This window comes from Nonomuraea harbinensis, from assembly GCF_019396385.1.
In the GTDB taxonomy this organism is placed as follows: Bacteria; Actinomycetota; Actinomycetes; order Streptosporangiales; family Streptosporangiaceae; genus Nonomuraea; species Nonomuraea ferruginea.
Genome location: NZ_JAHKRN010000022.1, coordinates 57174 through 114630, shown reverse-complemented (window position 1 = coordinate 114630; position 57457 = coordinate 57174). Strand labels below are relative to the sequence as shown.

Sequence of the window (57457 nt, the reverse complement as noted above, 5' to 3'; positions counted from 1 at the left end):
GAACTGCTCATCACGACCATCACCCACGACCACGAAGACCGCGCGCGCTCGTACGAGCTGCTCGCCGAAGCCTGGAACCGCCCGTGAAGCGCATCCTCCCCGCCCTGCTGCTGACCCTCGCCGCGTGCGGCGCGCAACCCGTCCAGACCGCGCGGACCACCTCGCTGACCTGGGCCGTCGAGACGCAGCCGATCACCCTGAACCCGCAGCTGTGGGCCCAGAACAAGGCCAGGCTGCTGGTGTTCAACCAGTTCGACGCGCTGCTGTCGAAGGCCGCCGACGGCTCCTTCGGGCCCTGGCTCGCCACGGCGTGGACGGTGTCGGACGACGGGCTGACCTACACCCTCGACCTGCGCGACGACGTCACCTTCCACGACGGCACGGCGTTCGACGCTGCCGCCGTCAAGGCCAACCTCGACCAGTTCCTCGTGCCCGGCTACAACCCGTCGGTGGCCGCGATCCAGCTCAGGTCCTTCGACGAGGCCGAGGTCGTGTCGCCGCACCGGCTCAGGATCACCCTCAAGGAGCCGGACGCGCTCTTCCTCGACTTCCTCGCCTCGCCCCTGGCCGGGCAGGTCTCGCCGAAGTCGCTGAAGGGCGCCGAGGACCTCAAGTTCGGCGGGCCGGACCTGGTCGGCACCGGGCCGTTCATCCTCGAACGGTACGTCCAGGGCCAGGAGATCCACTACCGGCGCAACCCCGCCTACGCCTGGCCCCCCGCCGGAGCGGCCCACCAGGGTCCCGCCCACCTTTCGGAGATCACCTACCGGTTCCTGCCCGAGGCCGCTGTCCGCGTCGGCGCGCTCACCTCGGGCCAGGTGCAGGTCATCGAGGGCGTCCCCGCGACCGAGGTCGCCCTCATCGAGAAGGACCCGGAGCTGACCCTGCGGACGGCGCTCAACTCCGGCACCGCCTACTCCTACTACTTCAACACCTCCCACGCCCCCTTCGACGACCGGCGCGTACGGGAGGCGTTCCGCGAGGCCGTGGACCTGGACGCGGTGCTGAGATCCGTCTACCAGGGCACCGCCACCAGGGCGTGGAGCATCGTCGGCAGCGAGAGCCCTTTCTACGACCCGTCCCTGGAGAACACCTACGGCGGCGACGTGGCCGGGGCCAACGCCCTGCTCGACGCCGCCGGGTGGAAGGAGCGCGACGCCGAGGGGTTCCGGGTCAAGGACGGCGAGCGGCTCACCGTGCGCGAGGTCGCCTCGGCGCCGTTCGTCCGGGACCGCCGCGACATCCTCGCCCAGGCCATCCAGGCCCAGGTCAAGCAGAACGCCGGCATCGACTTCCAGGTCAAGATCCTCGACCAGGGCAGCGCGCAGCAGGCCGTGGACGACGACGCCTACGAGGTGTTCGGCAACTCCCGCGGCGACTCCGACGCGGGCGCCGCGCTCAACCTCATCCTGCCGGAAGGTGCCGCCATCAACCGCACCCGCTTCGCCGACCCCGACCTGGACAAGTGGCTCGCCGCCGCCTCCGCGAGCTCCGGCCAGGCCGAACGCAAGGAGCTCTACGCCAGGGCGCAGCGGGCGGCCGTGACGGACCACGCCGTCGTGTTCCCGCTCTACGTGCCCGCCGACCAGATCGCCGCGAGCAAGAACGTCCAGGGGCTCGGCTTCGATCCCGCCTCCGGCACCCCGGCGAGCGCGTACGACGTGCGGATCGGCACATGATCAGACGGCTGGGCGCCGGGCTGGCGGTGCTCTGGGCCGCCGCCACCGCCTCGTACGCCGCGCTGCTGCTCGCCCCGGGAGACACCGTCGACATCCTGGTCGGCGACGGCCCCGACACCCCGGAGATCCGGGCCGGGATCGTCGCGGAATGGGGGCTCGACCGGCCCGAGATCGTGCAGTACCTGTCCTACCTGTGGCGCCTGCTGCACGGCGACCTCGGCCGCTCGTACCAGCAGCAGCGCGGCGTCGGCGAGATCCTGGCCGGCCAGATCGGGCCGACCGCGCAGCTCACGCTCGCCGCGGCGGCCACCGGCGTGGTGCTGGCCGGCCTCATCGCGATCGGCACGGCGGGCAGGGGGCGGTGGCCGCGGGCCGTCGCCTCGGCCGCCGAGCTGGTGTCGGTGTCCGTGCCGCCGTTCCTCATCGGGATCGTGCTGCTGTCGGTCTTCTCGTTCTCCCTCGGCTGGTTCCCCGTGTCCGGGGCGGACGGGCCGGCGGCGCTGGTGCTGCCCGCCCTGGCGCTCGGCCTGCCCGTCGCGGGCGTGCTCGGCCAGGTGCTCCGGGGCGGGCTGGAGCGGGCGCTGGAGCAGCCGTTCGCGGTGACGGCCAGGGCGCGCGGGCTCACCGAACGCGCCCTGGTCGCCCGGCACGCCCTGCGGCACGCGCTCATTCCGGCCGTGACGCTGGCCGGCTGGTTCACCGGCGCGCTGCTGGGCGGCGCGGTGATCACCGAGGTGCTGTTCGGCCGGCCCGGGCTCGGCCAGGTCGCCATGCAGGCCGTGACCGGTCAGGACATGCCCGTCGTGATGGCCGTCGTGCTGCTGTCGGCCGTCGTGTACGTCACGGTCAGCACGCTGCTCGACCTGGCCTACCGCGTCATCGACCCGCGGATCAGGGGCTGACCGCCGATGTCCCCGACCTCCCGCGGCACCGCCCGCCCCGCCGACTCCCTCCCTCCCGACGACCCGCGCCGCGCCGTCGAGTCCTCCCATCGGCCCGCTTCCGAAGTTCCGGGCGGCGCTGTCGGCTCCTCCCATCAGCCCGCTCCCGAGGACCTGCGCGGCGCTGTCGAGCCCTCCCATCGGCCCGCTTCCGAAGATTCGCGCCGCGCCGTCGAACCCGCTCCCGAGGATCCGCGCCGCGTCGGCCGGTCCTCGCGTGAGGGCCGGGGGCGTGGTGGGCGGTTCGGGTCTGTGGGGCTGCGCCGTCTCTTCCGTCCTGCTGTGCGCGGGAACGTCCTGGGGTGGCTCGTACCGGGTGCTCTGCTCGCGCTGCTGGCCCTCGCTGTAGCCGCGCCCGGTCTGCTGACGGCCGCCGACCCCCTGGCCGCCGACCCGATGGACGCGCTCGCCCCGCCCGGCGGCGCCCACTGGTTCGGCAGCGACCACCTCGGCCGCGACGTGCTGGCCAGGGTCGTGTACGGGGCCCGCCACTCCATCAGCATCGGCGTGGCCGCCACCGTCCTGGCGGTCACCTCCGGCGTGCTGCTCGGCCTGGCCGCCGGGCTGTCGCCGAAGTGGCTGGACGAGGCGCTGGCCCGCTCGTTCGACGTGCTGTCCACCCTGCCCGAACTGCTGCTCGCCCTGCTCATCGTGGCGATCACCGGTCCGGGGACGATGAACGTGATCTTCGCGATCGCCGTCGCCCAGATCCCCAACTACGCCCGCGTGGTCCGCGCCCAGACCTTCGTCGTCCGCCGCTCCGGCTACGTCGAGCAGGCCGTCACCTTCGGCCGCTCCCGCCTGGCGATCACCGCGGGGCACGTGCTGCCGAACGTGCTCGGCCCGATCCCTGTCCTGGCCACCATCGGACTCGGACAGGCCGTGATCGCCGGTTCCGGGCTCAGCTTCCTCGGCATGGGACCGCAGCCGCCCGCCGCCGAGTGGGGCGCGATGCTCTCCGAGGCCCGCAACTACCTGCGGGTCGCCTGGTGGGAGGCGTTCTTCCCGGGCCTCGCGATCACGCTCACCGTCGTCTGCCTGACCGTCGTCGGACGCCGCCTGCAACGCCGTTTCGAGGGGAGGACGCCATGACCTCGCTGGTGACCGTGGAGGACCTGCGGGTGAGCTTCGGCGGCGCCGAGGTCGTGGGCGGCATCTCGCTGTCGGTGGCGCCCGGCGAGTGCGTGGCGATCGTCGGCGAGTCCGGCTCCGGCAAGAGCGTCACCGCCCGCACCCTGCTCGGCCTCGCCGGCCCCGGCTCGGAGGTCCGGGCCGGGGCGTTCCGCGTGTCCGGCGGGGACGCCCTCGCCTTCACCCCGGCCGACTGGCGGCGGCTGCGCGGCGGGTTCGCCGGACTCGTCCTGCAGGACGCGCTGGTCTCGCTGGACCCGCTGCGCACGGTGGGCGCCGAGATCGCCGAGGTGCTCGCCGTCCACGACGTCGTGCCCCGGGCCCGCCGCGCGGACCGGGTGCTGGAACTGCTGGACGCGGTGGGCGTGCCCGAGCCCGCGACCCGCGCCGGCCAGTATCCCCACCAGCTCTCCGGCGGGCTGCGGCAGCGGGCCCTGATCGCCTCCGCCATCGCCGCCGACCCGCCGCTGATCATCGCCGACGAGCCGACCACGGCGCTCGACGTCACCGTCCAGGCCCAGATCCTGCGGCTGCTCGCCGAGCGCCGGGCCGCCGGGACCGCGCTGCTGCTGATCAGCCACGATCTGGCCGTGGTCGCCTCGATCGCCGACCGCATCCTGGTCATGAAGGACGGCCGGATCGTGGAGGAAGGCCCCGCCAGCGACGTGCTGTCCGCGCCCGCCCACGACTACACCCGGGCGCTGCTGGCCGCCGTCCCGTCCGCGGCCTCCCGCGGCACCCGCCTCACCACCGGCGCCCCGCGCGCCCGCGCCACTCCTGACCTGTCCGCCCGGGTCCTCGCCGGGACCGGGCTCGCCCGCTCGTACGGCTCCCGCCGCGTCGTCCACGACGTCTTCTTCACCCTGCACGCCGGAGAGACGCTCGGCGTCGTGGGGGAGTCCGGGTCGGGCAAGACCACGCTCGCCCGGCTCGTACTCGGCCTGCTCGAACCCGGCGCCGGCCAGGTCACCCTGCACGGGCAGCCGTGGAGCCGCCGGCCCGAACGCGCCCGCCGCCCGCTGCGCCCCCGCATCCAGCTCGTCTCCCAGAACCCGCTCGACTCCTTCGACCCGCGCCACACCGTCGGCCGCCTGATCGCCGAGCCGCTCCGCCTGCCCCGGGCCGGACGCCGCGAGCGCGTCCTCGACCTGCTGGCCCGCGTCGGCCTGCCGCCCGGGACGGCCGCCCGCCACCCCAGGGAGCTGTCCGGCGGCCAGCGCCAGCGCGTCGCCATCGCCCGCGCCCTCGGCCCCCGCCCCGACGTGCTGGTCTGCGACGAGCCGGTCTCCGCGCTCGACGTCTCGATCCAGGCGCAGGTGCTCGACCTGCTCGCCGACATCCAGGACGAGTACGGCACCGCGATGGTGTTCATCTCCCACGACCTGGGTGTGGTCCATCACGTGGCCGATCGCGTGCTGGTCATGAAGGACGGCCGGGTCGTGGAGGAGGGCGACGTCACGGAGGTGTTCGCCCGGCCGCGCGACCCCTACACGCGCGCCCTGGTGGCCTCCGTGCCCCGGCCGGCGCGGGCCGACGCCGCGTGGATCAAGCCTGGAGCCGGGCGGTGATGGACGGGCCGGAGGCGGCCACGAACAGGTCGACGTCGCGCATGGCCTCGCTGAACACCGGCGCGGGCACGTCCGTCAACGGCGCGGCGCGCCACCCGCCCTCCACGAGACGGTCGAAGCCGACCTCTCCCGTGATCGCGTGGTCCTCGTCGTACAGGTGGTGGCTCAGCCTCGCCCGCCACCGTCCGCCCGCCATCACACGCCGGGCGTCGCCGTCGAGCTCGGCGCCGTCCCACGCCCCCAGGAAGGCGGACGTCCAGCCCCGCTCCTTGAACAGCGCGCGGAGCCTGCGGTAACGCACCACCTGCTCGGCGAACCGGTGGGAGGAGACGCCGCTCGCCTCCTCGGCCGAGGTGATCAGGTAGACCTCGCGGAAGGCCTGCTTGAACGGCTGGCGCAGCTCCTCGCCCCGCACCACCTCCCGCCAGGCGCGCACCTCCTCGGCCCGCGCGCGGGCCGGATGCCACAGCCGCACCGGCACGTCCGGCACGGTCAGCCCCAGCTCGGCGCGCCACACGCCGGGCGAGACCTCGAACTCCCAGATGAGCCGGTCCGTGATCGGATGCCCCTCCAGCAGCCGGTACGGCGGAGCCGACGTGCCGGCGCACCCGGCTTCCAGCGCCCTGACCAGGGTGGCCCGCTGCTGCCGGGTCCGCTTGACCAGCTCGCGCAGCCGCCCGACCTCCTCGGGGTGCTCCCGCGTGACCGCCACGGGAACCGTCTTCAGCTTCCGGTCGCCGTGCCACCACGACAGCTCGACCTCGTCGTCGGCCGAGATCACCGCCGTGTGCTCGCCGACGGCCTGCAGCACCGGCCCGTCGGGCAGCCGGAACGCCACCTCCAGCCGGTCGGCCAGGGCGGGCTCGACGCGCTTGAGCATGCGGGCGAGCTGCCTGGGCACCCCGGCGTGCCGGGTGGCCCGGCCCGCGGCGCGGAGCGCCGAGACCACCTCGGGGGTCGGGTGCTCCTCGGCCGCGCGGGCGATCTCGAAGAGCACCGCCTGGGAAGGCAGCGTCCCGGCCCCGGTGGGCGCCACCGCGACCCCGCGGACCAGCGTGTCGAGCAACCCGGGCAGCCAGGGCTCGTCCCGCATGAGGGCCAGCCGCACGGCCCGGCCGATGGCCGCCTTCTCCCCGCTGCCGAACGCCTTCTCCGCCTCGTACGGGATCTCGCCGGCCTGGATCGCCGCGACGCGGGCCGCGGCCGTCTCCAGAGCCGTCCGGGCGAACTCCGGGTAGCCGGGCAGGCCGCCGAGCCAGTCGGCCAGGCCGGGCGGCGGCGGCCCGTCCGGCCGCACCGCCTCCCAGAACAGCGACCGCCGCTCCACGTCCCAGCCGAGCAGCACGTCCAGCTCGGCGACCGCGATCGGCCCGCGCTCCCCGGCGAACCGGGCGCGCACCTCGGCGTCCATGCCGGCCAGCCCCGCCGCCACCACGACCATGACGGGGTCGTCCGACCGCCGCCCGTCCTCCAGGAGGCGCCCGACCAGCTCGCGGGCCGGCGCGACCAGCACCTGCCGGGCAGGCTCGCCGAGCGCGTACCGGACCGACACCGGGATGCCGTCGCCGTCCGGGATCGGCGAGCCGCCCAGCCCGACGAACCCGACGCTCAGCCGGGAGGCGTCCGGCCAGTAGGTGGGGTCGTTCGCGGTGCCGGTGAGCAGGTTGAGAAGACGCTGCGCGAGGGGGGAGAGGTGCATGCGGATCGTCCCTGTCGGAGGCGGGTTCGGCGGTGCAAGATCTAGCAGCAGCGGGCGACAGAATGAGACCGCCGCGGGCGGGCGGCTGCGCGCGGGCTTGTGACGGCTCCCGCCGTTGATCGAAGATGGCCACGGTGAGGCACGCGGCGTCTCGGCGCGGCCGGAGAGGACTGGCGATGGACACGACGTTCTGGGACGAGGCGGACCGCCTCCTGGTCCGCTACGGAGGCACTTTCACCCCGCGGGTCATCGAACGGGCCTCCGGCGCGCATGTCTTCGACCGCCAGGGCAGGCCGATCCTCGACTTCACCTCGGGGCAGATGAGCGCCATCCTCGGCCACGCGCACCCCGACATCGTGGCCATCGTCTCGTCCGCGGTCGCGTCGCTCGGCCACCTCTACAGCGGCATGCTCAGCGCCCCGGTCGTGGACCTCGCCGCCAGGCTCACCGCGACCCTGCCTCCGGCGCTGGGCAAGATGCTGCTGCTCACCACGGGGGCGGAGGCGAACGAGGCCGCGATCAAGATGGCCAAGCTCGCCACCGGCCGCTACGAGATCGTCTCCTTCGACCGCTCGTGGCACGGCATGACCCAGGGCGCGGCCTCGGCGACCTTCTCGGCCGGGCGGCGCGGCTACGGCCCGCCGACGCCGGGCAACCTCGCGCTGCCCGCGCCGAACGCCTACCGGTCGCCGTTCCGGTCCTCCGACGGGTCGCACGACTGGGAGGCGGAGCTCGCCTACGGCTTCGCCCTGGTCGACCAGCAGTCCGCGGGGAGCCTCGCCGCCTGTCTCGTCGAGCCCATCCTGTCGTCGGGCGGGATCATCGACCTGCCGCCCGGCTACCTGCGCCGCCTCAGGGAGCTGTGCGACGAGCGCGGCATGCTGCTGATCCTCGACGAGGCGCAGACCGGCCTCGGCCGCACCGGCGCCATGTACGCGTTCGAGCGCGACGGGATCGCCCCCGACATCCTGACGCTGTCGAAGACCCTCGGAGCCGGGCTGCCCGTGGCGGCCGTCGTCACCACCGCCGAGATCGAGCAGGTCTGCCACGACCGGGGCTTCCTCTTCTACACCACGCACGTCTCCGACCCGCTGGCCGCCTCCGTCGCGCTGACGGTGCTGGACGTCATCGAGCGTGACGCCCTCGTCGAGCGCGCCGCCCGGCTCGGCGACCGGCTCGCCGACCGGCTGCTCGATCTCCGCGACAGGTACGAGGTCGTCGGCGACGTCCGCGGCCGTGGCCTGCTCCAGGGCATCGAGCTGGTGGAGGACAAGCGGAGCAAGGCGCCCGCCGACGCGCTGGGCGACGCCGTCACCTCGGCCTGCCTCGAACGGGGCCTGCACATGAACATCGTCCAGTTGCCCGGCATGGGAGGCATCTTCCGCATCGCCCCGCCGCTCACGATCACCGACGACGAGCTGCACACCGGCGTCGACATCCTCGAAGCGTCGCTCAAGGCCGTGGCCGGGTGAGATGACCCCGGATATGGTGCTGCGGTGATCCGGGACGCTTCGGCCGCTTCCGCGCCGCGCCGCGCCGGCATGCGGCAGGTCGCGAAAGAGGCGGGCGTCTCCCCGACGACCGTGAGCAACGTGCTGAACAACCCCGAGCTCGTGGCCGAGGAGACGCGCCGGCGCGTGCACGCGGCCATGGAGCGCGTCGGCTACCTGCCGAACGACGCCGCCAGGCGGTTACGGGGCGCGCCCAGCCCGCTGGTCGGCGCGGTGACCCTCGACATCGCCGGGCCGTTCTTCACCGAGGTGTGCCGCGGCGTCGAGGACAGGCTGCTCCAGGACGGCTGCATGCTCATGACCTGCAGCACCGACCTGCAGCCCGGGCGGGAGCAGCACTACCTCCAGGAGCTGGAGAAGCAGGGCGTGCGCGGGGTGCTCATCACCCCGGTCGAGACCGACCTGGACCCGCTGGTCACCCTGGCCGGGCGCGGCGTCCCGGTGGTGCTGCTGGATCACAGGTCCGACGGCCGGCTGTGCTCGGTGTCGATCGACAACCAGTGGGGCGGCGAGCAGGTCGCCACCCACCTGATCGAGCTGGGGCACCGGCGGATCGCCCTGCTGGGCGCGTCGATCGAGGTGCAGCAGACCGCCGAGCGCCACGCCGGGGTGCGCAGGGCGTTCGAGCGGGCCGGCCTGGACCCCGGCAGGGGCGTGCTGGACGTCCGGGTGCCGTCGCCCGACATCACGGTGACCGCCGCGGCGGCGCTGGAGGACGTGCTGAGCGCCGCCGACCCGCCCACCGCGATCCTCTGCCTCAACGACGCGGCGGCCCTCGGGGTGATCGGCGGCCTGCGCGAACGGGGGATCGCGGTGCCGCAGGAGATGTCCGTGGTCGGGTACGACGACGTGGCGTTCGCCGCGCAGCTCGCCCCGCCGCTGACCACGGTGTGGCAGCCGAAGCGCGAGCTGGGCCGGGTCGCGGCGGAGCTGCTCCTGGACGAGGCCCGGCCGGGTCACCGGCATCAGAAGCTCGTCTACCGGCCGCGGCTGGTCGTCCGCGAGTCGACGGCGGCGCCCCGCCGCTGAGCGCGCCGATCCCGAAAGTTTCACGCTTCCGCGCCCGGCCCGCCGCTCTGACCTGAAAGGTAACAACCCGGCCCGTCAGGAGAGCCCGGCCACGATTGAACTCTGAGCAGGGGATTTCTACGGTGTAGGCGCTCAGCGGTCCATCGAAACCTCCCTTCTGATTGGACGCTCAATGAAACGTTTATCCCGTCCAACGCGCCTCGTCGCGGCGCTCGGCAGCACGGTCTGCCTGGTGGTCGCGGGCGCCGTCGCCCTCCCCTCGCACGCCGCGGCGGTGGCGTGCGAAGTCGACTACGCCGTGGCCGCCCAGTGGCCCGGCGGGTTCACCGCCAACGTGACCATCCGGAACGTGGGCGAGGCGGTCAACGGCTGGCGCCTCGACTGGTCGTTCACCGCCGGGCAGCAGGTCAGCCAGGCGTGGAACGCCACCGCCACGCAGAACGGCTCCGCCGTCAGGGCCGTGGACGCCGGCCACAACGCCGCGATCCCGCAGGGCGGCAGCGCGACGTTCGGCTTCAACGCCTCCTGGAACGGCTCCAGCAACCCCGCTCCTGCCTCGTTCGCGCTCAACGGCGTCACCTGCACCGGCGACCCCGGCGAGCCGACCCCCACCGTGACCCCGACAGTGACCCCGACCGTCACGCAGACGCCCGTGCCCGAAGGGAACAAGCAGGCCGAGGACCTCGACCGCGGTCTGATCAGCGTCCGCTCCGGCAGCGGCAACCTGGTCTCCTGGCGGCTGCTGGGCAACGAGGCGCGCGCGACGTCCTTCAACGTCTACCGGGGCGGCACGCGCGTCGCGACCGTCACGAACTCCACCAACTACCTGGACTCCGGCGCGGCGAGCGACGCCTCCTACACGGTGCGCCCGGTCACCGGCGGGACCGAGGGTCCGGCCTCGGAGCCCGCGCTCCGGTTCGCGAGCGGCTATCTCGACGTGCCCATCTCGCCGCCCAGCGGCGGCCACCACGCCAACGACGCCAGCGTGGGCGACCTGGACGGCGACGGCCGCCTGGACCTGGTGCTGAAGTGGGAGGCGAACAACTCCAAGGACAACTCCCAGTCCGGCGTGACCGACCCCGTCTACATCGACGGCATCAAGCTGGACGGCACCCGCCTGTGGCGGATCAACCTGGGCCGCAACATCCGCGCCGGCGCGCACTACACGCAGTTCCAGGTCTACGACTACGACGGCGACGGCAGGGCCGAGGTCGCGATGAAGACCGCCGACGGCACCGTGGACGGCCGCGGCACCGTCATCGGCGTCGCGAGCGCCGACCACCGCAACTCCAGCGGCTACGTCCTGTCCGGCCCCGAGTATCTGACCATGTTCAACGGCCAGACCGGCGCCGCCATGTCCACGGTGAACTACGACCCGCCCCGCGGCACCGTCTCCTCCTGGGGCGACAACTACGGCAACCGGGTGGACCGGTTCCTGGCCGGCACCGCCTACCTGGACGGCCGGCGGCCCAGCCTGATCATGGCCCGCGGCTACTACACCCGCAGCGTGATCGCCGCCTGGGACTTCCGCGCCGGCGCGCTCGTCAAGCGCTGGACGTTCGACTCCAACGCCTCCGGCAACGGCTCGTACGCCGGCCAGGGCAACCACGCGCTCACCATCGGCGACGTGGACGGCGACGGACGCGACGAGATCGTGTACGGTGCGGCCGCCATCGACGACAACGGCCGCGGCCTCTGGAACGTCGGATGGGGCCACGGCGACGCCGCCCACCTGGGCGACCTCAACCCCGCCAGGGCGGGCCAGGAGTACGTGAAGATCTCCGAGTCGGCGAGCCGGCCGGGGCTGTACATGGTCGACGCCCGTAACGGCCAGGTGCTGTGGCAGACCGGCACCGGCTCCGGGTCCGACGGGGAGGGGCCGGGCCGCGGCGTGGCCGGAGACGTCTACGCCGGCAGCCCAGGCGCCGAGTCCTGGGCCGCGGGCGCGGGACAGAACGGGCTGCGCAACACCTCCGGCACGGTGGTCGGCCGCCAGCCGTCCTCGGCCAACTTCCTGTCCTGGTGGGACGGCGACCCGGTGCGCGAGCTGCTGGACCAGACCCGGATCGACAAGTACGGCACCGGCGGCGAGACCCGCCTGCTGACCGCCTCCGGGGTGCACAGCAACAACGGCACCAAGGCGACCCCGTCACTGTCGGGCGACATCCTGGGCGACTGGCGTGAAGAGGTCATCTGGCCCACCACCGACGACCGCGCCCTGCGGATCTACTCCACGCCCCACGCGACCACCACCAAGATCCACACCCTGCTGCACGACCCGCAGTACCGGGTGGCCCTGGCCTGGCAGAACACCGCCTACAACCAGCCGCCGCACCCGAGCTTCTTCATAGGCGACGGCATGGGCACCCCACCCCAGCCCGACGTCTACCTGCGCTGATCGCCGGCGGAGGTCGCGGGAGAGCGGGCGCCGACGGCGGGCGCCAGGAAGACGGCGGAGACGACGAAGGCGAGCACCACCAGCATGGCCGCGCGCAGACCCCAGTGGTCGCCGAGGAAGCCGAGCGCGGGCGGGCCCACGAGGAAGGCGATGTAGCCGATCGTGGCCACCAGGCTGACGCGCGCGGTCTCGTCCGGCCCCGACTCTCCCGCGGCCGACAGCGCGACGGGGAAGCCCAGCGACGCGCCGAGACCCCAGAGCAGCACCGCCGTCCCCGCCAGGACGGCGTGGTCCGAGAAGATCACCACGAGGAGGCCCAGCGCTCCGAAGACGGCGCTGGCGCGCATGACGGCGGCGCGCCCGTAGCGGTCCAGGAAGAAGGCGCCGCAGAAGCGGCCGACGGTCATGGCGGCGGCGAACCCGGTGTAGACCAGGGAGCCGGACGCGGCGCTGAAGCCGTGCCCGTCCACCATGAGCAGCGGCAGCCAGTCGTTGGCGGCACCCTCGGCCAGGGCCATCGCCAGCACGATCGCGCCGATCAGGAGGAGCCTGCCGTCCTTCCAGACCTGCGGCTTCGACCGGCCGGTGCGGGTCTCGTCCGGCAGGCTCCTCCCGGTGCCCGCGGGAATGGCGCGGATGGCGTACCAGAAGATCGCGGCGGTGATCACGGTGACCGCGGCCAGATGCCAGTGGACCGGGAGGCGGGCGGCCGTGGCCGCGATGCCCGCGCAGGCGCCGATGACGGTGCCCAGGCTGAAGCAGCCGTGCATGGTGGGCATCGTCGTCGTGCCGCTGATGCGTTCGACGTCGGCGCCGTCGACGTTGATGGCGACCTCGCCCGCTCCCATGCCCGCGCCGAACGCGAACAGGCCCGCCGTGACGAGGAGCGCGGACGACGTCAGGGCGCCCGCCGCGATGACCGCCGTGCTCGCGACGATCAGCCCGGTGCCCGCGCCGATGACCGGCCGGGTCCCGTAACGGGAGACGAAGCGGCCGGAGCACAGGATCCCGATCATCGAGCCGAGCGACAGGCCGAACAGCACCAGGCCCATCTGGGCGGTGGACGCCTCCAGCCGGTCGCGGAGGTCGGGGGTGCGGGTCACCCATGACGACAGCGCGATCCCGGGGAGGAAGAAGAACAGGAACAGGGCGTGCCGGCGCCGGCGCGTGGCGAAGTCCATGCGGGGAGATCTCCGTGGGGGTGCGGACAGTCCGGCAGGTCTGGGGCTTCCGCGCCCACCGAGCGTACAGAAGCATGTTAATGGGGACGTTGATGCACATTCTGCCCCGATCCGATCTTGTCGTGCCGGGCCGGATGTGCGCGACAAGATCCCAGCTATTGACGCCGTACGGCACTTGTCTGCATCTTCTTATGCGAGTTGTCGAACACGTGTGAGCAGCCATCGAGCGTTGCATCCGGTGGGGCGTCGCACCAGCAGGGAAGGTGATCGCTTGTCCCGGCCCGGTACGGCCCCCGCTCCGGCGCGGACACCCGCGTGGCGCTACGCCATCGGGATGTTCGGCACATCGATCCCGATCAACATGATCAAGGGATCGATGATCCTCTTCTACGTCGACATCCTCGGGCTCGACGTGCGCGCCTACGGCGTGGTCATGGTGATCTACGCGATCATCGACGCGATCGACAACCCCGTGCTCGGCCACCTCTCCGACCGCACCCGGAGCAGGTTCGGCCGGCGCCGGCCGTGGCTGCTCGTCGGCGCGCCGATGCTCGCGGCCTGCATGATCGGCTTCTTCTCCGCGCCGGCTTCGCTGGACGGCATCGGCCTCCTGCTCTGGTTCGCGGTGTTCGCGATCCTCTGCGAGGCCTTCGACTCGATGCTCAACGCCAACTACGGAGCGCTGCTCCCCGAGCTCTACCCGCGCGAGCGTGACCGCGCCGTCGCCAACGGGCTGCGCCAGGGCTTCCAGCTCGTGGCGCTGGTCATCTCGCTCGCGGTCACCCCGCTGCTCACCACGCAGGTGTTCGGCACCGAGGAGACCACCCAGGGCTTCCAGACCACCGCGATCATCTACGGCGCGATCGCGCTGGTCGTGATCGTGTTCATGGCGCTCGGCGCCCGCGAGAACCCCCGCTACTCCACCCGCGAACGGCCGCCGTTGCTGGGCAGCGTGTGGTCGATCGTGCGCAACCGGATGTTCTGGACGGTCGGGCTCACCGGCGCCTGCTACGGGATCGCCATGGCGCTCGTGCTCTCGGGCATCCAGCTGTACGTCCGCTACTCGCTGGGGCTCCCGGTCGGCAACGCGCTCTACCTGCAGGGCATCGTCATCCTCGTCTCGGCCGGCGGCCTCGTGGTGTGGACGCGCGTCGTCGCGCGCCGCGGCGCCCTGTGGGCCTGGCGGGTCGCCTTCGCGGTCCTCGCGGCCAGCTTCGCCGCCCTGTTCCTCGCCACCGACCTGGTCACCGCGATCGCCGCCGGGGTGCTGGTCGGGGCCGGCTGGTCGGGGATGCTCGCGACGAACGACCTCATCGTGGCGCGGGTGCTGGACGCCGACGCGGCGCGCAACGGGGAACACCGCGAAGGGCTCTTCCTGTCGGCGTTCGGCTTCTTCGGCCGGCTCAACGGGATCGTGACCGGGCTCTCGCTCACCTCGCTCGGCGTCTTCTTCGGCTACAACTCCGGCGACGACCCCGGCGCCGACCCCGGCCTCGCGTTCCGCGTGTACCTGTGCGTCTACCCGTTCATCCTGACGACGATCGGCGCGGTCGCGGCCCGCTTCGTCTCGGTCCCCCTCGAAACACCCCCCGAAGCCTCCGAACCACCCCCTGGCCCCGCATCCCCCACCCCAACGGCGGACCCACCCCACGGTTCGGCGGCGGAGCCGTCCCCCGGGTCGGTGGCCGAGCCGTCCCCCGGGGTTGGGGACGAGGCTGTGGAGGGGCCGCGGTGAGGCGCCGGGTCGTGATCACGGCTGATGACCTCGGGCGGGAGAGCGGGACGACCGAGGTGATCGTGTCGCTGCTCGCCGAGGGGCATGTCAGCGCGACGACGCTCATCTGCGTCTCGCCGGTCGCGGAGGAGGCGGCCGGACAGGTGCGCGAGCTCGGCGTACTGCCTCGGGTGCACGTCACGCTCACGAGCGAGCGCGGCGTCCCCCGGTGGCGGCCGCTCGACGGCGCGGCCAGCCTGGTCGAGCCGGACGGGACGCTCAGCGTGGATCCGATGGCTCTGGGCGCTCGCGGGGAGGCCGGGGACGTCATCGGGGAGGCGGACGCGCAGCTGCGGTGGATGCGGGAGCGGGGTTTCACCCCCGTGGCCGCCGACTCCCACGCCGGCACCCTCTACGGCCTGCACGGCAGGTCGTGGCTCGCCGAGGCGCTGGAGTGGTGCGCGCGCCACGGCCTCGCCTTCAGGCTGCCCCGCGACCCGGCGCCGTACTTCGGCGGACCGCTCCCGCCGCCGCTCGCGGCCCTCCACGAGCGCGCCGTCGCGCACGCCGACGCGCTCGGCGTGGCCATCCCCGAGACGATCGCGACCAACCGGAGCACCGCGTCCGAACTCGGCGCGTACGAGCGACTCCGGGACGACTACCTCCGCCGGCTCGCCGCCCTCCCCGAGGGCACGAGCGAGTTGTTCCTGCACCCGTCACGCGAGGACGCGGTCGAGGGACCGGACGGCGTCGTGCGGTCCTGGGAGGCCCGGCTGCTGCGCGACCCGGTCTGGCACGACGCCCTCCGGCGCGAGGACGTCGAGGTGGTCGCGGGCTGGTGGCCCTGACGCGGGCTTCCCCGTACGGATGATCGAGCCCTACGCGGCGTCCACCTCGCCGGAGGAGGCGGCGCGGGCCGGGAGGAGCAGGGCGGTGACGACCACGACCACGGACAGCGCCGCGCCGATCACGAAGGCCAGCCGCATGCCGCCGAGGTCGGCGAGCACCTCGGTGACCCCCGCCGCCGCCAGCGCTTCGGAGCGCGTGCTCATCACGGTGATCACGAGCGCGGTGCCGAAGGCCGCGGCGACCTGCTGCAGCGTGCTCAGGATCGAGCTGCCGTGGGAGTAGAGCCGCGGCGGGACCGCGCCGAGCCCGAGGGTGAACACCGGGGTGAACGTCGCGGCCAGGCAGACCGACAGCAGCGTGTGCAGGCCGAGGATCTGCCAGTAGGGCATGGTCATCGAGACCTGGGTGAAGCCGGTGAGCGTGAGCATGATGCCGATCGCGCCGGGGATGACCAGCACCCGGCCGCCGTACTTGTCGAACAGGCGGCCGACGGCCGGGCCGAGCAGGCCCATGGCGAGGCCGCCCGGCATCACCAGCAGCCCGGTCTCCAGGGCGCTGAGCCCGCGGACGCTCTGCAGGTAGAGCGGCAGCAGGATCATCGAGCCGAGCATGGCCATGAAGGACACCGCCATCATGATCAGCGCGATCGTGTAGGTGCGGTGGCGCAGGGTGCGCAGGTCGAGCAGCGGCACGCCGCGCTTCTGCAATGACAGCTGGCGGAAGACGAAGACGGCGATGGTCGCCAGCCCGGCCGCCACGATGGCGGCGGCCACCCGGACGTCACCGCCCTCGAACCGGCTGAGCCCGTAGACCAGGCCGCCGAAGCCGGTGGCGGCGGCTGCCACGCTGAACCAGTCGACGCTGCCGAGCTGGGGAGTGCCGACGTTCTCCAGCCGCTTCAGGCCGCCCCACGCGATCAGGGCGGCGATGGGCAGCACCACGGCGAACAGCAGACGCCAGGACCCGAACTGGAGGATCACCCCCGAGACCGTCGGGCCCATCGCGGGCGCGACCGACATGGCCAGGGTGACGTTGCCCATCACCCGGCCCCGGTCCTCCTGGGGCACCACCCGCATCAGCGTGGTCATCAGCAGGGGCATCATCACGGCCGTGCCGGACGCCTGGACGATGCGGGCGGCCAGCAGCACCTCGAACGACGGCGCGACGACGGCCAGCGCCGTGCCGGCCAGGAACAGGCCCATCGCGGTCGAATAGGCGGCGCGGGTGGTGACGCGCTGCAGGAACCAGCCGGTGATCGGGATCACCGCCGCCATGGTCAGCATGAAGGCGGTCGAGAGCCACTGCGCGGTCTGCTCGGTGATGTGCAGCGCGGCCATCAGCTGGGGGATCGCGTTGATCATGATCGTCTCGTTGAGGATGACCACGAACGTGGCGAGCACCAGCAACCGGATCACGGCCGGTGTGCGGCCCGGGGTGGTGGCCACGGGCTTGGCAGGTGGGTCGAGCAGTCGGCTGGACACGGTACCTCGATCGGGATCGTGGGGCGAGACATGGTCATGGCCGGCATCCCGGCACTGTGACTCACTGGAAGTCGTGGTCATGTACAGACTGACGGACGCCACTGACAAAACTCATCGACGACGCCCAGCCTTCCGCCACCCGCCAGGAATTGTCACCCGGTTTTCCGCCGAGAAAACTATGCACTCCAGATAGGGAAGAGGCTTCGTCAAGGAGTCGCCGTAGGGGTCAGGGGGCGAGGAGGGCCGCCGCGAGCACGGTGGCGAGCCAGTCCTCGTACTCGGCCTCGCTCCACCCGCACACCTCGGTCAGCTTCTCGAAGTTCTCCGTCGAGGTGAGCACGTAGATCTGCGCGGCGGCCCTGCCGGGGTCGAGGTCCGGGCGCAGCGCGCCGAGAGCGTGCAGATGCTCGGCCGGTCCGCGGCTTCCGGTCAGCCTTTCCCGCTCGATCCCCGCCAGCACGTCGCGCAGCCCGGTGTCGGACGGGGCCGCGGCGGCCGCCGCGCGCAGCACGCGGTGCACGGGGGTGACGCGCCGGAGGATCGAGGTGGCCATCGCGGCGTACCGGGCCAGCTTGCGTGCCGGGTCGGGCTCCTCGATGATCGCCCGGACCCCGGGCCGGTCGCTCTGCGGCACGGCCAGGGCGTCCCCGGCCAGCGTGATGTCGTAGACCAGCTTCGCCAGCGCGGGCTTGCCGCCGGGGCAGGACGTGTAGAGCGTCTGGACGGCCACGCCGGCGTCGCGCGCGACCTGCGCCATCGTGGTGTCGGCGTACCCCTTGCCGACCATCAGCTCCCGCGCCGCCGTCGCGATCCGCAGCCGGGTCGCCTGCGCGTGTTCGCGGCGCAGGCTGCTGGAGTACGAGCGGCGCTTCCTCGGCTCAGTCATCGCCACCATGCTTCCAGATTTATTGACTGGACTCATCTCTAATGAAAAAGTGCTGATCCAGCCAAAAGGAAGGCATGCTGATGTCCCTGGCCCTCAGCGCGTCCAGGATTCAGCGTCGCGGCCCTGCTCGTCGTCGCGGTCCTGTCATGGCAGCGCGGATGGCCCGTCTTCGGCCTGAGCGCGGCCGCCCTGATCCTGGTCGTCCTCACGGTCGCCGTCAGCGGTGGCTCAACCTGCACCTCGTACGGACCGGGCTCGCACTCGCGGCGTTCGCGTGCCTGATCGTCGCCCGGACCGCCGCCTGAAAGGTGCTATTCGAACAGGTCCGCGGGCCCCGTGCCGTGACGGAGGATCTCGGGCTCGCCCTGCGAGAAGTCGACGACGGTCGTCGGGGTGGCGCCGCACTCGCCGGAGTCGATCACGGCGTCGACCGCGTGGTCGAGCCGCTCCTTGATCTCCCAGCCCTGCGTCAGGGGCTCGGTCTCGTCGGGCAGCAGCAGCGTGCTCGACAGCAGCGGCTCGCCCAGCTCGGCCAGCAGGGCCTGGGTGACGACATGGTCGGGGATCCGCACGCCGACCGTCTTCTTCCTGGGGTGCAGCAGTCGCCGCGGCACCTCCTTGGTGGCGGGCAGGATGAACGTGTAACCGCCGGGAGTCGCCGCCTTGACCAGGCGGAACACGGCCTTGTTCACATGCACGAACTGACCGAACTGGGCGAAGTCCCGGCACACCAGCGTGAAGTGGTGCTCGTCGCCGAGGCCGCGGATCTCCCTGATCCGGTCGATGCCGTCCTTGTTGCCGATCCGGCAGCCCAGGGCGTAGCACGAGTCGGTCGGGTACGCGATCAGCCCGTCCGCGTGCAGCAGATCCACCACCTGGTTGATCAGTCGGGGCTGGGGGTTGTCCGGGTGTACGTCCAGGTACTTCGCCACCCTTGGATCTTAGGAGCGGTCACGGGGTGACACGACACGCGGCCCCGTACGGGGTCACACGCCGCCGGGCTCGGCCGTCCGCTCCCACATCGACCGCATCTCGGCGAACCCCTGCTCCATGATGTCGACCATGGCCTGCCTGGCCCGCTCGCCGTCGCGCCGCTGGAGCGCCTGGGCCACGTCGATGTGGAGCTGAAGCGCCTGCTCGTGGGGGTAGTGGGGCATCAGGTGGTAGTGGTGACGTCCGGCCAGCACCTCGGCGACGATCAGTTGCAATTTGGCGAACATCTCGTTGCCCGAGGCTGCCAGCACCCGGCGGTGGAAGTCGATGTCCAGGCTGAGGAAGCGTGACTCGTCGCCGGCCTTCCCCGCGGCCCACATCTTGGCCGCGAGCCCGACCAGCTCGCTCGCCTCGTCGTCGCCGATCCGCTCGGCGGCCAGCCAGGCGGCGTGCGGCTCGATCGCGGTCCGCAGCTCGGTGATCGAGCGCATCTGCGCCATCCGCCCGCCGGAGGCGAGCCGCCAGCGGATCACCTGCGGGTCGAAGACGCTCCACGCGCCGGCGGCCTGGATCATGATGCCGACCCGGCGCCGGGTCTCGATGAGCCCCATGGAGGCGAGCACCCGCAGCACCTCGCGGATGACCGAGCGGGAGACCTGGTAGCGGTCGACCAGGTCTTCGATGCTCAGGACGGAACCGGCGGCCACGTCGCCGTTGCAGATGGCGGTGCCGAGATGGTCGAGGACTCGTGCGTGCAGCCCAGTCTCGGCAAGGGATCGCTGAGTGGGTGCGCCCCCTGGGGAGGACTGGTTCACGGCTGAAAGCATATCAGTTGACGCCAAGCCTTGAATAAATCAGCTTTTTTGCCCTAACATCCCGGCATTAGTCAGATGTTAGACGAGTGTGGCGCCCTTCAGGGGGGCGGCGGCCATGCCAGAAAGGCGAGATGACGTGCGACGTCGATCGATAACCGGTACTTCTCTGGCCGTGGTTGTCGCCATGAGCCTGACCGCCTGCGGCGGAGGCGACGGCGGCGGCGCGTCCGACACGGTCCGGGTCACCCTGGCCAACCACGTGTGGACGGAGAACGTCAAGCAGGCACTGCCCGAGTTCGAGAAGCAGACCGGGCTCAAGGTGGAGATCACCCAGCTCGGCGAGGACCAGCTCTCCGACCAGTACAACGTCAAGCTCAACGCCGGCTCGGCCGACATCGACGTGATGATGTACCGGCCCCTGCAGGAGGGCAAGCTCTTCGCCAGGAACAAGTACCTGGCCGACCTCACGGAGCAGGTGAAGTCCGAGAGCTGGGACTTCAGCGACTTCCAGCCCGGCCCGGTGCAGTCCACCACGTACGAGAGCAAGCCGGTCGGCATCCCGATCATCACCGAGCAGGAGGTCCTCTACTACCGCAAGGACCTGCTGGAGAAGGCCGGCCTGAGCGCCCCGCCCAAGACCCTGGACGAGCTGAAGGCCGCCGCCGCCAAGATCAAGGAGTCGGAGCCTGACGTCGCCGGCTTCGTCGCCCGTACGGGCAAGTCCGCGGCGGTCACCCAGTTCTCCAGCTTCCTCTACAGCTTCGGCGGCGACTTCGTCGACCAGAGCGGCAAGTCGGCGGTCGGCACCGACGCGGCCAAGCAGGCGTACGCCTACTACGGCGAGCTGATCAAGGACTACGGCCCCGCGAACGTCAGCACCGACATGGGCTGGCCCGAGGCGATGGCGATCTTCACCCAGGGCAAGGCCGCCTTCTACACCGAGGCGAACTCGCTCTACAAGAACGCCACCGACGCGGACAAGTCCAAGGTGTCGGACCAGGTGGGCTTCGCGCCGTTCCCGGCCGGCCCGGCGGGCTCGAAGCCGTACAACATCCCGTCGTGGGCGCTGGGCATCAACGACGCCTCCGAGAACACCGAGAACGCCTGGAAGTTCATCGAGTGGGCCACGGGCAAGGAGCAGACGCTCGCCCAGCAGAAGTCCGGTGTGCCGGGCGCCCGGACCTCGGTCTGGGCCGACCCCGAGGGCGTCTCGACCTTCCCCGAGGACCTGGCCGAGGCCATCGCGGCCAGCACCGAGAACGGCGTCGGCCATGACCGGCCGCTGGTGGTGAAGGTCGCCGAGGCCCGCGAGATCGTCGGCCAGCCGATCGTCGACGCGATCACCGGCAAGGACGCCGCGGCTTCGGCCGACACGGCCCACACCGCCTTCCAGCAGTTCCTGGACGACGAGGCCGAGTAAGCGGCACGCGCGGGCGGCGGGCCGAGCGCCCGCCGCCCGCCCACCCCTGGAGACCTCATGGCAACGATCACCAGCAAGGCGCCGAGCGGCGCCACCGGCACGCCCGGCTGGGTGCGCTGGGTCAACGACCACCGCAAGTGGCTGTTCGCCGCGCCCGCGATGACCTTCGTCGCCGCGCTGCTCGTGTTCCCCCTGGCCTGGACCGGGTACCTCAGCCTCACCGACGCCGAGGGATCGGTCCGCGCCGAGAGCGAGTTCGTCGGCTTCCAGAACTACCTCGACGTGCTCTCCGACACCACCAGGTTCTGGCCCGCCGTCGGCCGGACCGCCACGTTCACCGGCGTCGCGCTGCTGTTCGAGATGGTCCTCGGGATGGCGATCGCGCTGCTGCTCTGGCGGCCGTTCAAGGGGCAGAAGTGGGTGCGGGTCGCGATCCTGCTGCCGCTCGTCGCCACCCCGGTCGCGGTCGGCATGATGTGGCGGCTCATCTTCGACCCGAACATCGGCATGGCCAACCAGGTGCTCGGCTGGATCGGCATCGGGCCGCAGCCGTGGCTCGCCGGCGAGCACACCGCCCTGCCCACCACGATCTTCATCGACGTGTGGCAGTGGACGCCGATGGTGGTGCTGATCCTGCTCGCCGGGCTCACCTCGCTGTCGGAGGAGCCGCAGGAGGCGGCCAGGATCGACGGCGCCAGCACCTGGCAGCGGTTCCGGCACGTCACCCTGCCGCTGCTGATGCCCACGGTGACCGTGGCGATCCTGCTGCGCGGCATCGACGCGCTGAAGACCTTCGACATCCTCTACGCCACCAAGGGCCGCGGCGGCGGCTCGTTCCACGAGGTGGAGACCCTGAACGTGTACGCCTACGGGCTCAGCTTCGACTACAACGAGTACGGGGTCTCCTCCACCGTCCTCATCCTGTTCTTCCTGATCATCATCGGGGCGATGTGGGCCCTGACCGCCCGGCGCAAGGAGGCGCGGCGATGAGGCCCAGTCTCGCGTACCGGGTGTTCCGGGTGGCGGCGCTCACCGTCGTGGTGCTCGCCCTGGTGGCGCCGCTGGTCTGGATGGTCGCCGCGGCGTTCAAGACCAACGTCGACATCTACGACCCGGGCAAGGCCCTGGTGTTCTCGCCCACCCTGGACAACTTCGGCAAGGTGCTCCAGCAGGCGAACTACGTCACGTTCATCGTCAACAGCCTCTGGGTGGCGTTCGCCGCCACGGTGGCGTCGCTGATCCTCGGGCTGCCGGCCGCCTACTCGATGAGCCGGTTCAACATGCGCAAGTCCGCGCTGGTGGTGCTGATGGCCCGGATCATCCCCGGCGTCTCGCTCCTGGTGCCCTGGTACTACGTCTTCTCCAACCTGCGGATGGTCGGCGGCTACGAGGTGCTGATCATCAGCCACATGTTCGTGTCGCTGCCGCTGGTGGTCTACATCATGATGGGCTACTTCGACAGCCTGCCGACGGAGCTGGAGGAGGCGGCGCTGGTCGACGGGCTGACCCACATCGGCGCGTTCCGCCGCATCACGCTGCCGCTGTCGGTGCCGGGCATCGCGACCGCCGGGATCCTGTCCTTCATCTTCTCCTGGAACAACTTCATGTTCGCGCTCGTGCTCTCCGACGCCGACACCAAGACGCTGCCCGTCGCGATCTTCGACTTCGTCGGGTACGCCAGCATCGATTGGGGCGGCCTGATGGCCGCGACCACCGTGGTCACCCTGCCGATCATGGTGATCGCCCTGTTCGTGCAGAAGTACGTGGTCTCCGGCCTCACCGCCGGCGCGACGAAGGGCTGAGCCGATGACGACCATCGCGCGCGTCGAGACCTTCCTCGTCGCCCCCCGCTGGCTGTTCGTCCGGGTGGAGACCGGCTCCGGGATCGTCGGCTGGGGCGAGGCCACCTGCGAGGGGCGGTCCGAGACCGTCAGGACCGCCGTGGACCAGCTCGCGGAGCTGCTGATCGGCCGGGACGCGCTGCGGATCGAGGACCACTGGCAGGTGCTGACCAAGGGCTCGTTCTACCGCGGCGGCCCGATCCTGGCCAGCGCCGTGGCGGGCCTCGACCAGGCGCTCTGGGACATCGCGGGCAAGCACTTCGGCGCTCCGGTGCATCAGCTGCTCGGCGGGCCGGTACGGGACCGGATCCGGGTGTACGGCTGGGTCGGCGGCGACGAGCCGGGCGAGGTCCGCGACCACGTCGCCGCCCAGGTCGAGGCCGGGCTCACCGCGGTGAAGATGAACGCCTCGGGCAGGATGAGCCCGGTCGCGTCGGTCGCCGAGCTGAACGGCGTGGTCGCCCGGGTGGCCGCCGCCCGCGAGGTGCTCGGCGACCACCGTGACGTCGCCGTCGACCTGCACGGGCGGTTCACCCTCGCCAGCGCCCGCCGGGTGGCGCCGCTGCTGGAGCCGTACCGGCCGCTGTTCCTGGAGGAGCCGGTCGTACCGGAGAACTCGCACCTCATCGGCGAGTTCGTCCGCTCGACCACCATCCCCGTCTCGACGGGGGAGCGGCTCTACAGCAGGCAGGAGTTCCTGCCCGTCCTCCAGGCCGGCATCGCGGTCGCCCAGCCGGACCTCTCGCACGCCGGCGGCATCACCGAGGTGCGCAAGATCGCCGCGCTCGCCGAGGTGTACGACGTGCAGCTCGCCCCGCACTGCCCGCTCGGCCCGATCGCCCTCGCGGCCTGCCTGCAGGTCGGCTTCGCCACGCCCAACTACCTGATCCAGGAGCAGAGCCTCGGCATCCACTACAACCTGGGCGCCGACATGCTGGACTACTGCGTGGACAAGACCCCGCTGACCTTCGTCGACGGGTACGTCGAGCGGCTCACCGGGCCCGGCCTGGGCATCGAGGTCGACGAGCAGGCGGTGCGCTCGGCCGGCAAGCGGGGACACGCCTGGCGCGGCCCCGTCTGGCGGCACCGGGACGGCTCCTACGCGGAATGGTGACCATGACATCCGACTTCACCGCCACCCTCGCCGCCACCCGGCTGCTGGCGATCATCCGCGGCTCCGGCGGGGCGGCCGCCGTCGCCGCCGGGACCGCGCTGCTCGACGAGGGCGTCCGCGTGCTGGAGGTGGCCCTGACCACCCCCGGCGCGCTCGACGCCATCGCGGCCATCCGGGCCGCCGCGCCGGCCGGCACGCTGGTGGGCGCCGGCACCGTGCTCACCGAGGCGGACGTCGCCGACGTGGCCGCCGCCGGCGCGCAGTTCGTCGTCACCCCGGCCGTCGTCGACTCCATCGGCGCGGCGGCCAGGCGAGGGCTCCCGGTCGCCGCCGGAGCGCTCACCCCGACCGAGGCGTACACCGCGACGCGGATGGGCGCCGCCGCGGTCAAGCTCTTCCCCGCCTCGCTGGGCGGCCCGGCCTACCTGAAGGCGCTGCGCGACCCGTTCCCGCACCTCCCGTTCGTCGCGGTGGGCGGCGTCGGCCTGGCCGAGCTGCCCGGCTTCCTCGCCGCCGGCGCGATCGCGGCCGGCGTCGGGGGGCCGCTGGTCGGCGACGCGGCGTCCGGCGGCGACCTGGACGCCCTGCGCGAGCGGGCCCGCGCCTTCCTGGCCGCGACGTCGTGACCCCTCGTTGAGAAAGGCATCCACGTGAAGATCACCGCAGCGGACGTCATCGTCACCAGCCCCGACCGCAACTTCGTGACCCTCAAGATCACGACGGATGACGGGATCACCGGGCTGGGCGACGGCACACTCAACGGGCGGGAGCTGGCGGTCGCGTCGTACCTGGCCGACCACGTCGCCCCCCTGCTGATCGGACGGGACCCGCACCGCATCGAGGACACCTGGCAGTTCCTCTACCGCTCGGCGTACTGGCGGCGCGGCCCCGTCACCATGGCCGCCATCGCCGCCGTGGACGTGGCGCTCTGGGACATCAAGGCCAAGGCCGCCGGGATGCCGCTCTACCAGCTGCTCGGCGGAGCCTCCCGGAACGGGATCATGGCGTACGGGCACGCCTCGGGCCGCGACCTGCCGGAGCTGTTCGACTCGATCCGCCTGCACCTGGAGCTGGGGTACCGGTCGATCCGGGTGCAGACCTCCGTGCCGGGGGTCGACGCGGTGTACGGCGTCGCCGCCCAGCCGAGCATCGACGGCAAGCGGTACGACTACGAGCCGGCCCAGCGCACCCCGCTGCCCGCCGAGGAGGACTGGGACACCCGCGCCTACCTGCGCCACCTGCCCGGCGTCTTCGAGGCGGTACGGAACGAGTTCGGCCCCGAGCTGCCGCTGCTGCACGACGGGCACCATCGGATGACCCCCATCCAGGCGGCCAGGCTCGGCAAGGACCTCGAACCGTACGACCTGTTCTGGCTGGAGGACTGCACCCCGGCGGAGAACCAGGAGGCGCTGCGCCTGGTCCGGCAGCACACCACCACCCCGCTGGCCATCGGCGAGGTCTTCAACACCGTGTGGGACTACCAGACCCTGATCCGCGAGCAGCTCATCGACTACGTCCGCTCCGCCGTCACCCACACCGGCGGGATCACCGCCATGCGCAAGCTCCTCGACTACGCCGCCCAGTACCAGATCAAGTCCGGCATCCACGGCCCGACCGACATCTCGCCGGTCGGCATGGCCGCCGCGCTCCACCTGGACCTGGCGATCCACAACTTCGGCATCCAGGAGTACATGCGGCACGGCCCGGCCACCGACGAGGTGTTCCGGCAGTCGTTCAGCTTCACCAACGGCTACCTGCACCCCGGCGAGCTGCCGGGGATCGGCGTGGAGCTCGACGAGGAGGCGGCGGCGCGCTTCCCGTACCAGGCGGCCTACCTGCCGTTCAACCGGCTCAAGGACGGCACCGTCCATGACTGGTGACCGTCCGCCCACCCGGCACATCGTGGTCATGGGCGTGTCGGGCGCGGGCAAGACGACCGTGGCCCGCGGCATCAGCGAGGCGACCGGGCTGCGGTTCGCCGAGGCGGACGAGTTCCACTCGGAGGCGAACGTGGCCCGGATGCGCGCCGGCGTCCCGCTGGACGACGCGGACCGCTGGCCGTGGCTGCGCGACCTGGCCTCCTGGATGGCCGACCGGCACGCCGAAGGCGTCTCCACCGTCCTGGCGTGCTCGGCGCTCAAGCGCGCCTACCGCGACGTCCTGCGGCAGGGTCCGCCGGACGTGGAGTTCGTCCACCTCGACGGGGCACCGGAGCTGATCAGGGACCGGATGACCCGCCGCACCGGCCACTACATGGCGGCCGGCCTGCTCGACTCGCAGCAGCAGATCCTGGAGCACCTCGATCCGGACGAGTCCGGGATGGTGCTGGACGTGGCGCTGTCACCGGACGAGCTGGTGGCGGCGGCGCTCACCCGTCTCGGCCTGCCCGGCCGGATGTTTCCCTCTGGTGAAATTATCTGAACGTCCTTGTCCTTAATGCCCGGTTACCGGTACAACGTCAGAGATAGACAGGACTCTGACCGGTGAACTGGCACGCGGGAGCGTTCAGTGAACGGAAGGCCTGACTGAACACGTCGTCTCTTCCGTGTCCCCCAGGAGGACCCCCATGGCCGGATTCTCACGTGCGGTCGCCGCCGGCTCGCTGCCGATGTCGCGCAGGTCGGCGCTGCGGCTCGGCGGCGGCGTGGCGCTGCTGCTCGCCGCCGGGTGCGCCGCCGGGACCAAGGGGGGCGAGCAGCCGCAGCCGTCGGGGGCCGCGTCCGGCGGGGAGGGCGGCGCCCTGCGCATCGCCGTGGGCGGCTACGTCAGCAGCTGGGACCAGGACTTCGTGGGGTTCGACCTCACCGCGCTCATGCTGTTCAAGAACGTCTTCCCCTACATGATCGACTACGGCGTGAAGGACGTCGGCGGGGCGCAGATCCTCGACACCGAGAGCATCGCCCCCACCTTCGCCGAGTCGTTCGAGCCGGACGCCGACAACAAGGTCTGGACGCTGAAGCTGCGCAAGGGCGTCAAGTTCGCCAGCGGCAACGAGATGACCGCGGCCGACGTCAAGTGGTCCAAGGACCGGGCGTTCGCCGCCAAGGCCAACGTCGCGGGCGTCTACCGGCTGATCGGGCTCACCGAGGCCGACCAGGTCAAGGTGGTCGACGACTACACGGTGGAGTTCCACCAGGCGTTCCCCAGCGCGCTCACCTGGCAGATCCAGGCCATCTCCCTGTACGTCTTCGACTCCGCCGAGGCCAAGAAGCACGCCACCGACGCCGACCCCTGGGCCAAGGAGTGGTTCGCCAAGAACCCGCCGACCGGCGGCTACTTCGAGGTCTCCAAGGCGGTCCAGGGCCAGGAGATCGAGCTCAGCGCCAACACCGGCTACCCCGGCCAGGACCCGGCCAGGCTGAGCACCATCCGCCTCACCGTGGTCTCGGCCGCCGCCACCCAGCGCCTGCAGCTGGAGGCGGGCGACGTGGACATCGCCCTCGGGATGAGCCGCCGCGACGTCGCCGACCTGAAGGACGCCCAGGGCATCAAGGTGATCTCCGCGCCCAGCAACAACCAGGTGGCCATCCAGATGTCGGTCGCCACCGCGCCGTTCGACGACGTCAAGGTGCGCCAGGCGCTGGCCTGCGCGGTTCCGTACGAGCAGATCATCAGCAACGTGTACGGCGGCGACGCCCGCCCGGCCAAGAGCCTGGTGCCGCTGGACATGCCGGGTTACGCCGAGACCGGCTACCCCTACGCCTACGACCTGGACAGGGCGAAGGCCCTGCTGGCCGAGGCCGGCAAGCCGTCGATCAGCTCCGAGCTCGTCTTCGAGGCCGACAACGCCGAGCAGCAGCAGATCGCCGTGCTGGTGCAGAGCGAGGCCAGGAAGGCCGGCATCGAGCTGAAGCTCGTCCCGCTGGACCCGGCGACCCTCGGCGAGCGCCGCGAGAAGAAGAGCATCCCGCTGCAGCTCACCGCCGGGCAGCTGTGGGTCAACGACGTCGAGTACATGCTCGGCACCAGCTTCACCAAGGGCGCCAACCTGAACTACTCCAACTACGTCAACGACGAGATCGAGAAGATCTTCGAGCAGTCGCACACCACGGTGGAGGAGGCCGAGCGGCTCAAGCTGTGGGCCCGGGTGCAGGAGATCCTCGCGGCCGACGTGCCGTGGGCGATCATCTGCCAGCCGAACTTCACCCTCCCGGTGCGCGAGGAGGTCGCCGGCTGGGTCCAGCCGATGGACGGCCTGGCCCGCCTGCGTTACCTGACCAAGGCATAACTGTGCGGATCGCCCGATTCACCGCACGGCGCCTGCTGCAGGCCGTGCCCGTCCTCCTCGGCGTCGTCGTGGTGACGTTCGTGCTGGTCCGCGTGCTGCCCGGCGATCCGATCCGGACGATCCTCGGCCCCAACGCCACGGAGGCCGACGCGGCGGCGGCGCGTGCCCGTTACGGGCTGGACCAGCCGATGTGGCAGCAGTTCGTGGACTACCTGGGCGGGCTGTTCACCGGTGACCTGGGCGTGTCCATCCAGAGCGGCCAGTCGGTGATGGGCGAGATGGCCGTCCGCCTCGGGCCCACGCTCGAGCTCGTCGTGATCGCCGTGACGATCGCGACGGTGCTGGCCACTGTGCTCGGCATCTGGTCCGCGCGCCGCGCGGGCCGCGCCGGTGACCACACGCTGCGGGTGCTGGCCCTGGTGGGCAACTCGCTGCCGGAGTTCTGGCTCGGCCTGGTGCTCATCCTGGTCGTGTACAGCGGCCTCGGCTGGGTGCCGGCGCCCAGCGGCCGGGTCGACCCGGACACGAACCTGTCGCTGATCACCGGCGCGGACCTGCTGGACGCCGTGCTCACCGGCAACGGCCCGGCGTTCGCGTCGGCCGCCGGCCACCTGGTGCTGCCGGTGGCGACCATGGTCGTCGTCATCGTGGCGCCGCTGATGCGCAGTGTGCGCGCCTCGGCGCTGGAGGTGCTGGGCTCGGAGGCGTACCGGGCGGCCGCCGCGCACGGCCTGCCGGAGCGCACGCTGCTGCGCGGCTATCTCGCCCGCGCCGCCCTGGTGCGGCTGCCCGCGCTGGCGGCGCTGGTGTTCGGGTTCGCGATCGGGTCGACGGTGCTGGTGGAGTACGTCTTCTCCTGGCAGGGCTTCGGGCAGTGGGCGCTGCGCGGGCTGCTGTTCCGGGACTACCCGGTGGTGCAGGCGTCGGTCGTGGTGATCGCGCTGTGCTACACGCTGATCTTCCTGATCGCGGACGTGGTGCACGCCGTCCTCGACCCGAGAGTGAGGATCTGATGGCCGACCTGACCACGGCGGGGGAGGCCGGCCCGCCGCGCGCCGCCGCCGCGGACCGCGGCTTCGCCACCACGCTGATCCGGACCGGGTCGGTGATCCTGGGGCTGGTCGTGCTCGCCGTGCTGATCGGGCCGCTGCTGGTCCGCTGGGGACCCGAGGAGATCGACGCGGCGGCCTCGCTGGCCCCGCCCGGCGGGGCGCACCCGCTGGGGACCGACGTCAACGGCATGGACATCCTCAGCCGGGTGCTGCACGCGGGCCGCCTGGACCTGGGCGTCGCCGTCGCGTCGGTCGCCCTGGCGGTGGTGCTCGGCACGCTGCTCGGGATCGTCGCCGGGTACCGCGGCGGGCTGGTCGACGACGTGCTGATGCGGATCCTGGACGTGTTCCAGGCGTTCCCGGCGTTCATCCTGGCGCTGGCGGTCGCCGCCCTGCTCGGGGGCGGCGTGCCCGAGCTGATCCTGGTGATCGCCCTGGTCAACGCGCCCGCGTACGCCCGTCTCGTCCGGGCCGAGGTGCGCACGGTGCGGGAGCTGCCGTTCGTGGAGGCGTCCAGGACGTCGGGATCGTCCGGCCTGGGCACCCTCTGGCGGCACGTGCTGCCCAACAGCCTCACCCCGGTACGCGTCATCGCGCCGCTGAACTGCGGCTGGGCCATGCTCACCCTGGCCGGGCTGTCCTTCCTGGGTCTCGGCGTCACCGTGCCGACGGCGGAGTGGGGGGCCATGATCAGTCTCGGCTCGGCGGACGTGGTCGCCGGGCGCTGGTGGACCTCGGTGCCGCCCGGCCTGCTGCTGCTGGTCAGCGTGCTCGGGTTCAGCCTGCTCGGCGAAGGGCTGCAGGAACGCGCGGGGGTCACCCGATGACCCTGCTCGACATCCGGGACCTGAAGGTCGCCATCGGTTCCGTACAGGCACTCGCCGGCGTGGACCTCACGGTCGCGCGCGGCGAGGTCGTCGGGCTGGTGGGGGAGAGCGGCGGCGGCAAGAGCATGATCGCCAGATCGGTCGTGGGGCTCCTGCCGGACGGCGCCCGCGCCACCGGCCAGGTCCTCTTCGAGGATCGGGACGTGCTGACGATGGACGCCGCGACGCTGGCGGCGCACCGCGGCGCGGGCGCGGCGATCTGCTTCCAGAACCCGCGCGGCGCGCTCAGCCCGACCCGCGTCATCGGCCGTCAGCTCACCGACCGCCTGGTGACCCACCAGGGCATGGACGCCTCCCAGGCGCGCTCGGCGGCGGTCGGCCTGTTCGAGAGCGTCGGCATCCGCTCGGCGGCCCGGCGGTTCGGCAGCTACCCGCACGAGCTCTCCGGCGGCCAGGCGCAGCGCGTCATGATCTCCCTCGCCACCGGCTGCGCCCCTGGACTGCTCATCGCCGACGAGCCCACCACCGGCCTGGACGTCACCCTCACCCGCGAGATCCTGCTCCGGTTCCGCGAGGCGGCCGACGAGGAGGGCCGCGGCGTGCTCCTCATCTCCCACGACCTCGCGTCCATCGCCCGCATCTGCGACCGCCTCGTCGTCCTGAACGCGGGCGCGATCGTCGAACACGGCCCCACCACCGCCATCCTGACCACCCCAGCCGCCCCCTACACCCGCACCCTCCTCGCGGCCGTCCCCACCCTCCCTAGCCCCCACCCCGCCGAGTCCGGCGAGTCCGCGGGTTCCGCCGACCCCGCGCGGCCCGCAGGTGCGGGCGTGTCCGCAGAGTCCGGCGACCCTGCCCAGCCCGCAGGTTCCGCCGTTTCCGGTGATGAGGTCGTGCGGGTTGAGGATGCGCATGTGGTGTACGGGAGCCGGTTCGGGGCGGGGGGGCACCATGCGCTGCGGGGCGTCAGTCTGACGGTGCGTGCGGGGGAGACGGTGGGGGTGGTCGGCGAGAGCGGGAGCGGCAAGAGCACGCTGGCCCGGCTCATGCTCGGCATGATCACCCCGTCGCGGGGCGCGGTCACGCTGGCCGGGCGCGAGCCGTCACGTCTGCGCGGGCGGGCGCTGCGGGCCCTGCGCCGCCGCGCCCAGCTCGTGTTCCAGGACCCGATCGGCTCGCTCAGCCCGCGCCGCACCGTCGCCGACGCGGTGGCCGAGCCCCTGCGCGCCGCCGGGGTCAAGGCGCCCGAACGGGCCCGGCGGGTCGCGGCGGTGCTGGAGCGCATGGGCCTGGACGGGACGTACGCGGAGCGCCGCCCGCACGAGCTGTCCGGCGGCCAGGCGCAGCGCGTCGGCATCGCCAGGGCGCTGGCCGGTGAGCCCGACCTGATCGTCTTCGACGAGCCCACGTCCGCGCTGGACGTGACCGTACAGGCGCAGATCCTGAAGGTGATCGGCGAGGTGACGGCCGAGCGGGGCCGCGGCTCGGTGTTCATCTCGCACGACCTGGCCACCGTGCGCGGCTTCTGCGACCGGGTCGTGGTGCTCTACCTGGGCCGGATCGTCGAGGAGGGCCCGGTCGAGGAGGTCTTCGCCCGGCCGCGGCATCCGTACACGATGGCGCTCCTGGCCGCCGTGCCCTCGCTGGACGGCGAGGAGGAGACCGGCCGGGTGCGCCTGACCAAGGACCCGGAGGAGGCAGCCGCGGGCGGCGGCTGCGCGCTCGCGCCGCGCTGCCCGTTCGCGGAGGACGCCTGCCGCACCGAGGAGCAGGAACTGCGGACCCTGGGCCGCGCCCGCGTGGCCTGCCGCCGCGCCGGCGCGCTTCCCGATCTCGAAGGACCAGAGAGGTGACACATCCCATGCCCGCGATCAGGCTGGCCGTCGACATCGGCGGCACCTTCGTCGACGCCATGGAGCTGGACACGCGCACCCACGCGGTCCGCTTCCGCAAGGCGCCGACGACCCCGGCCCGCCCCTGGGAGGGCGTGCTCACCGCCGTCGAGCTGCTCGGCACCGACCTGCGCGAGGTGGAGCTGTTCATCCACGGCACCACGCTCGGGCTGAACGCGGTGCTGGAGCGGCGCGGCGAGACCACCGGGATCATCGCCAACGAGGGCTTCCGTGACGTCTTCCTGCTGGGCCGGGGCAACGTGCCCTCGGACCACATGTACGACTTCCAGTACCAGCGCCCGGAGAGCCTGGTCCGCCGCGCCGCCACGATCGGGGTGCGGGGGCGGCTCGACTACAAGGGCCGCGTCGTGGAGGACCTGGACCCGGACGACGTGCGGGAGGCCGCCCGGATCCTGGTGGAGGAGCAGGGGGTCCGGACGATCGCGGTCTGCTTCCTGCACTCCTACCTCAACCCCGAGCACGAGAAGCAGGCCGCGCGGCTCATCCGCGAGGCGTACCCGCAGGTCACCGTTTCGGTGTCGACGGACATCGTGCGCGAGTACCGCGAGTACGAGCGGACCAGCACCACCGTCCTGGACGCCTACATCCGCCCCATCTTCGAGCGTTACGTCGACCGCCTGGAGGCGGGCCTGGCCGAGGACGGCTTCGACGGCCGGTTTCTGATCATGCGGTCCGGCGGCGGTTCGATGACCTCGGGGGTGGCCAAGACCTCGCCCATGCACACCGTGCTGTCCGGCCCGGCCGGCGGCATCGTCGGAGCCGCGCACGTCGCCGCCGCGCTCGGCCGCGACAACCTGCTGACCTTCGACATCGGCGGCACGTCGCTGGACACCTGCGTGATCGAGCGGGGCGCGGCGGTGGCGGCCTACGAGGCGAAGCTGGAGCACTTCCCGCTGCTCATCCCCGCCTACGACATCCGCACCATCGGCGCGGGCGGCGGCTCGGTCGCCCACCTGGACCGCGGCCTGCTCAAGGTCGGCCCGCAGAGCGCCGGCGCCGACCCCGGCCCGGTCTGCTACGGCCGCGGCGGCACCCGGCCCACGGTCACCGACGCCGCCGTGACCCTCGGCTACGTCGACCCGGACCGCTTCCTCGGCGGCGACATGCGCCTGCACGACGAGGCGGCCAGGGAGGCGCTGCGCGAGCAGATCGCCGAGCCGCTCGGGCTCGGCGTCGAGGCCGCCGCGGCCGGGATCTTCGACGTGCTGCTGGCCAGGACGGTCGGCGCGGTCCGGCAGATCACGGTCGAGCGGGGCCACGATCCCCGGGTCTTCTCTCTGCTGGCCTTCGGCGGCGCCGGGCCGCTGCTGGCGCCGCTCCTCGCCCGCGAGATGGGCATCCCCGAGGTGATCGTCCCGTTCGCGCCGTCCGGGTTCTCCGCGTGGGGCATGCTGGCGGCCGACATCGTGGACGACGTGTCGCGTACCGTCATGGTCACCCTGGAGGACGCCGACCTGGCCGCGCTGGAGTCGGTGTTCGCCGAGGCCGCGGCCGAGGCGGCGGCCTCGCTCGCGGCGCAGGGCATCCCCGCCGGGCAGGCCGTGCTGGAACGCGCCATGGAGGTGCGCTACCTCGGCCAGGAGCACTCGCTGACGGTCCCCGTCGGCCGCGACCTGCGCCCCGACGTGGTGCGGGCCGCGTTCGAGGAGCTGCACCACGCCCGGTACGGGCACGTCATGGACAACCAGCTGCAGATCCTGAACCTGCGGGTGCGCGGCATCGGGCGCATCGAGAAGCCGGAGCTGCCCCGGCACGCCCCCGGCGACGGCGACGCCTCCCGGGCCCGCACCGGCCGGCGGGACGCCTACGACTTCGGGACGCGGGCGGTGACGGAGTTCGCCGTGTACGACCGGGCCAAGCTGGAGCCGGGCGACGCCCTGGACGGCCCCGCCCTGATCGACGAGGGCACCTCCACCACGGTCGTGCACTCCGGGCAGCGCGTCCAGGTGGACCCCTTCGGTCATCTGCTGGTCACTCTCACTCCGGAGGCTCGGGCATGAGCGAGGCGAACGTGCGGCTGGACGGCGCGACGGCCGAGGTGGTCCGCAGCTACCTGCTGGCCGCGGCCGAGGAGATGCGGGCCACCCTGATCCGCACCTCGTTCAACCCGGTGATCTACGAGGTGCACGACTTCGGGCTGTCCATGTACGACGCGGACCTGCGGCTGGTGGCCGAGGCCACCGGGCTGACGTTCTTCCTGGGGGCGAACGACTTCTCGCTGGCCAAGGGCGTGGAGTACGTGGGCAGGGAGAACCTGCACCGCGGTGACATCGTGCTGCTCAACTACCCGTACTGGAACGCGGCCCACTCGTACGACGCGACCCTGTTCGCCCCGGTGTTCCAGCCGGATCCCGCGGACCCGGAGGCCGACGGCACGCTGGTCGGGTTCCTGTGCGTGCGGGCGCACTGGATGGATCTGGGCGCCAAGGATCCGGGCTATGTCCTGGATTCGACGGACATGCATCAGGAAGGTTTGATTTTTCCGGGTACGAAGGTGTTCTCCCGGGGTGAGCCTGTGCGGGAGATCCATGAGCTGATCCGGTTCAACTCGCGGATGCCGGACCTGGTCATCGGTGACCTGCACGCCCAGGTGGCCGCTCTGCGCACCGGCGAGCGCCGCCTGCTGGAGATCCTGGACAAGTTCGGCCGCCCCACCGTGGACGCGGCCGTCCAGCGCATGGTCGAGGACGGCGAGGCCCGCACTCGCGCCGCCCTCGCGGCGCTGCCGCAGGGCACCTGGACGGCCGAGGACTGGGTCGACGACGACGGCATCACCGAGGACCCGGTCAAGATGCGGGTCACGGTCACGATCGCCGACGGGCGCTTCACGGTCGACTTCGACGGCTCCGCCCCGGCCACGCCTGGCCCGATCAACATGCCGTTCGGCGCCACCGTCGCGCTCTGCAAGGTCATACTCAAGTCGCTGACCTCGCCCGACGAGCCGTCCAACCACGGCACGACGGTGCCGCTGGAGGTCCGCGCCGAGCCGGGGACGCTGTTCCACGCCGTCTACCCGCAGCCCACGTTCACGCTCTGGACCGGCATCGTGGCGGTGGAGCTCATCCTCAAGGCGCTGGCGCAGGGCATGCCGGACCGGGTGCCCGCGTCGTCCGGGGGTGACGTGCCCGGTTTCATGATGGTCGGCACGCATCCCGACACCGGTCAGATGTTCGCCGTCAGCAACAACGACCTCGTCGGCTGGGGCGCCACGCCGGACCACGACGGCATGAACGCGGCGACCCACGTCTCCGGCAGCGCCGGGCGGAGCACCCCGATCGAGGTGCTGGAGGCGCGTACCGGGATGTTCTTCGAACGACTGGAGATGCGTACGGACTCGGGCGGCGCGGGCCGTCACCGGGGCGGAGTGGGCCTGCGGCGCGAGATCCGCTTCACCACGCCGGGAGAGTTCCTGTCGGTGATCAAGAAGACGCGTTCGCGGCCGTGGGCGCTGGAGGGCGGGCTGGAGCCGGACCCGAACCAGGTGATCGTGTTCCCCGGCACGGATCGTGAGGCCCGGGTCAGCACCAAGCGGGTCAAGGTCGAGCCGGGGGACCGGGTGACGCTGCTGACGGCGGGCGGCGGCGGCCACGGCGACCCGCGCGAGCGTGACCCCGAGGCGGTCCGCCGCGACGTCGCCGAGGGCTACGTCTCAGCGGAGGCCGCCCGCGAGATCTACGGCGTGGACGATGGCTGACCCCACCACGCCCAGCCCCGTACGGCCGGATGGTCCTGCGCGGTCTGGTGCCGGGGTTTCTGGCATCGCTCTGGACGGGGCGACGGCGGAGGTCGTGCGCTGTCATCTGGTCGCGGTGGCCGAGGAGATGCGGGCCACCCTGGAGCGGACCTCGTTCAACCCCGTGATCTACGAGGTGCGCGACTACGGGATCTCGGTCTACGACCCGGACCTGCGGCTGGTCGCCGAGGCCACCGGGCTGAGCCGGTTCCTCGGCGCGAACGACTACTCCATCCGCAAGGGCGTGGAGTACGTGGGGCGGGAGAACCTGCTGCCCGGTGACGTGGTGCTGCTGAACTACCCGTACTGGAATGCGGCCCACTCCTACGACGCGACCCTGTTCGCCCCGGTGTACGGGGACTCCGGGCTGCTGGGCTTCGTGTGCGTGCGGGCGCATTGGATGGATCTGGGCGCCAAGGATCCGGGCTATGTCCTGGATTCGACGGACATGCATCAGGAAGGGTTGATTTTTCCGGGTACGAAGGTGTTTTCCCGGGGTGAGCCTGTGCGGGAGATCCATGAGCTGATCCGGTTCAACTCGCGGATGCCGGACCTGGTCATCGGTGACCTGCACGCCCAGGTGGCCGCCCTGCGCACCGGCGAACGCCGCCTCGCCGACGTGCACGCCCGCTACGGCACGCCCCTGGTGACCGCCGCCGTGGACAGGGCCGTCGAGGCCGCCACCAGGTCGGCCGCCGACGCCGTCGCCGCGCTGCCGCAGGGCACGTGGACAGCCGAGGACTGGCTGGACGACGACGGCATCACCGAGGACCCGGTCAAGATGCGGGTGACGGTCACGATCGCCGGCGGACGCTTCACCGTCGACTTCGACGGCTCGGCCGCGATGACGCCCGGGCCGGTGAACCTCCCCCTGGGCGCCACCATCGCCACCTGCCGGGTCGCGTTCAAGGCGATCACCACCCCGTGGGAGGAGACCAACGCGGGCCACTTCGCGCCGCTGGAGGTACGGGCCGAGCCCGGCACCCTGTTCCACGCCACCTACCCCGCGGCCACGTTCACCCAGTGGACGGGCACGGTCGCGCTGGAGCTGATCTACAAGGCGCTGGCGCAGGGCATGCCGGACCGGTTGCCGGCCTCGTCCGGGGGTGACGTGCCCGGCTTCATGATGGTCGGTACGCATCCCGACACCGGCCGGATGTTCGCCGTCAGCAACAACGACGCCGTCGGCTGGGGCGGCACACCGGACCACGACGGCATCGGCCCCGCCAACCACCTGGCCCAGACACAGGCCCGCAACACGCCGGTCGAGGTGCTGGAGGCGCGTACCGGGATGTTCTTCGAACGCCTGGAGATGCGTACGGACTCGGGCGGCGCGGGCCGTCACCGGGGCGGGGTGGGCCTGCGGCGCGACATCCGCTTCACCACGCCGGGAGAGTTCCTGTCGGTGATCAAGAAGACGCGGTCGCGGCCATGGGCCCTGATGGGCGGGCTGGAGCCGGACCCGAACCAGGTGATCGTGTTCCCCTGCACCGACCGTGAGGCGCGCGTGAGCACCAAACGGGTCAAGGTCCAGCCAGGAGACCGCGTGACGCTGCTGACAGCGGGCGGCGGCGGCCACGGCGACCCGCGCGATCGCGATCCCGAGGCGGTCCGCCGCGACGTCGCCGAGGGCTACGTCTCAGCGGAAGCCGCCCGCGACGTCTACGACGTGGCGGCGCCGCTCCCCGTTCCCTCCCCACCCCCGACGGCGGGCGGCTCCCCGCTCAAGCCCTCCCTGCCTCCGACGGCGGGGGGCTCCATGCTCAAGGAGATGCGATGAACACGGTCGTGATCACCGGCTGCACCGTGGCCGACGGCCGGGTGGCCGACGGGGCGAGCCCCGTCGAGGACGCCGGGATCCTCGTACGGGACGACCGCATCGCGGCCGTGGGCACCCGGCAGGAGATCCTGGCCGAGGTGGCGGACCGGACGGACGTGGACCGCGTCGACCTCGGCGGCGCGTACGTCACGCCCGGCCTGGTCAACATGCATACCCATCTGTCCCTGTCCCTCCCCGGCGCCGGCGGTGACCAGGTCAAGGACCTGAACCCGCACGAGCTGGCCCTCTACATGGCCGACGGCGCCCGCCGCACCCTCGACTGCGGCGTCACCACCGTGCGCTGCGTGGCCGAGAAGGACCACGCCGACTTCGCGCTCCGGCGCGCCATCGAGGCCGGCCGGGTGCCCGGACCCCGGATGTTCACCGCCGGGCGCGCCCTGGTCTGCACCGGCGGGCACGGCCACGAGGGCACCGACACCCTGGAGTGCGACGGCGTCGACGGCTTCAGGCGCGGCACCCGCGCCCAGCTCAAGGCCGGCGCCGACCTCATCAAGGTGATGATCTCCGGCGGCATCGCGGGACAGCACGAGTCGATCGACACGCCCCAGCTGTTCGCCGACGAGATGGCGGCGGTGATCGAGACCGCGCACGCCTGGGGCCGCAGGGTCACCGCGCACGCCGGCCCCGCCGCCGTGATCGCCCAGGCCGTGGAGCTCGGCCTGGACTGCGTGGAGCACGGCTACCAGCTCACCCCCGAGGTGGCCGCCCGGATGGCCGCCCGCGGCACCGCGCTGGTGCCCACCCTGCTGGTCACCCGGTGCAAGGAGTTCTTCGACGAGCTGGGCGTGCCGGAGTGGATGCAGTGCCGCTCGCTCGGCGCCGGCCCCGCCCACCTGGACAGCTTCGCCACCGCGGTGGCCGCCGGGGTGGAGGTGCTGCTCGGCAGCGACATGCCGCCGTTCTGGTCGTTCGAGGGCACCAACGCGACCGTGCGCGAGCTGGAGCACATGGCCGAGGTGATCGGCCCGGCCCGCGCGCTCCACGCCGCCACCCTGGGGCCCGCCCGCTGGCTCCGCGCCGAGGCCGACATCGGCACCGTGGAACCCGGCCGGTACGCCGACCTGATCGCGATGGACGAGAACCCCCTGGCCGCGGCGTCCGCGTACCGGGGCGTCCACTGGGTGATGAAGGGCGGCCGCGTCGTGCGGACCGGCCCCCCGACCTCTGGAAGGAAGACACCGTGACCCTGGACGCCGCGGCGGACATCGCCGCCGCCATCGACGACATGTACGCCGCGTTCGTCGCCGGCGACCGCGCCCGCTTCGACGGCCACCTGCACCCCGACGTGACCACCTGGGAGACCCACCTGCCGGGGCCGCTGCGCACCCGCGCCGAGCTGGACGCCTACCGCGACGCCCGGGACGGCGCCGGCCGCCGGCCGGTCATGGACACGCTGACCGCCCGCGACAAGCGCATCGACGTCTGGGGAGAGGTGGGCGTGGCCCGGTACGTCCTGGTGGCCGAGCCGCACGGCGCCCCCGCCCAGCACACCAGGGTCACCGACGTGCTCCGGCACACGCGCGGCCGCTGGCTGATCGCCCACCATCACGCCGAGCTGCTGAGTGAGGGAGCATGACCACCGGCGACACCGACATGGAGCTCTACGACCTGCGGGTCACCGTCGACACGATCGAGGGCCGCTCGGTCTGCGGCATGGCCGTGGGCGACTACTTCGAGCTGGAGAACAGCGCCCACCTGCGGATCCCCGACGGCCGCCACTTCTGCGTCTGGGCCCTGGCCGCCGTCCTGCCCTTCCTGGCCGCCAAACAGCGCGACCTCGGCCCGGGGGACTGGCTGGAACGCGACACCCTGTTCTGCTGCCCGGACCCGGAGGAGCGGCTCACCATGCGGCTGGAGCGCGTCCGGCGCCGCCCGATGAACTCGGCGGACCTCACATGAGCCGCGGCTACGAGATCGGCATCGGCCTGCAGAGCGACAAGCGCCCGGGCGACTACGCCCGGCTGGCCCGCATCGCCGAGGAGCACGGCATCGACGTGGTGTCGGTGTTCGGCGACCTGATGTACCAGCCGCCCATCTTCCCGCTGCTGGAGATGGCCGCCGCCACCTCCCGGGTGCGCCTGGGCACGGCCTGCCTCAACCCCTACTCGATGGCCCCGTACGAGATCGCGGGCCAGGTCGCCGCGCTCGACCTGGCCTCCGGCGGGCGGGCCTACCTGGGCCTGGCCCGCGGCACCTGGCTGGGCGAGGTGGGGCTGGCGCAGCCGCGCCCGCTGACCGCGCTGGCCGAGTGCGCCGAGGTCGTGTACCGGCTGCTCGGCGGCGACACCTCCGGCTTCTCCGGCGAGGTGTTCACGCTGGCGCCCGGCACCGCGCTGCGCTACCCCGTACAGCGTCCCCGCCCGCCGCTGCTGATCGGCGCCTGGGGCGCTCGCGGCGCGGCGCTCGCGGGACGTCTCGCCGACGAGATCAAGGTGGGCGGCAGCGCCAACCCGGCGATGGTGCCGGTGATCAGGGAGCGGCTGCGTCCGGGTGCCGAACAGGCCGGGCGGTCCGCCGACGACGTCGGCATCGTGCTCGGCGCGGTCACCGTCGTGGCCGCCGACGGCGCCGCCGCCCGCGCCAAGGCCCGGCGCGAGGTGGCGATGTACCTCGCCGTCGTGGCCGACCTGGACCCCACCGCGAACGTCCCCGCCGACCTGCTGGCACGGGTCAAGACCGAGACCGCGGCGGGACGCCACGACGAGGCGGCCAGGCTCATCCCGGACGACCTGCTGGACCTGTTCGCGTTCTCCGGCACACCCGACCAGGTGGCAGCCCAGGCACAGCGCCTGATCGACGCGGGCGTCCACCGCGTCGAGTTCGGCACCCCCCACGGCCTCACCAACGATCAGGGCGTGTCCCTGATCGGCGCGGAGGTCGTCCCCATGCTGAGGCCCGCGACGCGATGACGACTGTTACCGTGCTCACCGCCCCCGGGCTCGTCGCGGATCTCGGGCTGCTCGGGGAGCTGGCCGGGCGCGAGTTCGCGGCGCTCCGGGTCGCCGGCCGGGTGGTCTCGCCGCCGGACACGCCGTCCTTCCAGGCCGCCCTGGACGCCGCCGGAGCGGACGGACTGGTGGTCGCGCTGCCCGGCGCCGATCCTGAGGTGCGCGCCCTGATGGACCCGCCCAGGCCGTACGCGCCGCGGCTGGTCTGGCTGGACCTGGGGGTGACCGGCCCGCACCCGGCCGGCGGCGCCGCCCACCTGTACGGGCGCGGCGCGCAGGGCCTGACCTGGGCCATCCGGCACGTCGTGCACCGCGCGGCCGCCCGGCCCCGCCGCGTCCACTACGGCCCGCACCCCGACCAGTACGGCGAGCTCCATTTGCCGGAGACGCGGCCCGCCCCCGTGGCGATGCTGCTGCACGGCGGCTTCTACCGGTCCATCTGGGCCGCCGACCTCATGGACGCCCTCGCCGCCGACCTGGCCGCCCGCGGATTCGCCGCGTGGAACGTGGAGTACCGCCGCCCGGACAGGCACGGCTGGGCCGCGACCGTGTCCGACGTCGCCGCCGCTTACACGGCGCTCAGCACCTTGCCGGACCCCGACCTGCCGGACCCGGGCCGGCCGCTCGGTGACCGTTCGGACCTCGACCCCGCCCGCGTCGCCGTGATCGGCCACTCCGCCGGCGGCCAGCTCGCGCTGCGCCTGGCCGCCGACCTCTGGCAGTCGGGACGCCCGGCCCCCGCGCTGGCCGTCTCCCTCGCCGGGCTGCTTGACCTGGTGGAATGCGACCTGCGCGACCTCAGCGGCGGCGCGACCGCCATGGCGCTGGGCGGCCGCAGCACCGAGATCCCGGAGGAGTACGCCAGATCCAGCCCGCTGGCCCGTCTCCCGCTGGGCGGCCCGCAGCTCGTCGTGCAGGGCGCCCAGGACGACCCGGACCTGGTCGACTTCAACCGCCGGTACGCCGCCGCGGGGACGGACGACGACGTCACCTACCTGGAACGCCCCGGCGACCACTTCGACGTGATCGACCCGGCCGCCCCCATCTGGGACGCCACCGCCGAGCTGATCGCCGCGAGGCTCAGGGCAGCTCCGTGACCGGCCGCCACCGCACGGGGCTGGACAGCACCATCGTGCTCGACGGCCGCCCGTACTGAGCCAGCCGGTCGATCAGCCCTTCGAAGTCCGCCATCGACGCCAGCGCAACCACCAGCAGGCAGCACGTGTCACCGGTGACCCGGTACACCTGCACGATCTCCGGCTGCTCCAGCGCCTCCTCGTGACGCAGCACGCAGCGCGCCCCGTAACAGGACATCCGGATGAGCGCCCGCACCGTACGCCCGGCCCGCCCCAGGTCGACGTGCGCGTGGTAGCCCTCGATCACCCCGGTCTCCTCCAGCCGCCGCACCCGCTCGGCCACGGCGGGGGAGGACAGGTGCACCCGCCGGGACAGCTCGCTGAAAGAGAGCCGGGCGTCGGCCTGCAGCTCGGTAAGGATCGCCCAGTCCATCGCGTCCACGGCACCCACCCATCACTCTCGGCAGCGGTGAAGGCGAACCCGCGGTCCTGCTTTGAGAACGGAAAGTCTCCCCGTCCCAACGCCTTCGACATGCCATTTCATCACAGTTTGTCTTCGGTGAACATTGAGGTGAACGAGGAGGAAGCGATGGTGACCCCCAATCTGAGCTTCGCGCAAGCCACGCCGTACGACGAGTACGTCGGCACGGACACCCTGCGCGCGCTGCCGGGCCCGCGCACCGACGCGCCCGAGGAGCCCGCCTTCCTGGTGACCACTCAGGTGATGGAGCTCTACTTCGGCCTGGTGCGCACCGAACTGCGTCTGGCCGCCCGCCTGCTCGGCACCCCCGACCTGCCCCCGGCGACCGCCGCCATCGCCCGCGCGGCGGCCTACCTGGAGGTGGTCAACACCGCCTGGCGCCCGCTGAACCGCCTCACGCCGCGCCAGTTCAACGCCTTCCGGCCGGCGCTCGGCGAGGGCTCCGGGTTCCAGTCGGCGCTCTACCGCGAGGTCGAGTTCCTGCTCGGCGACAAGTCCGAGTCCCTGGCGCGGGTGCACCGCGGCAATCCCGAGGCCCACGGCGAGCTGCTGGCGGCGCTGCGCGCGCCCAGCCTGTACGACGTCGCCCTGTCCGTGCTGGCCCGGCTCGGCTACGAGATCCCCGCCACCACCCTGGCGCGCGACCCGGCGCAGCCGTACCAGCCCGAGCCCTTGGTCGAGCAGGCCTGGGCCCGCGTGTACGCCGAGCGCGGCGCCGGCGACCACCTCTGGGAGCTCGCCGAGGCGCTGACCGACGTCGCCGAGGGGTTCATGCGGTGGCGCACCCTCCACCTCATGGTGGTCCGCCGCGCGATGGGCGCGAAGACGGGCACCGGAGGGTCGAGCGGCGCGAGCTGGCTGGAGCGGTCGCTGCGCCGCGAGATCTTCCCGGAGCTGTGGTCGGCCAGGACCCTGATCTGAGCGTCTAGAACAGCCTGGGCGTCACGACGGACACCACCGTCGTCACCTCGTCGGTGTCGTTGTACATGCTGTGCGGCACCGTCGAGCGCAGGTGGACGCTGTCGCCGGGGTGGAGCCGGTGCTCCACCCCGTCCACCTCGTACAGCAACTCCCCGCTCAGCACGTAGGCGAACTCCTCCCCGGCGTGCCCGTACGCCGGCTCCCGCCGCCCGCCCGGCGCGATGTGCACCAGCAGCGGCTCCAGCACCAGGCTGGGCCCGCGCGAGGACAGCATCCGGTACGTCTGGGCCCCCGACACGTACTCGGTCGCCGCCGTCTGGGCCCGGGTGAGGGTGAAATGCTCCGGCAGTCGCTCGGCGTCCCGTCCGGGCTGGTGGCCGGGGGAGTCGTCGAAGAACTCGGCGACGCCCCGGTCCAGCGCCGCCGCGACGCTGTTCAGCGCGACCAGCCCGATGGTGGAGATCCCGCGCTCCACCTGGGAGAGGAACCCGATCGACAGGCCGGAACCGGCCGACAGGCCGCGCAGTGTCATCCCGCGTTCCTTGCGGAACTGGCGCATCCGCGCACCCACGAGCTCCTGACGGGGCTCGTCCGCGGACCGGCCTCCCGACGTCACCGGTGACCTCCAGGTAAAAGGGGGGTTGTTCAGCAGCATGAACATATTTCACGGAAGGCGCCTGGGCCAACCCTTTCGGGCGAACCCGATGGTCAGCGGCTGTGTAACGGTTTCCGCATCACACGGGCGTGGCCGGGGCGAGGCCGGGCGCTGCCCGGACCTCGCCCGGCGGCGGGTCAGAAGGTGCGGCGGTCGGGGAGCATGTCGTCGTCGGGGATGGACGACACGCCGCGCTGCGCCGCCTGGGCGCCGGTCACCCCGGCCCAGCGGAGCAGCGTGTCCGTGGCCGCCTGCCGCTCGGCGTCGGGCAGGCGGGCGATGTTCGCGCCGTGGTTGGCGCCGGGGGCGACATACAGGTACGAGTCATGGCGGCTGGGCGTGAACCGCTCCGCGCTCCACGGGTCGTTCTCCCCGTAGACGAACATCATCCGGCTGGACTGCTTGCGCACCCAGTGGTCGACGTCCAGCATCGGCAGCGGGTCGTGGCGGGACCGCAGCTCGGCGGGGATGACCGAGTTGGGCTGGTAGAGCCCGGGGTAACGGGTCAGGCCGCGCAGATGCCCGAACTTCAACGTGGGCCAGCCGAGCTGGGTGGCGGCCTGGTAGTAGTAGGGGACGTAGTAGCCGATGCCCTGGTCGGTGTAGAAGGAGAAGCCGGCGACGGTGTCGATCCAGTCGTAGATCTCGTCGTCGGTCGCCGTGCCGGGCGGCACGTCCGCGCAGTCGCTCTCGTTCGAGTACTGCCAGAAGGCCCACACCGCGTCGAGCACGGTCATCTCGAACGACCGGTCGGCGCTGCCGAGCGACTGGGTGAAGGTGTAGCCGTTCCGCGCGGCCTCGGCCTCGAACCTCGGCACCAGCCTGGCGCGCCGCTTCAGCGCCTCCTTCTGCACGTTCTCCAGCGAGGTGCGGCAGGCGGCGTCGCCCACGTTCTCGAAGAACTCGTCGTAGGCGCGGTCGGCGGGGTTGACCCGGTCGTTCGGCGCCACGTAGGCGACCACGCCGTCCACGTCGTCCGGGTAGAAGCGGCGGTGGTAGACCGAGGTCATGCCGCCCTTGCTGGCGCCGGTCTGGATCCACTTGCCGCCGTAGACGGTCTTGAGCGCCTGGACGATGCGGTGCTCGTCGCTCGCCTGCTGCCAGATGTCGAGCTTGCTCCAGTCGGCGGGGTCCGGCCGCGAGCTGCGGAAGAACCGGTGCTCGACCGAGACCTGGTTGGCGCCCAGCAGCCGGGTCGGCTCGGTCTGCGAGGCCGACGGGTTGACGGCCAGGCCGTAGCCGCCGGTGTAGAGCACCACGGGCGCGTCGTCGGACCGGTGCAGCAGGGTGAGACGCTGCTGGTACGTGCCCTTGCCCGGACGGCGGTGGTCCACCGGCTGGGTGAGCGTGAGGACGAAGAAGCGGAAACCGCTCGGCCGGGTCTCGGAGACGACGGTCAGGCCGGGGATGGCGGCGAGCTTGTCCAGCAGGGGATCGGCGACGGTGGCGGCGGAAGCGGCGCTCGCGGTCGCGGCGGCCGAAGCCGGCTGGGCGAGTGCGCCGGTGGTGACTAACGCGAGGGCGAGTGCGGCCGGGAGCAGACGGGGGCGCGGGGACATGCTTCTCCTGGTTTGCGTCGAGGAGCAGGACGTCTCACTTATACCGATCTGCCGGTTCCAAGGCGACCCTCCGGCCCGGCGGCCTCACGCGGCCGGCCGAGCCGGAGGCGCATACGGTCAGTCGTCGGTGATGGGGGTCGGGTCGTACCCGCGCCAGCCGTCGTTGCGGCGCAGGAAGAGGCCGGCGAGGAAGCTGAGCAGCCCGCCGGTCATGGTCCGGCCCGTCATCGTGGACACGTCCCGTGCCGGATCGTGCTCCACGAAGTCGATCGCGGCCACCTTCGGGTGCTGACCCAGCGCGTACAGCGCCTCGTACAGGTCGACCGGGTGCAGGCCCTCCGGGGTGGCCGCGCCGGTGCCGGTCGCGTAGCCGAGCTCCAGCACGTCGACGTCCACGGTGACGTAGATCGCGTCGGTGCCGTCACCGGCGACCTGCACCATCTGCTCGATCACGGCGTCGATGCCCGCCCGGCGGACCTGGCGGCCGGTGATGATGGTGCCGCCGTGCCCCTCCACCCACCGCTTGTAGTAGCTGGCGTTCATGAAGCCGTGGATGCCGACCTGCACCAGGTTCTTCCCGGAGAAGGGGAGACCGGATTCGAGGAGCTGGCGGATCGGCGTGCCGTTGGTCGGGCCGTGGTCCATGACCCGTACGTCGTTGTGCGCGTCGAAGTGGATGAGGCCGAGCTTCTGCCCGGGGTGCGTGCGGGCGAAGGCGCGGGCGGCCGGCGCCGTGATGGCGTGGTCCCCGCCGATCAGCACCAGGAACGAGTCACCGCTGGCCCGCCAGAGGGCGGACATGGTGTCCTCGATCCGCTGCAGCCCTTCGTACTGGTCCAGCACCGGCACGGCGATGTCGCCCAGATCGCGGGCGGTCATGCTGGCCAGATCCACGTCGAAGTCGGGACTGTAGGTGGTGAAGGACGGCGTGGACAGGCGCAGCGCGTCAGGCGCGGCGAAACAGCTCGTCGGCAGGATCGACGTCGTCGACAGACCCACGCCCACGAGGCCGACGTCGAAGGACGAGTCGAAGTCCCAGGGGCGCAGCCAGTTCCACACCCTGGGCTCGAAACGGTCCTCGAACTTGCCGTTGAGCACGATGCCGGGCTCCTTGAGGTGCGTCACCTCGTGCGCGCGCAGCCACTCCTCGCGTGCGGTCATCACTGTCTCCTCACTCGATCCGAGCTAGAGGACCCGGCGCAGGAAGGCCTGGGTCCGTTCGTGGCTCGGGCGTTCCAAGATCTCGGAAGGGTGGCCCTGTTCGACGAGCCGCCCCTGGTCCATGAACACCACCCGGTCGGCGACCTCGCGGGCGAACCCCATCTCGTGGGTGACCACGATCATGGTCATGCCGTCGCGGGCCAGCCCGCCCATCACCGACAGCACGTCGCCCACCAGCTCCGGGTCCAGCGCCGACGTCGGCTCGTCGAAGAGCATCAGGCGCGGGCGCATGGCCAGCGCGCGGGCGATCGCCACCCGCTGCTGCTGGCCTCCGGAGAGCTGCCTCGGGTACGCCGACTCCTTCTCCGCGAGGCCGACCTTGGCGAGCAGCTCGCGACCGGCCTGCTCGGCCTCCCGCTGACGGGCCTTGCCGAGCCGTACCGGCGCCTCGACGACGTTGCCGAGGACGGTCATGTGGGGGAAGAGGTTGAACTGCTGGAAGACCATGCCGATCTGCTCACGCTTGCGGCAGATCTCGCGGTCCTTCAGCTCGTAGACCTTGTCGCCCTTGCGACGGTAGCCGACGAGCTCGCCCTCCACCTCGATCCGGCCGCCGTCCACCTTCTCCAGGTGGTTGACGCAGCGCAGCAGCGTGGACTTGCCCGAGCCGGACGGCCCGATCAGGCAGACGACCTCGCCGGGGTACACGTCCAGGTTGATGCCGCGCAGCACCTCCAGCCTGCCGAAGGACTTGCGGACGCCGCGGATGCGGACCGCGGGTGTCGTCATGGGTGTGCCCTCCCCGCGGCTACCCGCGTGTCGTGCGGCCGGAGGCGGCGCAGCACGCCGCCGAGGAAGGTCTCGGGGGTCCGCCGGTCACGCGACGTCCTGCGCTCCAGGTAGGTCTGGCCGAGCGTGAGCACGCTGGTCACGATGAGGTACCAGAGGCTGGCCACCATCAGCAGCGGGATCGTCTCGTACGTCCGCGAGTAGATGACCTGCGCCGAGTAGAGCAGCTCCGGCATCGCGATCACGCTGATCAGCGAGGTGTACTTCAGCATCGAGATCGTCTCGTTGCCGGTGGGCGGCAGGATGACGCGGATGGCCTGGGGCAGCACGACGCGCCGCATGATGACCGACCGGCGCAGTCCGAGCGCCTGCGCGGCCTCGGTCTGGCCGTGGTCGACGGAGTTGATGCCGCCGCGGACGATCTCGGCCATGTACGCGGCCTCGTTGAGCGACAGCCCGATGATGGCCACCAGCGCCGGGGTGAGGATGTCGTTGGCCGGGATCTCGAAGAACTGAGGGCCGAACGGCAGGCCGACGGTCAGCACGGGGTAGAGCGCCGAGATGTTGAACAGGAAGATCAGCTGGACGAGCAGCGGGGTGCCGCGGAAGAACCATGTGTAGAAGTTCGCGCCGGCCTTCAGCACCGGGTTGGGCGACAGCCGCATCAGCGCGATGACGATGCCGAGGACCACCGCGATCGACATGGACACCGCGGTCAGCCAGAGCGTGGTCCACAGGCCGGACAGGATCGCCGAGGAGAAGAAGTACTGCCCGACGACGTCCCACTGGAACCGCTCGTTGGTGACGAGGGAGGAGACGACCGCCACCGCCACCACGAGCACGACGGCCGCGGCGACCCAGCGGCCGGGATGCCGCAGGGGCACGGCGCGCACGTCGTCGCCGTGTCCCCGCGGGTCTCCGCCCTCGCCGCCGTCCAGGATGGCGGTACGGTCAGCTGCGGGCATCGTTCACAGTGATCTTGGTCAGCGCGCCCTCCGCGACGCCGTACTTCTCCAGGATCTTGACGTACGCGCCGTCGTCGACGAGCTTCTGCAGGGCCTTCTGCAGGACCGGCACGAGCTTGCTGCCCTTCGGCAGTGCCATGCCCACCGGCGCCTCGTTGATCGGCTCGCCGACCGGCTTGATCTTGGAGTCGGGCTGGGCCTGGAGGTAGGAGTTCTGCAGGCTGTCGCCGCACAGCGCCTCGATGCGGCCACTGGTGACGGCCAGCATGCCCTGCTGGAGCTGCTGGAACACCTGCAGCTTGACGGCGGGCTTGCCTTCCTGCTCGCACTTGGTGCTCTGCTCGGACAGGTACATCTCCTCGGCGCTGCCCCGCACCACGCCGATGGTCCGGCCGCAGCTGGTCTCCAGCGTCAGGTCGTCGATGTCGCTGTCGGCGGGGACGACGAAGCCGGAGGAGTCGATGATGAAGTCGACGAAGTCCACCTGCTCCTGACGCTTCTTGTTGTCCAGCATCGCGGAGATCGTCACGTCGTAGCGGCCCGCCGCCAGCCCGGGGATCAGGCTGTCGAAGCTGGTGTTCTGCAGGTCGATCCTGGTGCCCAGCACGTCGCCCAGGGCCTCGGCCAGGTCGATGTCGAGCCCGGTCGGCTTGCCGTTCTCCTCCACCGCCCACGGCATGCCGATCGTGAGGTCGGTCGCGCCCTTGATCTCGCCGGTGAATCCGGCCGCCTTGAGCTCCTCGGCCAGCGCGGGATCGGCGCTGGCCCAGGTCCCGGCGGGCTTGGTCGTGGTCTCGCCGCCGCCGGCGGCGTCGCCGGAGCCGCTCCCGCACGCGGTCAGCGCGAGCGTCACGCTCAGCGCGAGGCCGAGCAGCCTCATCGTCCTGTTCATCGTCCGCCCCCTACCTGGAACACGTCAGTGGAGCGCGGAGCACCCGCCGGGGCGGGATCCGGTTGGGAGCAGTCATCGAACCTCCAAGCAGGGGTGGGATTGCCGGAATCCTCGCAGAGTGACATTCCGCTGACTGCCGACAGATGTTGCACGTCGGAGCGTGGGGAACGACATTTGTCAACGCGAGCGTCCGGGGCTCACCCCGCCGCTCGGCTACGCGTCGCCTAACGCGGAGATGCCGGTGCCGGTCGTGTCCGTGCCGTACGGTGTGCGCAACCGCATGAGCCGCGCCAGCTTCAGCTCCAGATGGGCGACCAGGCGGTCGTTGCCGTTCCCCAGGTCCAGGCCGGTGATCTCCTCGATGCGGCGCAGCCGTCCGTAGAGCGAGGCGCGGTGCAGGTGGAGCCGCTGGGCGGAGCGCGCCACGTCGCCCGCGTTGTCGAGGAAGACCTCCAGCGTCTCGGCCAGCGGGGCTCCCGTGCTCTCCCGGTCGATCAGCAGGCGGATCCCGGGATGGAGGACGACCTCCTCCGGCTGGTCGTTCACGAGCTGCGCGATGCGCGAGTACACCCCGAGACCGGTGTGGTGCACGGTCCTGGCCATGCTGCCCAGCGAGGCGGCCACCTGGGCGCCGCGCAGCGCCTCCCGGTAGGAGGAGACCAGCTCCGTGAGCTGTGGGTAGGCGCAGCCCACGCCCGCCCAGACGGTGAACGAACCGTCTGCCGGCAGGGCCAGCTCGATCTTCTCCCGGGCCGTCTCGGCGAACCTCTGGTCCAGCGTGTGCCTCGGCACCGCTCCGTCGTCCGGCCTGGCCATCACCAGCAGACCGTGATTCTGGCGTACCAGGCTCAGGGTCTGCCGTGAGGGAAGGGCCATCCGCACCGATTCGAGAGCCGCCGACAGGCTCGACCGCTCCGCCTCGCCCAGCCCCGCCCCGGTGCCGGAGACGGGCAGGAACACCGCCACGGCGGCCGGCCACTCGTGCCGGAAGATGTCCGCGTCGGCGATGCGCTCGACCGCGCGGACCCGGGCCTCGGCGTCGTCGGACAGCAACCGGATCAGGCTCTCCCGCTCGCTGAGGCTGCGCAGCTCGTCGATGTGCCGCTGGCGCTGGAACACCTCGGCGACGCTCTCGGCGGCGGCCTCGATCCGCCGTCGCCGCTGCTCCGACAGCTCGGGATCGTCGACCTGCACCCAGATGTACGCCACGGCCTTGCCGCCGGCCCGCGCGACCGCGCCCCAGCGCGGGCAGGTCATCCCGATGGCGGGGTTGGCCGGCAGCAGGAAGGCGCCCCTGCGTTCCTGGGCCCGGTGCACGGCGGTCCAGCGCAGGATGTCGGGGCCGGCGTGACGGCGCAGGATGGCCTGCTCGCGGGCCGGGTCGTTGCCGCTGGGGTGGTAGGTGTAGACGTACTGCCGGAGTTGTATGTCGTCGATCGCCACCGGCCGGTCGAGGGCTGCCCCCAACCGGTCGGCGATGCGCTGCAACTCGGCAATCATGCCGTCATCGTAAGGGGCATAACCCCGTGATTTGGACAAAAAGCCGTTAAAGCGATATATGGTCCATCCGGTCGAACTCCTCCGGTGTGGGATCGTCCTCGGTGAGCAGGGCGGGAACGGTGAAGCGGAACCTGCAGACCTGGTCACCGCGCGACTTGACCGACGTCCAGCGCACCTCGGTCTCCGGGTTGTACCCCTGGAACAGCCCTCGGTGGTTGGAGGAGTCGAACAGGTAGCCGAGCCGCAGCCCCTCCTCGCCCTCCGACGACCAGACCTCCGCCAGGGGGCAGTAGGTGCAGTCCAGGTAGTAGGCCCCGTCGCTGATGTGCTGGCGCTCCTTGAAGACGAAGACCGCCTCGCTCGGGTCGCGCTCCTGCAGGCCGTCGGTGCTCCCGAAGTTGGCCATGGTCAGCGGCTTGCCGAGGGCGAGCATGCGGTCCCGGATGACGCCGCCCCTGTCGGCGCCGAAACGGTACGCCGCCTGCCGGATCGTCTCCTCACCGGAGGCGTCGTAGGCCCTCACCAGCTCGCGCGACACGTACATCTGCATGGCGGCGAGCAGGCCGGTGGTGCGCCGGTTCACCTCGATCAGCCGGACCGGGTCCGCCGCCAGGGCGCCGAGGCGCGGCGCGCGCCGCACCGGGCCGGCGCCCGTGACGCGCAGGCGCCAGGGCCGCGCGGCGGCGTCGTCGGCTTCGAGGACCACCCCGGCGCCGTAGCCCGCCGTGATGCCCGCCGTCAGCTCGGGCCAGTAGAGCCCCAGGGCGGACAGCGCCGCGGTCTCGCCGATCAGCTCGGTCAGGTACGCGCGGCCGGGGGCCTCCGGCAGGGTCAGCACGACGGCCGGCCCGTCGGTGGCGACCGAGAGTTCGCCCTCGGCGGCGGCCAGCTCCCATTCGCCGCTGTCCCAGTGTTCGAGCAGCGCGGCCGGGTCGCGGCCGGTGACGAACGAGGCGGGCTGGTCGCGCATGGCCGTGCCGCGGTAGACGCCCTCCTGACGCACTCCCCTGGCGATCGCCGCCAGGCCCCGCGTCCCGTGCCTGCTCTCCACGGCCTCGTGGAACACCTTCAGCATCAGCCAGTGGTAGTCCTGGAAGGACCGCAGCGACGCCAGAGACGACGCTCCCTGGTCGTGCGTGCCGGACCCCGTGATGTCGTCGGCGGTCATCGGAGTGTGCCGTCCTCTCCTCGCTCGTACACGCGGCGGCCGGACTGCCACGTCTCGGCCACCCGGCCCCGCAGATCCGACAGATCGGTCAGTTCGCCCTCAAGCAGCACCAGGTCCGCCGTCAGTCCCGGCGCGACGCGGCCGATCCGGTCCGCGAGGCCGAGCAGCTCCGCGGCTCGCGAGGTGGCCGCCGCCCAGACCGCGTACGGGGGCAGGCCGCACTCCGCGAGCAGTTGAAGCTCGCGCAGGTTGTCGCCGTGCGGGCCGATTCCGGTGTCGGTGCCGAGCGCGATGTTGACGCCCGCCCCGATGGCCCTGGTGACGGCCTCACGGTGTACGGAGGCGACCTCCAGCGCCTTGTCGAGCACGGCGGGCTCGTGCAGTTCGCCGCGCTCGGCCGCCTCGATGACGGACATGGGCGCGATCAGGGTGGGCACCAGCCACGTGCCTCGCGCCAGCATCAGCTCGATGGCCTCGTCGTCGAGGAAGATGCCGTGCTCGATGGACCGGACTCCGGCCCGTACGGCGTTCTTGATGCCTTCCACGCCCTGGGCGTGCGCCATCACGTGGACGTGCGCCGCGTCCGCCTCGGCCACCAGCACGGCGAGCTCGTCCGGGCGGAAGTGGGCGTGGCGCGGATCGTCCGCGGGCGACAGCACGCCGCCCGTGGTGGCGACCTTGATCACGTCCGCGCCGGCGCGCAGCATCGTGCGCACCGTCTTGCGCATCTCGTCGGGGCCGTCGGCGATCCCCGGCGGCACGCCCGGATGCTCGGGGAACAGGGCCAGGTTCACGCCGCAGCTCAGGTGGCCGTCGTTGTGCCCGCCGGTCTGGCTGATCATGTTCACCGCGATCAGGGTGCGCGGGCCCTCGATCAGGCCGCGCGACAGCGCCTGCTTCAGGCCGAGGTCGGCGCCCGCCGCGTCCCGTACGGTCGTGATGCCGGTTTCGAGCGTCTTGCGGCAGTTGACCACTGTCTTGAAGAAGTGCAGCGAGAACGGGTCGGAGACGCGGTTCACCAGGTTGATGTCGGAGAGCGTCAGGTGGACGTGCGTGTCGATCAGGCCGGGGAGGACGATCTTCCCGGTCGCGTCGACCACCCGGACGTCGTCGCCGGCGGCCAGGCCGGTGCCGACCGCGACGATGACGCCGTCCTCGACGAGCACGTCCGCCCGCCCGGGAGCCGCGCCGGTGCCGTCGAAGACCCGGCCGCCGGCGAAGAGGATGCCGGCCATCAGACGTGGAACCCCCGGCGCGGGCCCGTCTCCAGGGGACGGCGCGGCGGCGTGGAGTAGACCGGCTCCAGCGGCTCCCACGCCCACGCGCCGTCGCACGCGTCGAGTGTGTAGAACCAGTACATGCGCAGCTCGGAGTCGCCGGTGTCGATGCCGTGCGGCGCCCACGCCGGCACGTACACCGTGTCACCCGGCGCCACCTCGTAGCCGTCGTCGCCCACGTAGATCGTCGCGGTGCCCTCGAGCACGTGGTAGATCTCCGCCGGGGCGTGCCGGTGGATCGTGTAGTGCAGGTGCGGGTCGACGCCCGCCGTGCCGATCACGAACTCCTTGGTGCCGTTCGCCGGTTCGAGCAGGTAGCGGCAGCGCAGCCGCATCCCCTTCGACGGCTCGACGGGGACCCACGAGACCATGTCCTCGGCGACCGCCCACCGGTCGAACAGGCCCGTGGACGGGGCGGTGTTCGGGTTCACGCCCGATTCCAGCGCCGTGTCGGGCAGCAGCCGCGAGGTCACGGTCTTGTCGTGGCCGCCGGTGGCGTAGGCGACCAGGAACCGCGCGGGCTCACTGCCGATGTTGGCGATGGAGTGCGCCTCCCCGGGCGGGAAATAGGCGGCGCCCGGAGCAGACAACTCCACCGAGCCGCCCGGACGCCAGAGCCGCAGCGTCCCCTCGACGATGAAGATCGCCTCGGCGTGCCCGTTGCTGTGCGTGGGCACGACCTGGCCGGGCGCGATCGTGACTTCGCCGAAGGTGATGTCCGCGTCGGCCCCGAGGGTGTCGGGCAGCAGGCCGAGCACCCGCGTGTCGCGGAACTCGGGCAGTTGGTGGAGGTTGTCCCCGGCGACCGAGGCGACAGACCGCGGGAAGTGCATCGAAGCGGGCAACAAAAGCTCCCAGTGCGACAGTTATCGGGCACAAGACCCGTTTTCGCCGACGATGCTAGGCCGGGGGCGGGAGCGGGGGGACCGGGTATTCGTCGTGTGCATCCGGCGCGGGGCACAACATCTGTCGAGCGCGCCGACGGCCGTTCACAGCGCCGCGGCGTGGTCGTGCACCAGGTCGTGCATCCGGTACCAGCAGGGTGACGTCTCCTGGAGGAGGTGGGCGTCCATCAGCTGGTCCAGCAGCCGCCGCGCCCGCGGCATGCTCGTGTCCAGCAGCGCGGCGGCCGTGTCGGCGCCGAAGCCGGCGCGGCCGCCCGAGCCCAGCAGCCGGTACACCCGCCGCTGCTCGTCCGGCAGCCGATCGTACGACCGGTCCAGGGCGGCGGCGACGCTGTGCGGGCCGTCCGCCAGCTCGGCCAGCCGGTCGCAGGCGAGCCGGTCGAGCAGATGCCGCACCCCCCAGGCGGGGCGCGCCCTGAGCCGGGCGGCGGCGATGCGGATGGCCAGGGGGAGCAGCCCGCAGCGCCGCACGACCTCCGCCAGGCCGTCCGACGGGGCGCGGCGGTCCAGGCCGGCCAGCCGGGTGAACAGCGCGATCCCGGCGGTGACCGGCAGGACGTCCAGCGACAGGCCGCGGGCGTCGCCGTGACAGGTCAGGCGGCGGCGGCTGGTGACGATCACCAGGCATCCCGGCCCCGCGGGCAGCAGCGGGAGGAGCTGGTGCTCGCCGGCGGCGTCGTCCAGGACGATCAGGACCCTGCGTCCGGCGAGCACGCTGCGGTAGAGCGCGGCGCGGTCGTCGGGGTGCCAGGGGATGTGCTCGTCCGGGACGCCGAGGGTGCGCAGCACGCGGGCGAGGGCCGTGCCCGGCTCGACGGGCGCCTTCGGGGCGTGGCCGCGCAGGTCCACGAAGAGCTGGCCGTCGGGGTACAGCGGCGCGAGCCGGTGCGCGGCGTGCACGGCCAGCGCCGTCTTGCCGATGCCCGCCATCCCGTTGACGCAGACGACCGGCACCGTGTGCGCGCTGCGGTGGCCCTCCACGACCGCCAGCTCCCGATCCCGGCCGGCCAGCGCGGCGACGTCGGCGGGCAGCTGCCGGGGCACGGTCACCGGAGGCGGCCCCGCCACCGCCGGGCCGGGCCGGCCGTGGGCGGCGGCGTTCAGCGTCGCCCGGTCCGCGCCGTTCAGCTCCAGCGCCTCCGCCAGCAGCAGCATCGACGTGACGCGCGGCCGCAGGAGCGCGCCGCTCTCCATGCGGCGCACGGTTCTGACGTTGAGACAGGCCCGTTCGGCGAGTTGCTCCTGGGTCAGCAGCGCGCGCTCCCGCCACCCGCGCAGCAACGCCCCCAAGGACATCCCGGCACAGGGATCCCCCACGGTTCCGACACCCCCCGGTTCGATTTCGTCAGCCCTGCCGGTGCGGACAGAGAGGACCATCGAAACCGCGTCCACGCTGTTCAGGCCACTGGTGAGACGACATCGGACGGAATCGGACGGGCCGGGCCATCCCGGATCCCCGTTCGAATGCGATTGATGGGAGCGGCGGCGAGTGACCAGAATGAGCGCCATGGGCGAGCGGGAGGATCACGGCCATGCGCACGATCTATGCCCCTACCAGGGTCTGGCGCCCTTCGAGAGCGGGCGGGCCGAGCTGTTCTTCGGCCGTACGAGGGCGACCCGCGACCTCCTCGGCCGTCTGAGAAGGCGGCTGACGGACCACGGCACCGTCCTGCTGGTCTCCGGCGCCTCGGGCGTGGGCAAGTCGTCGCTGCTGAGGGCGGGGCTGATGCCGGCGCTCGCCGGATCGCACGACTGGCCGCGCCTGCTCGTCACGCCGACCGCGCGGCCGTTCCGCGCGCTCGCCGAAGCCTGGGCGCGGGCGTTCGGCGGGCACCCGGAGGAGATCGAGCGGACACTGCGTGACGACCCGCGGCCGCCCGGCCGGCTCGTCCTGGTGGTCGACCAGTTCGAGGAGCTGTTCACCCTGGTGACCGACGAGCGGGAGCGCCAGGCGTTCGTCGGCGCCCTGCACGCCATGGCGGCCCGCCCCGGAGGCGCCGCGGTGATCGTCGGGGTGCGCGCGGACTACTGGGAACGTTGCGCCGCCTACCCGCACCTCGCCGAGGCCATCCAGGACGGCCAGGTGATCGTCGAGCCGATGACGGAGCCGGACCTCCGGCTGGCCATCACCGGCCCCGCCGCCGCGGCGGGCCTGGAGCTCGAACCCGGCCTGGTGGAGATCATCCTGGCCGAGCTGCGCGCCGGGCCGTCAGCGGGCGATCGCTACGGGGCCGCGGCCCTCCCCCTGCTTTCCCAGGCGCTGCGCAACACCTGGGAGCGACGCGAGGGCCGCACCCTGACGGTCCGCGGCTACGAGGAGTCCGGCCGGGTCCGCGACTCCGTACGGCGTACGGCTGACGAGGCGCTCGGCGAGCTGCCACCGGAGGACCGCAAGGCCGCGCTCAGGATCTTCCGGCGGATGATGGTGATCACCCCCGGCGGCCGGCCGGCGCGGCGCGCGGCGACGCTGGCCGAGCTGCACGCCGCCGCGTCCGCGCGCCCAGGGGAGCGGGTCGCGGCGCTGCTGTCCGCGTTCGCCGGCCGCCGCCTGCTCACCCTGCACGAGGACTCCGTCGAGATCGCCCACGACGCGCTCCTGACGGCCTGGCCCACCCTGCGGCAGTGGCTCGAACCCGACCTCGCCGCGCAGGAGGTGTACGACCGGCTCCTGGACGCCGCCGGGCAGTGGGCCGAGAACCACCGCGACCCCGCCTTCCTCTACCGGGGCCCCCGGCTGCTGGCCGTCCAGGACAGCAGGCCCCGCTGGGACCGCGACCCCGGCAGCTTCCCCCCGCCGGGACCCACCGCGGAGAGCTTCGTCACGGCCTCCGTGCGGGAGGCGCGGCGCGTGACCCGCCGCCGCCGTCTCGTCATGGGCGGTCTGTCGGCGCTGTCGGTGCTCGCCCTCTGCGCGGCCGGCGCCGCCGTCGCCGCGGCCGACGAGGCCGTACGGCAGCGCGCGGTGGCGATCTCTCGCCAGCTCGCCGCGCAGAGCGAGGTCACCGGAGACGCCACGCTCTCCTCACTGCTGGCCGTGGCCGCGTGGGACATCGCCCCGACCGACGAGGCGCGCAACCGCGTCCTGTACGCGGCGACCCGCACCGGCAGGGGGACGCTCACCGGGCACGCGCGCGGCGTCATGGCGCTGGCGTTCAGCCCCGACGGCTCCGCCATCGCGACGGGGAGCGACGACGGCACCGCGCGGCTCTGGGACACCGCGTCGCGCCGGCAGCTCGGCGCGCCCATCACCCGGCCGAAGTACGACTGCTCGGACGTCCGCCTGGCCTTCAGCCCCGACGGCCGCACGCTGGCCACCGCGTGCGCGGGCCGCGTCCGGTTCTACGACGTGGCCACCCGCCGCGAGCTGGGCCGGC

49 protein-coding genes (2 of these 49 only partly in view) are annotated in these 57457 nt (G+C 72.2%); 31 read left to right on the top strand and 18 right to left on the bottom strand.

Features of this window, described 5'->3' with window-relative positions; translation table 11 throughout:
* The 5 genes from KME79_RS23225 to KME79_RS23205 form a co-directional block, all read left to right on the top strand.
* Window positions 1-87 carry the 3' portion of an LLM class flavin-dependent oxidoreductase gene (locus KME79_RS23225; protein ID WP_219546281.1) on the top strand. The gene continues 1005 nt to the left of window position 1, outside the view, so only the last 87 of its 1092 coding nucleotides appear in the window; its start codon lies beyond the left edge, outside the window; the stop codon is at window positions 85-87.
* Window positions 84-1679 (top strand): ABC transporter substrate-binding protein, encoded by a 1596-nt coding sequence (locus tag KME79_RS23220; RefSeq protein WP_308249015.1) that lies wholly within the window; start codon window positions 84-86, stop codon window positions 1677-1679. The genes KME79_RS23225 and KME79_RS23220 overlap by 4 nt, the downstream gene beginning before the upstream one ends.
* Window positions 1676-2581 carry an ABC transporter permease gene (locus KME79_RS23215; protein ID WP_219546280.1) on the top strand — a complete coding sequence of 302 codons (906 nt, stop codon included), beginning with the start codon at window positions 1676-1678 and terminating at the stop codon, window positions 2579-2581. Before KME79_RS23220 ends, KME79_RS23215 begins: the two co-directional genes overlap by 4 nt.
* Before the next feature lie 321 nt (window positions 2582-2902).
* The gene (locus tag KME79_RS23210) at window positions 2903-3712 is read left to right on the top strand and encodes an ABC transporter permease (protein ID WP_308249014.1); all 810 of its coding nucleotides are present in this window, start codon (window positions 2903-2905) and stop codon (window positions 3710-3712) included.
* Window positions 3709-5319 (top strand): dipeptide ABC transporter ATP-binding protein, encoded by a 1611-nt coding sequence (locus KME79_RS23205; protein WP_219546279.1) that lies wholly within the window; start codon window positions 3709-3711, stop codon window positions 5317-5319. Before KME79_RS23210 ends, KME79_RS23205 begins: the two co-directional genes overlap by 4 nt.
* Here the strand turns inward: KME79_RS23205 and KME79_RS23200 are convergent.
* Complete coding sequence (locus KME79_RS23200; RefSeq protein ID WP_219546278.1) at window positions 5297-7018, bottom strand: DUF4132 domain-containing protein; 1722 nt, start codon at window positions 7016-7018, stop codon at window positions 5297-5299. The genes KME79_RS23205 and KME79_RS23200 overlap by 23 nt on opposite strands.
* A 176-nt stretch (window positions 7019-7194) precedes the next feature.
* On the opposite strand from KME79_RS23200, the gene KME79_RS23195 reads away from it, so the two are divergent.
* From KME79_RS23195 to KME79_RS23185, 3 genes are all read left to right on the top strand, one after another.
* Complete coding sequence (locus KME79_RS23195; RefSeq protein ID WP_219546277.1) at window positions 7195-8490, top strand: aspartate aminotransferase family protein; 1296 nt, start codon at window positions 7195-7197, stop codon at window positions 8488-8490.
* A gap of 24 nt (window positions 8491-8514) precedes the next feature.
* Entirely contained in the window at window positions 8515-9558 is a 1044-nt protein-coding gene (locus tag KME79_RS23190) for a LacI family DNA-binding transcriptional regulator (protein ID WP_148033105.1), read from the top strand.
* Between the two features lie 172 nt (window positions 9559-9730).
* Window positions 9731-11956, top strand: coding sequence for a rhamnogalacturonan lyase family protein (locus tag KME79_RS23185; protein ID WP_219546276.1), 2226 nt, complete (start codon window positions 9731-9733; stop codon window positions 11954-11956).
* Here KME79_RS23185 and KME79_RS23180 read toward each other — a convergent pair.
* Window positions 11944-13137 (bottom strand): MFS transporter, encoded by a 1194-nt coding sequence (locus tag KME79_RS23180; RefSeq protein WP_219546275.1) that lies wholly within the window; start codon window positions 13135-13137, stop codon window positions 11944-11946. The genes KME79_RS23185 and KME79_RS23180 overlap by 13 nt on opposite strands.
* A gap of 334 nt (window positions 13138-13471) precedes the next feature.
* On the opposite strand from KME79_RS23180, the gene KME79_RS23175 reads away from it, so the two are divergent.
* Together KME79_RS23175 and KME79_RS23170 are read left to right on the top strand one after the other, a co-directional pair.
* Entirely contained in the window at window positions 13472-14872 is a 1401-nt protein-coding gene (locus tag KME79_RS23175; protein ID WP_246640269.1) for an MFS transporter, read from the top strand.
* 11 nt (window positions 14873-14883) lie between these two features.
* Window positions 14884-15699, top strand: a complete 816-nt coding sequence (locus KME79_RS23170; protein WP_219546273.1) for a ChbG/HpnK family deacetylase — start codon at window positions 14884-14886, stop codon at window positions 15697-15699.
* Window positions 15700-15729: 30 nt separating this feature from the next.
* Here KME79_RS23170 and KME79_RS23165 read toward each other — a convergent pair whose 3' ends face one another.
* The 4 genes from KME79_RS23165 to KME79_RS23150 form a co-directional block, all read right to left on the bottom strand.
* Window positions 15730-17181, bottom strand: a complete 1452-nt coding sequence (locus tag KME79_RS23165; RefSeq protein ID WP_308249013.1) for an MDR family MFS transporter — start codon at window positions 17179-17181, stop codon at window positions 15730-15732.
* 226 nt (window positions 17182-17407) lie between these two features.
* A complete protein-coding gene (locus KME79_RS23160) occupies window positions 17408-18067 on the bottom strand; it encodes a TetR/AcrR family transcriptional regulator (protein ID WP_219546272.1) in 660 nt (219 codons plus the stop codon).
* Window positions 18068-18378: 311 nt separating this feature from the next.
* Entirely contained in the window at window positions 18379-18999 is a 621-nt protein-coding gene (locus KME79_RS23155; protein WP_148033098.1) for an L-threonylcarbamoyladenylate synthase, read from the bottom strand.
* Between the two features lie 54 nt (window positions 19000-19053).
* The gene (locus KME79_RS23150; RefSeq protein WP_219546271.1) at window positions 19054-19815 is read right to left on the bottom strand and encodes a FadR/GntR family transcriptional regulator; all 762 of its coding nucleotides are present in this window, start codon (window positions 19813-19815) and stop codon (window positions 19054-19056) included.
* A gap of 184 nt (window positions 19816-19999) precedes the next feature.
* Here KME79_RS23150 and KME79_RS23145 point away from each other — a divergent pair, with 184 nt between their 5' ends.
* The 19 genes from KME79_RS23145 (at window position 20000) to KME79_RS45130 (ending at window position 41831) form a co-directional block, all read left to right on the top strand.
* The gene (locus KME79_RS23145) at window positions 20000-21235 is read left to right on the top strand and encodes an ABC transporter substrate-binding protein (protein WP_219546270.1); all 1236 of its coding nucleotides are present in this window, start codon (window positions 20000-20002) and stop codon (window positions 21233-21235) included.
* 57 nt (window positions 21236-21292) lie between these two features.
* Entirely contained in the window at window positions 21293-22225 is a 933-nt protein-coding gene (locus KME79_RS23140) for a carbohydrate ABC transporter permease (protein WP_219546269.1), read from the top strand.
* Window positions 22222-23037, top strand: coding sequence for a carbohydrate ABC transporter permease (locus KME79_RS23135; RefSeq protein WP_148033094.1), 816 nt, complete (start codon window positions 22222-22224; stop codon window positions 23035-23037). The genes KME79_RS23140 and KME79_RS23135 overlap by 4 nt, the downstream gene beginning before the upstream one ends.
* A gap of 4 nt (window positions 23038-23041) precedes the next feature.
* Window positions 23042-24190, top strand: coding sequence for a galactonate dehydratase (gene dgoD / locus KME79_RS23130; RefSeq protein ID WP_219546268.1), 1149 nt, complete (start codon window positions 23042-23044; stop codon window positions 24188-24190).
* A 2-nt stretch (window positions 24191-24192) separates the two neighbouring features.
* The gene (locus KME79_RS23125) at window positions 24193-24816 is read left to right on the top strand and encodes a bifunctional 4-hydroxy-2-oxoglutarate aldolase/2-dehydro-3-deoxy-phosphogluconate aldolase (RefSeq protein WP_219546267.1); all 624 of its coding nucleotides are present in this window, start codon (window positions 24193-24195) and stop codon (window positions 24814-24816) included.
* Between the two features lie 24 nt (window positions 24817-24840).
* Window positions 24841-26070 carry a D-mannonate dehydratase ManD gene (gene manD / locus KME79_RS23120; protein WP_219546266.1) on the top strand — a complete coding sequence of 410 codons (1230 nt, stop codon included), beginning with the start codon at window positions 24841-24843 and terminating at the stop codon, window positions 26068-26070.
* Window positions 26060-26611: a gluconokinase gene (locus KME79_RS23115; RefSeq protein WP_219546265.1), complete on the top strand. Its 552-nt coding sequence runs from the start codon at window positions 26060-26062 to the stop codon at window positions 26609-26611. The genes manD and KME79_RS23115 overlap by 11 nt, the downstream gene beginning before the upstream one ends.
* Window positions 26612-26756: 145 nt before the next feature.
* Window positions 26757-28418, top strand: a complete 1662-nt coding sequence (locus KME79_RS23110) for an ABC transporter substrate-binding protein (RefSeq protein WP_219546264.1) — start codon at window positions 26757-26759, stop codon at window positions 28416-28418.
* Window positions 28419-28420: 2 nt separating this feature from the next.
* Window positions 28421-29431 carry an ABC transporter permease gene (locus KME79_RS23105; RefSeq protein WP_219546263.1) on the top strand — a complete coding sequence of 337 codons (1011 nt, stop codon included), beginning with the start codon at window positions 28421-28423 and terminating at the stop codon, window positions 29429-29431.
* Window positions 29431-30297, top strand: coding sequence for an ABC transporter permease (locus tag KME79_RS23100; RefSeq protein ID WP_219546262.1), 867 nt, complete (start codon window positions 29431-29433; stop codon window positions 30295-30297). Before KME79_RS23105 ends, KME79_RS23100 begins: the two co-directional genes overlap by 1 nt.
* A complete protein-coding gene (locus KME79_RS46445; RefSeq protein ID WP_219546261.1) occupies window positions 30294-32153 on the top strand; it encodes a dipeptide ABC transporter ATP-binding protein in 1860 nt (619 codons plus the stop codon). The genes KME79_RS23100 and KME79_RS46445 overlap by 4 nt, the downstream gene beginning before the upstream one ends.
* An 8-nt stretch (window positions 32154-32161) precedes the next feature.
* Window positions 32162-34213, top strand: coding sequence for a hydantoinase/oxoprolinase family protein (locus KME79_RS23090; RefSeq protein ID WP_219546260.1), 2052 nt, complete (start codon window positions 32162-32164; stop codon window positions 34211-34213).
* Window positions 34210-35907: a hydantoinase B/oxoprolinase family protein gene (locus KME79_RS23085; protein WP_148033084.1), complete on the top strand. Its 1698-nt coding sequence runs from the start codon at window positions 34210-34212 to the stop codon at window positions 35905-35907. The genes KME79_RS23090 and KME79_RS23085 overlap by 4 nt, the downstream gene beginning before the upstream one ends.
* Complete coding sequence (locus tag KME79_RS23080; RefSeq protein WP_219546259.1) at window positions 35900-37726, top strand: hydantoinase B/oxoprolinase family protein; 1827 nt, start codon at window positions 35900-35902, stop codon at window positions 37724-37726. The genes KME79_RS23085 and KME79_RS23080 overlap by 8 nt, the downstream gene beginning before the upstream one ends.
* Window positions 37723-38970, top strand: a complete 1248-nt coding sequence (locus KME79_RS23075; RefSeq protein ID WP_219546258.1) for an amidohydrolase family protein — start codon at window positions 37723-37725, stop codon at window positions 38968-38970. Before KME79_RS23080 ends, KME79_RS23075 begins: the two co-directional genes overlap by 4 nt.
* Entirely contained in the window at window positions 38967-39362 is a 396-nt protein-coding gene (locus KME79_RS23070; RefSeq protein ID WP_219546257.1) for a DUF4440 domain-containing protein, read from the top strand. The genes KME79_RS23075 and KME79_RS23070 overlap by 4 nt, the downstream gene beginning before the upstream one ends.
* Window positions 39359-39685, top strand: coding sequence for a TIGR04076 family protein (locus tag KME79_RS23065; protein ID WP_148033081.1), 327 nt, complete (start codon window positions 39359-39361; stop codon window positions 39683-39685). Before KME79_RS23070 ends, KME79_RS23065 begins: the two co-directional genes overlap by 4 nt.
* On the top strand, window positions 39682-40695 hold the full coding sequence (locus KME79_RS23060) for an LLM class flavin-dependent oxidoreductase (protein ID WP_219546256.1): 1014 nt from the start codon (window positions 39682-39684) through the stop codon (window positions 40693-40695). Before KME79_RS23065 ends, KME79_RS23060 begins: the two co-directional genes overlap by 4 nt.
* Entirely contained in the window at window positions 40692-41831 is a 1140-nt protein-coding gene (locus KME79_RS45130; RefSeq protein WP_246640267.1) for an alpha/beta hydrolase, read from the top strand. Before KME79_RS23060 ends, KME79_RS45130 begins: the two co-directional genes overlap by 4 nt.
* Here the strand turns inward: KME79_RS45130 and KME79_RS23050 are convergent.
* Window positions 41815-42243, bottom strand: a complete 429-nt coding sequence (locus KME79_RS23050) for an Lrp/AsnC family transcriptional regulator (protein ID WP_219546296.1) — start codon at window positions 42241-42243, stop codon at window positions 41815-41817. The genes KME79_RS45130 and KME79_RS23050 overlap by 17 nt on opposite strands.
* Before the next feature lie 156 nt (window positions 42244-42399).
* On the opposite strand from KME79_RS23050, the gene KME79_RS23045 reads away from it, so the two are divergent.
* Complete coding sequence (locus tag KME79_RS23045) at window positions 42400-43212, top strand: tryptophan 2,3-dioxygenase (RefSeq protein WP_219546255.1); 813 nt, start codon at window positions 42400-42402, stop codon at window positions 43210-43212.
* Between the two features lie 4 nt (window positions 43213-43216).
* Here KME79_RS23045 and KME79_RS23040 read toward each other — a convergent pair whose 3' ends face one another.
* The 11 genes from KME79_RS23040 to KME79_RS22990 form a co-directional block, all read right to left on the bottom strand.
* Window positions 43217-43828: a helix-turn-helix domain-containing protein gene (locus tag KME79_RS23040; protein ID WP_219546254.1), complete on the bottom strand. Its 612-nt coding sequence runs from the start codon at window positions 43826-43828 to the stop codon at window positions 43217-43219.
* Window positions 43829-44004: 176 nt separating this feature from the next.
* On the bottom strand, window positions 44005-45426 hold the full coding sequence (locus KME79_RS23035) for a S28 family serine protease (protein ID WP_219546253.1): 1422 nt from the start codon (window positions 45424-45426) through the stop codon (window positions 44005-44007).
* 117 nt (window positions 45427-45543) lie between these two features.
* Window positions 45544-46587, bottom strand: a complete 1044-nt coding sequence (locus KME79_RS23030) for an agmatinase family protein (RefSeq protein WP_219546252.1) — start codon at window positions 46585-46587, stop codon at window positions 45544-45546.
* A gap of 24 nt (window positions 46588-46611) precedes the next feature.
* Window positions 46612-47376 (bottom strand): amino acid ABC transporter ATP-binding protein, encoded by a 765-nt coding sequence (locus KME79_RS23025; RefSeq protein WP_219546251.1) that lies wholly within the window; start codon window positions 47374-47376, stop codon window positions 46612-46614.
* Window positions 47373-48341 (bottom strand): amino acid ABC transporter permease, encoded by a 969-nt coding sequence (locus KME79_RS23020; protein WP_219546250.1) that lies wholly within the window; start codon window positions 48339-48341, stop codon window positions 47373-47375. The genes KME79_RS23025 and KME79_RS23020 overlap by 4 nt, the downstream gene beginning before the upstream one ends.
* The gene (locus tag KME79_RS23015; RefSeq protein ID WP_219546249.1) at window positions 48328-49233 is read right to left on the bottom strand and encodes an ABC transporter substrate-binding protein; all 906 of its coding nucleotides are present in this window, start codon (window positions 49231-49233) and stop codon (window positions 48328-48330) included. Before KME79_RS23015 ends, KME79_RS23020 begins: the two co-directional genes overlap by 14 nt.
* 213 nt (window positions 49234-49446) lie before the next feature.
* Window positions 49447-50733, bottom strand: a complete 1287-nt coding sequence (locus KME79_RS23010) for a PucR family transcriptional regulator (protein WP_219546248.1) — start codon at window positions 50731-50733, stop codon at window positions 49447-49449.
* Window positions 50734-50779: 46 nt separating this feature from the next.
* Window positions 50780-51901: an L-2-amino-thiazoline-4-carboxylic acid hydrolase gene (locus KME79_RS23005; RefSeq protein WP_219546247.1), complete on the bottom strand. Its 1122-nt coding sequence runs from the start codon at window positions 51899-51901 to the stop codon at window positions 50780-50782.
* Window positions 51898-53136: a metal-dependent hydrolase family protein gene (locus KME79_RS23000; RefSeq protein ID WP_219546246.1), complete on the bottom strand. Its 1239-nt coding sequence runs from the start codon at window positions 53134-53136 to the stop codon at window positions 51898-51900. Before KME79_RS23000 ends, KME79_RS23005 begins: the two co-directional genes overlap by 4 nt.
* Window positions 53136-54023, bottom strand: a complete 888-nt coding sequence (locus tag KME79_RS22995; RefSeq protein ID WP_219546245.1) for a cupin domain-containing protein — start codon at window positions 54021-54023, stop codon at window positions 53136-53138. The genes KME79_RS23000 and KME79_RS22995 overlap by 1 nt, the downstream gene beginning before the upstream one ends.
* Before the next feature lie 144 nt (window positions 54024-54167).
* Window positions 54168-55400, bottom strand: coding sequence for a helix-turn-helix domain-containing protein (locus KME79_RS22990; protein WP_219546244.1), 1233 nt, complete (start codon window positions 55398-55400; stop codon window positions 54168-54170).
* 190 nt (window positions 55401-55590) lie between these two features.
* On the opposite strand from KME79_RS22990, the gene KME79_RS22985 reads away from it, so the two are divergent.
* A protein-coding gene (locus KME79_RS22985) for a WD40 repeat domain-containing protein (RefSeq protein WP_219546243.1) crosses the window boundary here: on the top strand, window positions 55591-57457 show its 5' portion. Its footprint extends 1637 nt past the window's final position; only the first 1867 of its 3504 coding nucleotides appear in the window; its start codon is at window positions 55591-55593; the stop codon falls past the right edge of the window.

What these genes read in the sequence shown, in the direction of transcription:
- KME79_RS23060 (WP_219546256.1), top strand. Translation starts at nt 39,682, where the DNA reads ATGAGCCGCGGCTACGAGATCGGCATCGGCCTGCAGAGCGACAAGCGC.
- KME79_RS23115 (WP_219546265.1), top strand. Translation starts at nt 26,060, where the DNA reads ATGACTGGTGACCGTCCGCCCACCCGGCACATCGTGGTCATGGGCGTG.
- KME79_RS23135 (WP_148033094.1), top strand. Translation starts at nt 22,222, where the DNA reads ATGAGGCCCAGTCTCGCGTACCGGGTGTTCCGGGTGGCGGCGCTCACC.
- KME79_RS23050 (WP_219546296.1), bottom strand. Translation starts at nt 42,243, where the DNA reads ATGGACTGGGCGATCCTTACCGAGCTGCAGGCCGACGCCCGGCTCTCT.
- KME79_RS23100 (WP_219546262.1), top strand. Translation starts at nt 29,431, where the DNA reads ATGGCCGACCTGACCACGGCGGGGGAGGCCGGCCCGCCGCGCGCCGCC.
- KME79_RS23035 (WP_219546253.1), bottom strand. Translation starts at nt 45,426, where the DNA reads ATGTCCCCGCGCCCCCGTCTGCTCCCGGCCGCACTCGCCCTCGCGTTA.
- KME79_RS23025 (WP_219546251.1), bottom strand. Translation starts at nt 47,376, where the DNA reads ATGACGACACCCGCGGTCCGCATCCGCGGCGTCCGCAAGTCCTTCGGC.
- KME79_RS23200 (WP_219546278.1), bottom strand. Translation starts at nt 7,018, where the DNA reads ATGCACCTCTCCCCCCTCGCGCAGCGTCTTCTCAACCTGCTCACCGGC.
- KME79_RS23090 (WP_219546260.1), top strand. Translation starts at nt 32,162, where the DNA reads ATGCCCGCGATCAGGCTGGCCGTCGACATCGGCGGCACCTTCGTCGAC.
- KME79_RS23005 (WP_219546247.1), bottom strand. Translation starts at nt 51,901, where the DNA reads ATGACCGCCGACGACATCACGGGGTCCGGCACGCACGACCAGGGAGCG.
- KME79_RS23145 (WP_219546270.1), top strand. Translation starts at nt 20,000, where the DNA reads ATGAGCCTGACCGCCTGCGGCGGAGGCGACGGCGGCGGCGCGTCCGAC.
- KME79_RS23085 (WP_148033084.1), top strand. Translation starts at nt 34,210, where the DNA reads ATGAGCGAGGCGAACGTGCGGCTGGACGGCGCGACGGCCGAGGTGGTC.
- KME79_RS23080 (WP_219546259.1), top strand. Translation starts at nt 35,900, where the DNA reads ATGGCTGACCCCACCACGCCCAGCCCCGTACGGCCGGATGGTCCTGCG.
- KME79_RS23020 (WP_219546250.1), bottom strand. Translation starts at nt 48,341, where the DNA reads ATGCCCGCAGCTGACCGTACCGCCATCCTGGACGGCGGCGAGGGCGGA.
- KME79_RS23030 (WP_219546252.1), bottom strand. Translation starts at nt 46,587, where the DNA reads ATGACCGCACGCGAGGAGTGGCTGCGCGCGCACGAGGTGACGCACCTC.
- KME79_RS46445 (WP_219546261.1), top strand. Translation starts at nt 30,294, where the DNA reads ATGACCCTGCTCGACATCCGGGACCTGAAGGTCGCCATCGGTTCCGTA.
- KME79_RS23175 (WP_246640269.1), top strand. Translation starts at nt 13,472, where the DNA reads ATGTTCGGCACATCGATCCCGATCAACATGATCAAGGGATCGATGATC.
- KME79_RS23065 (WP_148033081.1), top strand. Translation starts at nt 39,359, where the DNA reads ATGACCACCGGCGACACCGACATGGAGCTCTACGACCTGCGGGTCACC.
- KME79_RS23195 (WP_219546277.1), top strand. Translation starts at nt 7,195, where the DNA reads ATGGACACGACGTTCTGGGACGAGGCGGACCGCCTCCTGGTCCGCTAC.
- KME79_RS23185 (WP_219546276.1), top strand. Translation starts at nt 9,731, where the DNA reads ATGAAACGTTTATCCCGTCCAACGCGCCTCGTCGCGGCGCTCGGCAGC.
- KME79_RS23110 (WP_219546264.1), top strand. Translation starts at nt 26,757, where the DNA reads ATGGCCGGATTCTCACGTGCGGTCGCCGCCGGCTCGCTGCCGATGTCG.
- KME79_RS23140 (WP_219546269.1), top strand. Translation starts at nt 21,293, where the DNA reads ATGGCAACGATCACCAGCAAGGCGCCGAGCGGCGCCACCGGCACGCCC.
- KME79_RS23215 (WP_219546280.1), top strand. Translation starts at nt 1,676, where the DNA reads ATGATCAGACGGCTGGGCGCCGGGCTGGCGGTGCTCTGGGCCGCCGCC.
- KME79_RS45130 (WP_246640267.1), top strand. Translation starts at nt 40,692, where the DNA reads ATGACGACTGTTACCGTGCTCACCGCCCCCGGGCTCGTCGCGGATCTC.
- KME79_RS23075 (WP_219546258.1), top strand. Translation starts at nt 37,723, where the DNA reads ATGAACACGGTCGTGATCACCGGCTGCACCGTGGCCGACGGCCGGGTG.
- KME79_RS23045 (WP_219546255.1), top strand. Translation starts at nt 42,400, where the DNA reads ATGGTGACCCCCAATCTGAGCTTCGCGCAAGCCACGCCGTACGACGAG.
- dgoD (WP_219546268.1), top strand. Translation starts at nt 23,042, where the DNA reads ATGACGACCATCGCGCGCGTCGAGACCTTCCTCGTCGCCCCCCGCTGG.
- KME79_RS23015 (WP_219546249.1), bottom strand. Translation starts at nt 49,233, where the DNA reads ATGAACAGGACGATGAGGCTGCTCGGCCTCGCGCTGAGCGTGACGCTC.
- KME79_RS23000 (WP_219546246.1), bottom strand. Translation starts at nt 53,136, where the DNA reads ATGGCCGGCATCCTCTTCGCCGGCGGCCGGGTCTTCGACGGCACCGGC.
- KME79_RS23160 (WP_219546272.1), bottom strand. Translation starts at nt 18,067, where the DNA reads ATGACTGAGCCGAGGAAGCGCCGCTCGTACTCCAGCAGCCTGCGCCGC.
- KME79_RS23205 (WP_219546279.1), top strand. Translation starts at nt 3,709, where the DNA reads ATGACCTCGCTGGTGACCGTGGAGGACCTGCGGGTGAGCTTCGGCGGC.
- KME79_RS23180 (WP_219546275.1), bottom strand. Translation starts at nt 13,137, where the DNA reads ATGGACTTCGCCACGCGCCGGCGCCGGCACGCCCTGTTCCTGTTCTTC.
- KME79_RS23010 (WP_219546248.1), bottom strand. Translation starts at nt 50,733, where the DNA reads ATGATTGCCGAGTTGCAGCGCATCGCCGACCGGTTGGGGGCAGCCCTC.
- KME79_RS23125 (WP_219546267.1), top strand. Translation starts at nt 24,193, where the DNA reads ATGACATCCGACTTCACCGCCACCCTCGCCGCCACCCGGCTGCTGGCG.